The 45,872-nt window shown below is 72.8% G+C and carries 47 protein-coding genes, 1 tRNA gene and 1 riboswitch; of the genes, 23 read left to right on the top strand and 25 right to left on the bottom strand.

Translation table 11 applies throughout. The features are described from left to right. Positions 1-421 precede the first annotated feature (421 nt). Together ABZ404_RS37980 and ABZ404_RS37975 are read right to left on the bottom strand one after the other, a co-directional pair. Positions 422-1,642 carry a pyroglutamyl peptidase gene (locus tag ABZ404_RS37980; protein WP_358991616.1) on the bottom strand — a complete coding sequence of 407 codons (1,221 nt, stop codon included), beginning with the start codon at positions 1,640-1,642 and terminating at the stop codon, positions 422-424. A 165-nt stretch (positions 1,643-1,807) separates the two neighbouring features. Next, positions 1,808-2,734, bottom strand: a complete 927-nt coding sequence (locus tag ABZ404_RS37975) for an SGNH/GDSL hydrolase family protein (RefSeq protein ID WP_358835755.1) — start codon at positions 2,732-2,734, stop codon at positions 1,808-1,810. 316 nt (positions 2,735-3,050) lie between these two features. On the opposite strand from ABZ404_RS37975, the gene ABZ404_RS37970 reads away from it, so the two are divergent. Continuing rightward, entirely contained in the window at positions 3,051-3,545 is a 495-nt protein-coding gene (locus ABZ404_RS37970; RefSeq protein WP_358835754.1) for a DUF3145 domain-containing protein, read from the top strand. Between the two features lie 95 nt (positions 3,546-3,640). On the opposite strand, the gene fabF is transcribed toward ABZ404_RS37970, so the two are convergent. The 5 genes from fabF to ABZ404_RS37945 form a co-directional block, all read right to left on the bottom strand. Further along, complete coding sequence (fabF, locus tag ABZ404_RS37965; RefSeq protein ID WP_358835753.1) at positions 3,641-4,903, bottom strand: beta-ketoacyl-ACP synthase II; 1,263 nt, start codon at positions 4,901-4,903, stop codon at positions 3,641-3,643. A gap of 93 nt (positions 4,904-4,996) precedes the next feature. Then, complete coding sequence (locus tag ABZ404_RS37960; RefSeq protein WP_358835752.1) at positions 4,997-5,245, bottom strand: acyl carrier protein; 249 nt, start codon at positions 5,243-5,245, stop codon at positions 4,997-4,999. A 56-nt stretch (positions 5,246-5,301) separates the two neighbouring features. Continuing rightward, on the bottom strand, positions 5,302-6,297 hold the full coding sequence (locus tag ABZ404_RS37955; protein ID WP_358835751.1) for a ketoacyl-ACP synthase III: 996 nt from the start codon (positions 6,295-6,297) through the stop codon (positions 5,302-5,304). 14 nt (positions 6,298-6,311) lie between these two features. After that, positions 6,312-7,253, bottom strand: a complete 942-nt coding sequence (locus ABZ404_RS37950; protein WP_358835750.1) for an ACP S-malonyltransferase — start codon at positions 7,251-7,253, stop codon at positions 6,312-6,314. An 89-nt stretch (positions 7,254-7,342) separates the two neighbouring features. Then, entirely contained in the window at positions 7,343-8,539 is a 1,197-nt protein-coding gene (locus tag ABZ404_RS37945; RefSeq protein ID WP_358835749.1) for a helix-turn-helix domain-containing protein, read from the bottom strand. Between the two features lie 92 nt (positions 8,540-8,631). Here ABZ404_RS37945 and ABZ404_RS37940 point away from each other — a divergent pair, with 92 nt between their 5' ends. Then, the gene (locus ABZ404_RS37940) at positions 8,632-9,291 is read left to right on the top strand and encodes a pirin family protein (RefSeq protein WP_358835748.1); all 660 of its coding nucleotides are present in this window, start codon (positions 8,632-8,634) and stop codon (positions 9,289-9,291) included. A gap of 164 nt (positions 9,292-9,455) precedes the next feature. On the opposite strand, the gene ABZ404_RS37935 is transcribed toward ABZ404_RS37940, so the two are convergent. Then, complete coding sequence (locus ABZ404_RS37935) at positions 9,456-10,268, bottom strand: serine hydrolase domain-containing protein (protein WP_358835747.1); 813 nt, start codon at positions 10,266-10,268, stop codon at positions 9,456-9,458. A gap of 110 nt (positions 10,269-10,378) precedes the next feature. Between ABZ404_RS37935 and ABZ404_RS37930 the strand changes: the two genes are divergently transcribed. Next, complete coding sequence (locus ABZ404_RS37930) at positions 10,379-10,840, top strand: MerR family transcriptional regulator (RefSeq protein WP_358835746.1); 462 nt, start codon at positions 10,379-10,381, stop codon at positions 10,838-10,840. Between the two features lie 168 nt (positions 10,841-11,008). On the opposite strand, the gene ABZ404_RS37925 is transcribed toward ABZ404_RS37930, so the two are convergent. Together ABZ404_RS37925 and ABZ404_RS37920 are read right to left on the bottom strand one after the other, a co-directional pair. Beyond that, positions 11,009-11,869 (bottom strand): DUF4429 domain-containing protein, encoded by an 861-nt coding sequence (locus ABZ404_RS37925; protein WP_358835745.1) that lies wholly within the window; start codon positions 11,867-11,869, stop codon positions 11,009-11,011. A gap of 96 nt (positions 11,870-11,965) precedes the next feature. After that, entirely contained in the window at positions 11,966-13,177 is a 1,212-nt protein-coding gene (locus ABZ404_RS37920; RefSeq protein WP_358835744.1) for an alpha/beta hydrolase, read from the bottom strand. A gap of 535 nt (positions 13,178-13,712) precedes the next feature. Between ABZ404_RS37920 and ABZ404_RS37915 the strand changes: the two genes are divergently transcribed. Next, complete coding sequence (locus ABZ404_RS37915) at positions 13,713-14,087, top strand: peptidase inhibitor family I36 protein (protein WP_358835743.1); 375 nt, start codon at positions 13,713-13,715, stop codon at positions 14,085-14,087. 159 nt (positions 14,088-14,246) lie between these two features. Here the strand turns inward: ABZ404_RS37915 and ABZ404_RS37910 are convergent, their stop codons facing one another. Both ABZ404_RS37910 and aceE read right to left on the bottom strand, forming a co-directional pair. Beyond that, positions 14,247-15,017, bottom strand: a complete 771-nt coding sequence (locus tag ABZ404_RS37910) for a potassium channel family protein (RefSeq protein WP_358835742.1) — start codon at positions 15,015-15,017, stop codon at positions 14,247-14,249. 129 nt (positions 15,018-15,146) lie between these two features. Continuing rightward, on the bottom strand, positions 15,147-17,894 hold the full coding sequence (aceE, locus tag ABZ404_RS37905; protein WP_358837366.1) for a pyruvate dehydrogenase (acetyl-transferring), homodimeric type: 2,748 nt from the start codon (positions 17,892-17,894) through the stop codon (positions 15,147-15,149). 392 nt (positions 17,895-18,286) lie between these two features. On the opposite strand from aceE, the gene ABZ404_RS37900 reads away from it, so the two are divergent. The 6 genes from ABZ404_RS37900 to ABZ404_RS37875 all read left to right on the top strand — a co-directional run bounded on the left by ABZ404_RS37900 (position 18,287) and on the right by ABZ404_RS37875 (position 22,751). Further along, on the top strand, positions 18,287-18,709 hold the full coding sequence (locus ABZ404_RS37900; RefSeq protein WP_358837365.1) for a DUF3052 domain-containing protein: 423 nt from the start codon (positions 18,287-18,289) through the stop codon (positions 18,707-18,709). A gap of 121 nt (positions 18,710-18,830) precedes the next feature. Beyond that, positions 18,831-19,289: a peroxiredoxin gene (locus ABZ404_RS37895; RefSeq protein ID WP_358837364.1), complete on the top strand. Its 459-nt coding sequence runs from the start codon at positions 18,831-18,833 to the stop codon at positions 19,287-19,289. A gap of 122 nt (positions 19,290-19,411) precedes the next feature. Then, positions 19,412-19,987 (top strand): TerD family protein, encoded by a 576-nt coding sequence (locus ABZ404_RS37890; protein WP_101392355.1) that lies wholly within the window; start codon positions 19,412-19,414, stop codon positions 19,985-19,987. Between the two features lie 91 nt (positions 19,988-20,078). After that, positions 20,079-20,654 (top strand): TerD family protein, encoded by a 576-nt coding sequence (locus tag ABZ404_RS37885; RefSeq protein ID WP_358835648.1) that lies wholly within the window; start codon positions 20,079-20,081, stop codon positions 20,652-20,654. An 88-nt stretch (positions 20,655-20,742) separates the two neighbouring features. Beyond that, the gene (locus ABZ404_RS37880) at positions 20,743-21,888 is read left to right on the top strand and encodes a DUF475 domain-containing protein (protein WP_358835649.1); all 1,146 of its coding nucleotides are present in this window, start codon (positions 20,743-20,745) and stop codon (positions 21,886-21,888) included. 131 nt (positions 21,889-22,019) lie between these two features. Then, on the top strand, positions 22,020-22,751 hold the full coding sequence (locus ABZ404_RS37875) for a Tellurium resistance (protein ID WP_358835650.1): 732 nt from the start codon (positions 22,020-22,022) through the stop codon (positions 22,749-22,751). Between the two features lie 52 nt (positions 22,752-22,803). Here the strand turns inward: ABZ404_RS37875 and ABZ404_RS37870 are convergent, their stop codons facing one another. Then, positions 22,804-23,739, bottom strand: coding sequence for a TerD family protein (locus tag ABZ404_RS37870; RefSeq protein WP_358835651.1), 936 nt, complete (start codon positions 23,737-23,739; stop codon positions 22,804-22,806). 239 nt (positions 23,740-23,978) lie between these two features. Between ABZ404_RS37870 and ABZ404_RS37865 the strand changes: the two genes are divergently transcribed. The 4 genes from ABZ404_RS37865 to ABZ404_RS37850 are packed head-to-tail and all read left to right on the top strand — an operon-like array spanning position 23,979 to position 29,302. Next, entirely contained in the window at positions 23,979-25,142 is a 1,164-nt protein-coding gene (locus tag ABZ404_RS37865; protein ID WP_358835652.1) for an HpcH/HpaI aldolase/citrate lyase family protein, read from the top strand. Between the two features lie 38 nt (positions 25,143-25,180). After that, positions 25,181-27,790 (top strand): phosphoribosyltransferase, encoded by a 2,610-nt coding sequence (locus tag ABZ404_RS37860; RefSeq protein ID WP_358835653.1) that lies wholly within the window; start codon positions 25,181-25,183, stop codon positions 27,788-27,790. After that, a complete protein-coding gene (locus tag ABZ404_RS37855; protein ID WP_358835654.1) occupies positions 27,787-28,623 on the top strand; it encodes an HAD family hydrolase in 837 nt (278 codons plus the stop codon). The genes ABZ404_RS37860 and ABZ404_RS37855 overlap by 4 nt, the downstream gene beginning before the upstream one ends. Before the next feature lie 19 nt (positions 28,624-28,642). Next, positions 28,643-29,302, top strand: coding sequence for a class I SAM-dependent methyltransferase (locus ABZ404_RS37850; protein ID WP_358835655.1), 660 nt, complete (start codon positions 28,643-28,645; stop codon positions 29,300-29,302). A 3-nt stretch (positions 29,303-29,305) separates the two neighbouring features. Here ABZ404_RS37850 and ABZ404_RS37845 read toward each other — a convergent pair whose 3' ends face one another. The 3 genes from ABZ404_RS37845 to ABZ404_RS37835 form a co-directional block, all read right to left on the bottom strand. Then, the gene (locus ABZ404_RS37845; protein WP_358835656.1) at positions 29,306-29,530 is read right to left on the bottom strand and encodes a zinc ribbon domain-containing protein; all 225 of its coding nucleotides are present in this window, start codon (positions 29,528-29,530) and stop codon (positions 29,306-29,308) included. Between the two features lie 56 nt (positions 29,531-29,586). Continuing rightward, on the bottom strand, positions 29,587-30,147 hold the full coding sequence (locus ABZ404_RS37840; protein WP_358835657.1) for a DUF4383 domain-containing protein: 561 nt from the start codon (positions 30,145-30,147) through the stop codon (positions 29,587-29,589). Between the two features lie 88 nt (positions 30,148-30,235). Continuing rightward, a complete protein-coding gene (locus ABZ404_RS37835; RefSeq protein WP_358835658.1) occupies positions 30,236-31,630 on the bottom strand; it encodes a hypothetical protein in 1,395 nt (464 codons plus the stop codon). A 201-nt stretch (positions 31,631-31,831) separates the two neighbouring features. On the opposite strand from ABZ404_RS37835, the gene ABZ404_RS37830 reads away from it, so the two are divergent. Then, positions 31,832-31,903, top strand: a tRNA-Val gene (locus ABZ404_RS37830). A gap of 70 nt (positions 31,904-31,973) precedes the next feature. On the opposite strand, the gene ABZ404_RS37825 is transcribed toward ABZ404_RS37830, so the two are convergent. Beyond that, entirely contained in the window at positions 31,974-32,537 is a 564-nt protein-coding gene (locus ABZ404_RS37825) for a histidine phosphatase family protein (protein WP_358835659.1), read from the bottom strand. Positions 32,538-32,625: 88 nt separating this feature from the next. Beyond that, a riboswitch (cobalamin riboswitch) is annotated at positions 32,626-32,761 on the top strand. Positions 32,762-32,794: 33 nt separating this feature from the next. On the opposite strand from ABZ404_RS37825, the gene ABZ404_RS37820 reads away from it, so the two are divergent. Then, complete coding sequence (locus tag ABZ404_RS37820; RefSeq protein WP_358835660.1) at positions 32,795-33,016, top strand: CbtB-domain containing protein; 222 nt, start codon at positions 32,795-32,797, stop codon at positions 33,014-33,016. Positions 33,017-33,033: 17 nt separating this feature from the next. Then, the gene (locus ABZ404_RS37815; RefSeq protein WP_358835661.1) at positions 33,034-33,852 is read left to right on the top strand and encodes a CbtA family protein; all 819 of its coding nucleotides are present in this window, start codon (positions 33,034-33,036) and stop codon (positions 33,850-33,852) included. A gap of 111 nt (positions 33,853-33,963) precedes the next feature. On the opposite strand, the gene ABZ404_RS37810 is transcribed toward ABZ404_RS37815, so the two are convergent. Together ABZ404_RS37810 and ABZ404_RS37805 are read right to left on the bottom strand one after the other, a co-directional pair. Next, a complete protein-coding gene (locus ABZ404_RS37810; protein ID WP_358837730.1) occupies positions 33,964-34,248 on the bottom strand; it encodes a hypothetical protein in 285 nt (94 codons plus the stop codon). A 136-nt stretch (positions 34,249-34,384) separates the two neighbouring features. After that, the gene (locus ABZ404_RS37805; protein WP_358837731.1) at positions 34,385-34,828 is read right to left on the bottom strand and encodes an RNA-binding S4 domain-containing protein; all 444 of its coding nucleotides are present in this window, start codon (positions 34,826-34,828) and stop codon (positions 34,385-34,387) included. A 67-nt stretch (positions 34,829-34,895) separates the two neighbouring features. On the opposite strand from ABZ404_RS37805, the gene ABZ404_RS37800 reads away from it, so the two are divergent. Further along, positions 34,896-35,126 carry a DUF2277 domain-containing protein gene (locus ABZ404_RS37800; RefSeq protein WP_358837732.1) on the top strand — a complete coding sequence of 77 codons (231 nt, stop codon included), beginning with the start codon at positions 34,896-34,898 and terminating at the stop codon, positions 35,124-35,126. On the opposite strand, the gene ABZ404_RS37795 is transcribed toward ABZ404_RS37800, so the two are convergent. From ABZ404_RS37795 to ABZ404_RS37785, 3 genes are all read right to left on the bottom strand, one after another. Then, entirely contained in the window at positions 35,110-35,751 is a 642-nt protein-coding gene (locus tag ABZ404_RS37795; protein WP_358991614.1) for a VTT domain-containing protein, read from the bottom strand. The two genes, ABZ404_RS37800 and ABZ404_RS37795, sit on opposite strands and share 17 nt — an antisense overlap. 151 nt (positions 35,752-35,902) lie before the next feature. Further along, on the bottom strand, positions 35,903-36,385 hold the full coding sequence (locus ABZ404_RS37790; protein ID WP_358837733.1) for a DoxX family protein: 483 nt from the start codon (positions 36,383-36,385) through the stop codon (positions 35,903-35,905). Between the two features lie 338 nt (positions 36,386-36,723). Next, a complete protein-coding gene (locus ABZ404_RS37785; RefSeq protein ID WP_358836562.1) occupies positions 36,724-37,377 on the bottom strand; it encodes an HNH endonuclease family protein in 654 nt (217 codons plus the stop codon). 257 nt (positions 37,378-37,634) lie between these two features. Here ABZ404_RS37785 and ABZ404_RS37780 point away from each other — a divergent pair, with 257 nt between their 5' ends. Together ABZ404_RS37780 and ABZ404_RS37775 are read left to right on the top strand one after the other, a co-directional pair. Then, entirely contained in the window at positions 37,635-38,372 is a 738-nt protein-coding gene (locus ABZ404_RS37780; protein ID WP_358836563.1) for an ABC transporter permease, read from the top strand. A 346-nt stretch (positions 38,373-38,718) separates the two neighbouring features. Continuing rightward, positions 38,719-39,300 (top strand): TMEM165/GDT1 family protein, encoded by a 582-nt coding sequence (locus tag ABZ404_RS37775; protein ID WP_358836564.1) that lies wholly within the window; start codon positions 38,719-38,721, stop codon positions 39,298-39,300. Between the two features lie 162 nt (positions 39,301-39,462). On the opposite strand, the gene ABZ404_RS37770 is transcribed toward ABZ404_RS37775, so the two are convergent. Next, positions 39,463-40,128, bottom strand: a complete 666-nt coding sequence (locus ABZ404_RS37770; protein ID WP_358836565.1) for an HAD-IA family hydrolase — start codon at positions 40,126-40,128, stop codon at positions 39,463-39,465. Positions 40,129-40,351: 223 nt separating this feature from the next. Beyond that, the gene (locus ABZ404_RS37765; RefSeq protein ID WP_358836566.1) at positions 40,352-41,314 is read right to left on the bottom strand and encodes a peptidoglycan-binding protein; all 963 of its coding nucleotides are present in this window, start codon (positions 41,312-41,314) and stop codon (positions 40,352-40,354) included. 196 nt (positions 41,315-41,510) lie between these two features. On the opposite strand from ABZ404_RS37765, the gene ABZ404_RS37760 reads away from it, so the two are divergent. Further along, positions 41,511-43,565 (top strand): MFS transporter, encoded by a 2,055-nt coding sequence (locus ABZ404_RS37760; RefSeq protein WP_358836567.1) that lies wholly within the window; start codon positions 41,511-41,513, stop codon positions 43,563-43,565. A gap of 101 nt (positions 43,566-43,666) precedes the next feature. Here ABZ404_RS37760 and ABZ404_RS37755 read toward each other — a convergent pair whose 3' ends face one another. Then, positions 43,667-44,170 carry a GNAT family N-acetyltransferase gene (locus tag ABZ404_RS37755; protein WP_358836568.1) on the bottom strand — a complete coding sequence of 168 codons (504 nt, stop codon included), beginning with the start codon at positions 44,168-44,170 and terminating at the stop codon, positions 43,667-43,669. 88 nt (positions 44,171-44,258) lie between these two features. On the opposite strand from ABZ404_RS37755, the gene ABZ404_RS37750 reads away from it, so the two are divergent. Together ABZ404_RS37750 and ABZ404_RS37745 are read left to right on the top strand one after the other, a co-directional pair. Then, on the top strand, positions 44,259-44,858 hold the full coding sequence (locus ABZ404_RS37750) for a hypothetical protein (RefSeq protein ID WP_358836569.1): 600 nt from the start codon (positions 44,259-44,261) through the stop codon (positions 44,856-44,858). Then, positions 44,858-45,427, top strand: coding sequence for a hypothetical protein (locus ABZ404_RS37745; protein WP_358991611.1), 570 nt, complete (start codon positions 44,858-44,860; stop codon positions 45,425-45,427). The genes ABZ404_RS37750 and ABZ404_RS37745 overlap by 1 nt, the downstream gene beginning before the upstream one ends. Positions 45,428-45,872 lie beyond the last annotated feature (445 nt).

The raw sequence follows: 45,872 nt of genomic DNA, 5'->3' as shown, positions 1-45,872 counted from the left end.
GGAACTGCGCGAGCAACCCAGCTCAACCGTCAGCGGACCACCGGGCCCTGAGGGGGCGCGGGGAACTGCGCGAGCAACCCAGCTCAACCGTCAGCGGACCACCGGGCCCTGAGGGGGCGCGGGGAACTGCGCGAGCAACCCAGCTCAACCGTCAGCCGACCACCGGGCCCTGAAGGGGCGCGGGGAACTGCGCGAGCAAGCCAAGTCAACCCGCAGCGGACCACCGGGCCCTGAAGGGGCGCGGGGAACTGCGCGACCAGCCCCCGCCGGTCCGCAGGTCACCGCAAGGCGGGGGCGGGGCCGGGGGCCGCAGGCCCCGGACAAGCAGGGGGCCCGGGGGCGCAGCCCCCGGCAAACACCTCGGCCCCCGGACAAGTCACCTCGCCCCCGGGCAAGTCACCCCACCCCACCCCCGGAGGGTTTAGGGAACGGGCGGGGTGGGGGAAAGCGCCACCGCCACTATCGCCCGCACCTGCCCCACAATCACCCCCCGATTCCGCTCGAACCCCGCATCCGTCACCTCCCCCGACGACGGATCCTCGTTCCCCGCCCCGAACTCCAGCACCGGCGTGTGCACATGACCCCCCGGGACCGACAGCCCCAGCCGGTCCCGCAGCAGCGTCGCCCGGTACGCGATCTCGTTGGAGAGGTAGTCGCCCCCGCCCCCGGCCCGCGCCACGGACCCCGCCGACGGCCCGTCCTCCCGTACCACCGGCCCCGTACCGCCCGCCGGGATCTCCGTCACCGACGTGTGGTCGTACACCGGGAACGGGCCGGTGCGGGCCGCCACGATCGCCGCGTACGGCAGCGTCGTCCTCGTCCACTGCGGCCGGCTCGCCGGGTCGGGGACCGGCACGGGCTCCGTGCGCGAGACGTTCTCGTTGTCCGGGAACCCGCCCCGCCACGCCCCGTTGAAGCGCTCGACGTCGATCCGCCCGACCCGCCCCTGGCTCACCGTGGTGAACAGGTCCACCCGGGGCAGCACCGGCCGCAGCGTCCGCTCGACCGTGCCCGCCGCGAAGTCGTCCCAGCGGACGGGGAACATCGCCGTCTCGATCCGGGCGGGCCCGGCGGCCGTGCTGATCCAGGTGCCGTCCAGCGCAAGCGCCGTCGCCCCCGAGGGGTTGCCGATCCGGATGTCCCGGTCGAGCGTGAACGGGTCGAAGCCGGTGACCAGGATCCTCTTGTAGCCGGCGCCCGAGCCGAGGCGAATCGAGTCCTGGCCCCGAGAGCCCCGCTCCAGACGGTCGAGCAGCGCCGCCCGCCGCGCGGCGGACAGCCCGAACCCGGGCTCCCAGCCCCGCAGCTCGCGCGTCATCCCCAGCCGCGCCCAGTACAGCGGCCGGTCGTCGCCCCGGCTCAGGTCGCCGCCCGCCGGGCCGCGCCCCTGCGCCCGGTCCACCGCCCGCCGCCACAGCCCGGCGCCCTCCCGGGCGACCAGCCGCTCGGCCTCGCGGTAGGACCGTACGCCGTCGAGCTCCCGCGCGAACCGCGCGGCCACGTCGTCGAACCCGGAGCGCCGCAGTATCTCCTGCGGCACGGCCCGGTCCAGACGCTGTTCCTCCACCGTCGGCGGCGCCCCCGTCGCGGTCCGCGCCTGCGCCTGCGCCGGGACCGGCGCGAGCGCCGCGCCGACCGTCATCGAAGCGACCAGCAGGGCGAGCCGCGCCACCCGTACGCCCCGTCCACCCCGTACACGCCGTCCACGAACCACTGGGCATCCTTCCCTCAAGGCCTGGGCGGCCAGTATCGAGAAGGAACTCCCCGGTGAACAGGGGGTCCCGGAGTGACGGGAGGGATCCGGCCGTCAGGCCGGCGGGCGCGCCGCCGTCACATTGCGGTACGCGATCTCCGCCAGCCGCCCCTGCCCGTCCTTGCTGGGGTGGAACCAGTCCCAGTGGCTCAGCTGCTCGCCGGTGAAGCGGTAGTCGAAGACCGCGCCGCCGTCGTAGCGGCAGTAACGGTCCTTCGCGCACACGTCCTTCAGCGCCTTGTTGTACGCCACCACGCGCGCGTACACCGCGTCGCGCCGCTCGGCCGCCGCGGGCCCCAGATCGTCGGCGTCCCCCAGCATCGACTGGCAGATGCCGAGCTTCCAGATCTGCTTGCCCAGCGCGTTGCCCCGGCCCTGCGACCACAGGCGTTTGAGGTCCGGCACGCTCGACACGTACACCTGCGTCTTGGGCAGCCCGGCGCGCAGCTGGCGCAGCGACCGCTCGAAGCCCGACCGGAAGTCGGCCACCGAGGTCATGCCGTCGACCGAGTCCCGGCAGGCGTCGTTGCCGCCGACCATCACCGTGACCAGCTCGGGGCGGTGGGCCGCGGCCCGGGTCAGCTGGGCCGGGAGGTCGGACATCCGGGCGCCGGTACGGGCGTAGTTCCAGCTGCGGGCGGCGGCGGAGGCGGGACCGAGCAGCCGGGACGCCAGCGAGCGCACCCCCGCGTCGCTGCCGGTCGCCCAGGACGCCTCGGGGCAGTCGGCGAGGACCATGCAGGCGTCGAAGCCCCGGGTGATGGAGTCGCCCACGGCGGCGATCGACGCGGGGCGCGGGTTCCAGGGGGAGGAGGGTGTCGGCGAGGGCTTGCGGGCGGTTCCGGGGCGGTGCTCGACCGGCGCGCCCGAGCTCGTGCACCCTGCCGTGACGGCGAGCGCGAGCGCGGTGAGGGCGGCGGCGGGCGCGGTGCGGCCCCGCGCGGTGCGGCCCCGGCGTGTCGGCGGCGTCCCCTGGTCCATCCCCATGGTCCCCTCCCTCGGGTGCCCCTGGCGTCCTGGCGAGTGAAAGCTTCGTGTTTCCCGGGCCCAGGACCGACCGTACGACACCTTTCTGTCTGCTCCGCGCGGTAGCTTTGGCCCGTCCAGCCAGAGGTGCCACGCCAGACGGCTCCGGTAAATTACATCACGTCACATACTGTCCCCATTCAGGAGATTAACTCCCGATGCTGTTTACTGTTGAACCCCGGGGCAGAATGTCAGGTGCTGTCCTGACCGGGACCGGTAGGGGCGCGAGGCCGCTGGGGAAGGCGAACCTCGAACCGCACTGGAGGTCCCGGTGACGACACGTGGAGTTCTGTACATCCACTCCGCCCCCCGCGCGCTGTGCCCGCACGTCGAGTGGGCCGTGGCGGGGGTGCTCGGTGTGCGCGTCCAGCTCGACTGGATCCGCCAGCCCGCCTCGCCCGGCACCTGGAGGGCCGAGTTCTCCTGGCAGGGCGAGCCCGGCACGGCGTCCAAACTCGCGTCCGCCCTGCGCGGATGGCAGATGCTGCGGTTCGAGGTCACGGCGGAGCCGTGCGCCACGGCCGAGGGCGAGCGCTACAGCGCCACGCCCGACCTGGGAATCTTCCACGCCGTCACCGGCATCCACGGCGACATCCTGATCCCCGAGGACCGGCTGCGGGCGGCGCTGGCCCGCTCGCTGCGCGAGGAGACCGACCTGGAGGCCGAGATCGCCCGCCTCCTCGGCAAGCCCTGGGACGACGAGCTGGAGCCGTTCCGGTACGCGGGCGAGGGCGCGCCCGTGCGGTGGCTGCATCAGGTCGTCTGACCACCCGGGCCGACGCGCCCATGAGCAGCGGAAAGGGCCCCCACCGAGCGGTGGGGGCCCTTTCCGGTCGGCTACGGGCGCCGTGGACGCGCGGCTCAGACGGAGCGGAACGCCAGGACGACGTTGTGGCCGCCGAAGCCGAACGAGTTGTTGATCGCGGCGATCGACCCGGACGGCAGCGCGCGCGGCTCGCCCCGCACGATGTCGGCCTCGACCTCGGCGTCGAGCTCGTCGACGTTGATGGTCGGGGGCGCGACGCGGTGGTGCAGCGCCAGGACCGTCGCGACGGTCTCGATGCCGCCGGCGCCGCCGAGCAGATGCCCGGTCATGGACTTGGTCGCGGAGACCGCGATGTGGTCCATGTCGTCGCCGAGGACCTTGCGCAGCGCCTTGATCTCGGCGACGTCGCCCTGCGGAGTGGACGTCGCGTGCGCGTTGAGGTGGACGACCTCGGACGGCTTGAGGTCCGTGGAGTCCAGCAGGTTCTGCAGGGCCGCCGCGACACCCCGGCCGGTCGGCTCGGGCTGCGCGATGTGGTGGCTGTCGGCCGACAAACCCTGTCCGAGCACCTCGCAGTAGACCCGGGCGCCGCGCTTGGCGGCGTGCTCGGCCGACTCCAGGACGACGACACCGGCGCCCTCGCCGAGGACGAAGCCGTCACGGTCCTTGTCGTACGGGCGCGAGGCCTGCTCGGGGTTCTCGTTGTTCTTGGACATCGCCATCATGTTGGCGAACGCCGCCACGGGCAGCGGGTGGATGGCCGCCTCGGTGCCGCCGGCCACCACGACGTCGGCGCGGCCGGTGCGGATCATCTCCACGGCGTAGCCGATCGCCTCGGCGCCCGAGGCACAGGCGGAGACGGGGGTGTGGACGCCCGCGCGGGCGTTCACCTCCAGGCCGACGTTGGCCGAGGGGGAGTTCGGCATCAGCATCGGGACGGTGTGCGGGGAGACGCGGCGTACGCCCTTCTCCTTGAGCACGTCGTACTGGTCGAGCAGCGTGGTCACACCGCCGATACCGGAGGCGATGACCGTGCCGAGGCGCTCGGGGGCGATGGGCTGGTCGTCGCCGGCGGGGGCGGTGTAGCCCGCGTCGGCCCAGGCCTCCTTGGCCGCGATCAGCGCGAACTGCGCCGAGCGGTCCAGCTTGCGGGCGAGCGGGCGGGGCAGTACCTCGCCCGGGTCGACGGCGGCGGTCGCGGCGATGCGGACCGGGAGGTCGGCGAAGCGCTCGCCCTCCAGGGGCCGGACGCCGGAACGGCCCGCCAGCAGACCTTCCCAGGTCGAGGCGGAGTCGCCACCCAGCGGTGTGGTTGCGCCGATACCGGTGACGACCACGGTGCGATTGGTCGAGCTCACAGGAAATTTCTCCACGGTGTAAGGGGGGATCAGCGGCGCCACCGCCGGGTGGCGGCAGTCACGCGGAACTGAGTCCGGGACTGAGTCGGGGACTCAGGCCTGGTGCTTCAGGATGTAGTCCGCGGCGTCGCCGACGGTCTTGAGGTTCTTGACGTCGTCGTCCGGGATCTTGACCTCGAAGCGCTCTTCGGCGGCGACGACGACCTCGACCATGGACAGCGAGTCGACGTCCAGGTCGTCGGTGAAGGACTTGTCCAGCTGGACGTCCTCGGCGGGGATACCGGCGATCTCGTTGACGATCTCGGCGAGACCCTCGAGGATCTCTTCCTGGGTGGCGGCCATGTGGCGCTCCTTCGGTGTTTTTACGGGTATGCGGGCATCCGGAAGATCCGGTGTGCCTAGGGGAGGGTAACGACCGTCGCGGCGTAGACGAGACCCGCCCCGAAGCCGATGACGAGCGCGGTGTCCCCGCTCTTCGCCTGTCCGGTCGCCAGGAGCCGCTCCATAGCGAGCGGGATCGAGGCGGCCGAGGTGTTGCCGGTGGTCTCCACGTCACGGGCGACCGTGACGTGCTCCGGCAGTTTGAGAGTCTTCACCATCGAGTCGATGATCCGCATGTTGGCCTGGTGCGGAATGAAGACGTCCAGGTCGTCCGCGCTGATTCCGGCCGCGTCCAGCGCCTGCTGGGCGACCTTCGCCATCTCGAACACGGCCCAGCGGAACACCGCCTGGCCCTCCTGCGTGATCGCAGGGAACTTGCCCGCGGAGTCGTACTCGGTCCACGGCACGGTCTGCTTGATGGTCTCGGACTTGTCGCCCTCGGAGCCCCAGACGGTACGGGCGATGCCCGGCTCGTCCGCGGGGCCCACGACGACCGCGCCCGCGCCGTCACCGAACAGGAAGGCCGTCGCGCGGTCCTCCAGATCGGTCAGGTCGCTGAGCCGCTCGACGCCGATGACCAGCACGTACTCCGCGGAACCCTCGACGATCATGCCCTTGGCGAGGGTCAGGCCGTAGCCGAAGCCCGCGCAGCCCGCGGAGATGTCGAACGCGGCCGGCTTGACCGCGCCGATCTTGTCCGCGATCTCGGTGGCGACGGCCGGGGTCTGCTTGAAGTGCGAGACCGTGGAGACGATCACTCCGCCGATCTGCTCGGGGGTGAGACCGGCGTCCGCGATGGCCTTGCCCGCGGCCTCCACCGACATCGCCGTCACGGTCTCCTCGTCGGAGGCCCAGTGCCGGGTGGTGATGCCGGAGCGGGAGCGGATCCACTCGTCGGACGAGTCGATCTTCTCCAGGATGACCTCGTTGGGGACCACCCGGGTCGGCCGGTAGCCGCCGACGCCCATGATCCGGGCGAACGGCGCGCCCTTGCTGGGCTTGATCTTCGCCATGCTGCTGGGGCTCCTTATTCGGCACCCGCCGCGTCAGCGGCAGGCGTCCCGGTCTCGGCGATGAGCGCGCGGGCCGCGTCGAGGTCGTCCGGGGACTTCAGGGCGACGGTCCTCACGCCGGGCAGCGCGCGCTTGGCCAGGCCGGTCAGGGTGCCGCCGGGGCACACCTCGATCAGCGCGGTGGCACCGAGTTCCCGGAACCTCTCCATGCAGAGGTCCCAGCGGACGGGGTTCGAAACCTGGTTCACCAGGCGGCTGACGACCTCGGCGCCGGAGGCGACCGTGGCGCCGTCGGCGTTCGAGACGTACGGCATCCTCGGGTCGGAGACGTCGAGCGAGGCCGCGGCCTCGCGCAGCTCCTCGACCGCGGGAGCCATGTGGTGCGTGTGGAACGCGCCCGCGACCTTCAGCGCCACGACCCGGCGCACGCCCTCGGGCTTGTCCGCCTCCAGGGCGGCCAGCTGCTCCAGGGTGCCCGCGGCCACGACCTGGCCGGCGCCGTTCACGTTCGCCGGGGTGAGGCCGAGCTTCTCCAGGTGCGGGAAGACGATCTCGGGCTCACCGCCGAGCAGCGCGGACATACCGGTCGCGGTGATGGCCGCGGCGCGGGCCATGCCCAGGCCCCGGGTGCGCACGAAGCCGAGCGCGGCCTCCTCGGAGAGGACGCCCGCGTACGCGGCGGCGGTGATCTCGCCGACGCTGTGGCCCGCCACCGCGCCGGGGGTGATGTCACCCAGTGCCGCGGCGGACAGCAGACCGGCGGCGACCAGCAGGGGCTGGGCCACGGCGGTGTCGCGGATGGCGTCCGCGTCCGCCTGCGTGCCGTAGTGGACGAGGTCGAGCCCGATGGCGTCGGACCACGCGGCGAGCCGGTCGGCGGCGCCGGGGAGGTCGAGCCAGGGAGTCAGGAAGCCGGGCGTCTGAGCGCCTTGGCCGGGAGCGACGAGTACGAGCACTCTCACACTCTCTCTTGTGGACGGCCCTGCTCGCCCGTGGGGACAGGGACGAAGAACCGTCGGGGGAATTGTGGGTGTCCGACAAAAGTCTAGGACTGAGGATCTCCGTCGGCCAGACGCCCCAGGATCAGGGCGATCCGGAGCGTGAAGGCGGAACGCACATCGGAGGGGGACCAGCCGGTGACGTCCGTCACACGTCGTAGCCGGTAGCGCACGGTGTTGGGGTGGACGAAGAGCATCCGGGCCGCGCCTTCGAGACTGCTCGCCTGTTCCAGATAGACGCTCAGGGTCTCCAGGAGCGCCGAGCCCGCCTCCTCCAGCGGTCTGTAGATCTCCTCCACCAACTGCTCCCGCGCAGCCGGATCGGAGGCGATCGCGCGCTCCGGGAGGAGATCGTCCGCCAGAACGGGCCGGGGAGCGTCCTGCCAGGCCGTGCACGCCTTGAGGCCGGCGGCGGCCGCCTGGGCGGAGCGGGTGGCCGCCAGCAGGTCGGGGACGACCGGTCCGGCCACCACGGGACCGGCCGCGTACGGGCCGATCAGCGCCTTGGCGACCTGGAGCGGATTGTCGCTGCCGCCCGCGATCACGACCAGGCGGTCCCCCAGCACCCCGGTGAGGACCTGGAGCTTGGCGTGCCGGGCGGCCCGCCGGATGGCCTCCACGGTCAGTTCGCTGTCGCCGTCGGGGGCGGTGCCGAGCACCACGCACACGTGCTCGGGGGAGTTCCACCCGAGGGCGGCGGCCCGGGAGACGGCCCCCTCGTCGGCCTCGCCGGAGAGCACCGCGTTGACCACCAGCGACTCCAGACGGGCGTCCCAGGCACCGCGTGCCTCGGCGGCCTGGGCGTACACCTGGGCGGTGGCGAAGGCGATCTCGCGCGCGTAGACGAGCAGGGCCTCGCGCAGGATCGACTCGTCGCCGGGCGCCGCCACCTCCTCGATCGCGGTCTCCATGACCTCGATGGTGGTGCGCACCATCTCGACGGTCTGGCGCAGGGTGATCGCCCGGGTCAGCTCGCGCGGCGCGGTCCCGAAGACGTCCGTGGAGATCGCCTGCGGGGTCTCGGGGTGCCGGAACCACTCGGTGAAGGCCGCGATGCCGGCCTGCGCGACCAGACCGATCCAGGACCGGTTCTCCGGCGGCATCGCCCGGTACCACGGCAGCGTCGCGTCCATGCGGGCGATCGCGTTCGCGGCGAGCCGGCCGGAGGACTGCTCAAGGCGCTTGAGGGTCGCGGTGTGCGGATGGGCGGCGGTCGGCGGCTGCGGCGATTCGGGTTCGGGCACGGGGACAAGACTGCCTTATCAGGACGGGTGCGTGCCCTGCCGGGGGTTCGGGGGGCGTTCCGGGGGCGCCCGGCGGGGCTACCGTGGACCCCGTGATTTCCGTGAGGCGCGCCGACGGGCGCTACCGGGGCGGCGACGCGGCGGCCGGCATCGAGTCCCTGCACGCGTTCTCCTTCGGCCGTTTCTACGACCCGGACAACCTGCGCTTCGGCCCGGTCCTGGCCTGCAACGAGGAACGGCTCGCCCCGGGGGCGGGCTTCGGTGAACACCCGCACAGCCACACCGAGATCGTCACCTGGGTGGTGGAGGGCGAGCTCACCCACCGCGACTCCACGGGCCGCGCCACGGTCGTACGGCCGGGGGACGTCCAGCACCTCAGTTCGGCCGCCGGGGTGCGGCACGAGGAGCGCAACGACGGCACGGCCCCGCTGGTCTTCGTCCAGATGTGGCTCGCCCCCAGGGAGCCCGGCGGCACCCCGTCGTACGAGATCGTCCGGGGCATAGCCGACTCCACGCCGTACGCGGTCCTGGCGTCCGGGGCGCTGCTGCACGTCCGCCGCCTCGCGCCCGGCGAGCGCACGGCGGTGCCGGACGCGCCCGGGGTGTACGTCCACGTGGTACGGGGCGAGGTCGACCTGGGCCCCGAGCGACTGGGCCCCGGCGACGCGGTGCGCACCACGAACGAGCCGGCCCTGGAAGCGATCGCCCGCACCGGGGCGGAGCTGCTGTTCTGGGAGCTGAACGAGGTGTAGCGCGCTTTCCCTGCGGCTGAGCCGGGTACTCCGGCTGCGGCGGACAACCTGGGGGGCGCGGGGAACTGCGCGAGCAACCCACCACCGTCCCGCAGCCGAAGTCCGGCCCATAAGGGGCGCGGGGAACTGCGCGAGCAAGTCACCACCCACCCGCACCCGACCGACTACGCGAGTTCCCCCCGCACCGCGTCGGTGAACGCGGGCCACACCTCGGCCGCCCACGGCCCGAACGCCCGGTCCGTCAGGGCCACGCACGCGGCCGAGACGTCCGGATCGATCCACACGAACGTCCCCGCCTGCCCGAAGTGCCCGAAGGTCCGGGGCGAGGAGGAGGCCCCCGTCCAGTGGGGGGACTTCGCGGACCGGATCTCGAACCCCAGGCCCCAGTCGTTGGGGTTCTGGTGCCCGAACCCCGGCAGCACCCCCTTCGTCCCCGGGAACTGCACGGTCATCGCCTCGGCGACCGTCATCGGGTGCAGCAGCCGCGGCGCCTGCACCTCCGCCGCGAACCGCACCAGGTCGTCGACCGTGGAGACGCCGTCCTTGGCGGGCGAGCCGTCGAGCGAGGTCGACGTCATCCCCAGCGGTTCGAGCACGGCCTGGCGCAGATAGTCCGCGAAGGGGATGTCCGTCGCCTTGGCGATGTGGTCGCCCAGCACCTCGAACCCGGCGTTGGAGTAGAGCCGCCGCTCCCCGGGCGCCCCCATCACCCGGTGCTCGTCGAACGCGAGCCCCGAGGTGTGCGCCAGCAGATGCCGTACGGTCGAGCCCTCGGGCCCGGCGGGCTCGTCCAGCTCGACGGCGCCCTCCTCGTACGCGACCAGCGCGGCGTACGCGGCGAGCGGCTTGGTGACGGAGGCGAGCGGGAAGCGCTGCCCGGTGGGGCCGTGCGCGCCCGCGACGGTGCCGTCCGCCCGGACGACGGCGGCGGCCGCGTGCGGCACGGGCCAGTTCTCGATCAGCGCCAGGCTCTTCATACGTACGAGCCTAAACGGTCCCGTAAGGACCTCCGCGAACGGTCGCGCGGGGACCTCTGCCGCACAATCCCCTTGCTTGGAGTGCACTCCAACCTTCTAGGTTGGGGGTCATGACGGTGATCGAGAGCATCCCTGTGAAGCCGGCGGTCGTGGACCTGTGCAAGGCCCGCCCGACGCACCCGCGCCCCGAGGGCCAGGACCGCTACACGATCAGCGAGGTCGCGGCGCTGAGCGGGCTCACCGCGCACACCCTGCGCTGGTACGAGCGGATCGGCCTGATGCCGCACGTGGACCGTTCGCACACCGGGCAGCGGCGGTTCACCAACAAGGACCTCGACTGGCTGGTCTTCGTCGGCAAGCTGCGGCTGACCGGGATGCCGGTCGCGGACATGGTCCGCTACGCCGAGCTGGTCCGGGAGGGCGCGCACACCTTCGACGCCCGGCAGGAGCTCCTGGAGCAGACCCGGCGCGACGTCCTGACGCGCATGGCGGAGCTCCAGGACACCCTCGCCGTGCTCGACCACAAGATCAACTTCTACGCGGACGCCCGCCGGGTGTCGGAGACGGCCTGAACGGCGGCGGAGGGGGAGACACCCCGAGCGGGCGGACCGCGGCGAGGCGTCGCCGGACCGCTGCGAGGACCCGGGCGGACCGCGGTGAGGACCAGGGTGGACCGCTGCGAGGACCCGGGCGGACCGCGGCGAGGCGACGCCGGACCGCTGCGAGAGACGGCCCCGTCCTCACAGCTCCGCCAGCAACTCCGCCTTCTTCGCGCTGAATTCGTCGTCCGTCACCAGCCCGGCCCGGTGGAGTTCACCCAGGTGCCGGATTCTTTCGGCGATGTCGGCGGGGTCGCGCCGCCCCGCGGGCACGGTCGCCACCGGGACCGGGGCGCCGGCCCCCTCCCGGATCGCCTGGAGGACGGCCGCCGCGAACGGCAGCGACTCGTGGACCGGCCCGTACCCGAGGCCGAAGACGACCGCGGCCGGGTCCTGGTCGGCCTGGGGCGCGGCGGCCTCGGCGTCGCGACGCAGCAGGCGCAGATAGCCGTCGAAGACCTCCGGCGAGCGCCACTCGACCCCGCAGAGCGAGGCCAGCGGGAACGTCTGGTCGCCCGCCTTCCACTTCGCCGAGGAGGCACCCGTCCAGAACCAGCGGAACGACACCTGGCGGCCGTCGAAGGACGCCTTCCCGTCGTACGCCTTGAAGCTCTGCGGCAGCTCCGGCGCGGCCACCACGTACCGCTCGGACGGCTCCGCCGCGTCCGGGCCCAGCAGCGCGCGCAGCTCGTCCGCGTAGTACTCCGCGAGCGTCTCGCGCTCCGCCGGCAGCACCAGGCGGTACGGATCGCACCCGTCCTTCAGCTGTCCCGCCGCGGCCTCCATCAACGGATCGGCGCCGGGTCTCGGCACCGCGTGCAGCACCACCGTGCCGCGCTTTCCCGGGGTCAGCGTCACCGACTCCAACGCCTCGTGGGGGACGCGCCGTTCGCGCAGCGCCGTGAACAGCTTCGGCGTGCGGATCCCCCGTTCGAAGCGGATGAGTACGGAGTCGGACTCGAACTCCCAGGTGGCATGAATTCCGGCCAGCACATCACCCATGCGCCTCATCGTAGGCGGCGCGCGCCCGCGCGTCCCCCCTCGGCGTCGGCCGCAATGTCACACGTATGTATGCGGCGCCACCGATTTCTACGCGCGTCAGGCCGCGTCCGCGCCGGAAATACCGCGCTGGCAGGCCGCATTGCCTTTGAGACAGCTGACGGACTCGTACGAACCGACGCCGATGGCGGCGAAGTTGGCGAGGCTCTGGGTGCCGGGCACGAAATAACCCGCGTGGCCCACCGCGCCTGCCGCCGAGAGCACCCGCGCGCCGAACCCGGAGGAGACCGGGTCCGCGCCGTGGCCCAGGCCCGCGACGTCCAGGTGCGGCACGTCCTCGATCCAGTCGTCGCGGTCCCGCGTCGCCCAGACCCGGGCGGAGGTGCCCAGGTGGGAGGCGCTCTGGGTGCGCATGCCGGGGCTGCCCGCGACCGCGATGTCGACGACGCGGGGCGGCAGCCGGTGCGCGGCGACGCCGCACAGCACCGAGCCGTAGCTGTGGCAGAACAGGGAGACCGGCGCGTTGCCGGGCAGGGCGCGGACCAGGTGGTCGAGCCGGACCGCCCCCTCCTCGGCCAGCCGGCCGATCGCGGAGTCGATGCCGAGCCCGGCCGGGGTGGTGTAGTCGGCCCAGGCGATCACGGCGGTGCGGGTGCGCGGGCCCGCCGCGCGCTCCGCCGCGTACAGCGACTGCGCCATGCCCACCGGGGCGGAGTACTGGCGCGAGGTCCTCTCGAACGTCATGACGTTGGTGTCGACGCCCGGGATGACCACCGAGACGCGCTCGGCGTGTTCGAGGTCGCCGAAGACCTCGGCGACCCGGCCGCTGTCCCACGGGTCGAAGGCGAGGATCTGGCGGTCGCCCGCGATCAGCGACTCGTACCGGTGCATCCGGCGGGCCGCGCCGCGGCGGCCGTCGACGGTGAGCCGGGCGTCGTGCATCCGGGCCCGCTCGGTGTCGCGCGCCTCGGCCAGGGCCAGCCGGTTCGCCTCGTAGCGCAGCGGGACCGGGGCGCCGTTGAGGTTGCCGACGACCAGCGGGTAGCGCCGGGCCAGGTCGGTGCGCTCGGGGGCGCTCAGGGAGGCGAAGAAGCGGGCGAGCCGGCGCGGTGAGGTGTCCGGGGCCGGGAGCTTCTGGCCGTCGAGCGTGCCCCGCGCCCAGGCGGCGAGGGCGACGGCACGCGGCTCCGTCGACCCCTGGTGGCCGCGGACCGCGGTCCAGCCCGAGGTCGCGAGCATCATGAACACGACGCCGAGCGCGAGCAGCGCGCGCCAGACGTTGAGGGTGGGGGAGGAGTCGAAGGAAGTCACTGCGGTACAGAGTATGAGGCGCGGGAGGCGCCCTGGGGTGACAGTGACTCAGATCACGTTTGAGCAGGTCGTGGAGGGTGAGCCGGTGTCACCTACCGCGCGCGCGGGCGCACGCTCCGTGCGGCGCGCGCCCGCGGTGATCAAGTACGCCGGGAATGCGCCCGCCACTCGGCCGCATCCCCTTTCCCCTCGGCTGAACGCCCTTTCCTCCTGGTCAGGCGCGCCCATCGCCTCACGGGTGCCGGGACCGGACGGCCGGGCCGGGTTCCGGGCGGCCGCCGCGACGCGCCCCCGCCCGTGCTTCCGCGCCGCCTCCCCGCACCCGCCCGCGACTCTCGTCACACCGGGGTGCCCCGCCCCCGAGGAGGCGGTCGGCGCGGCACGCCGGCCGCGGTTCGTCTCCGTGTCGTCACCCCCGCGGCGCCCTTCACCGGTCCGGGTGAATCCGGGCCGTACGGAAACCCGGGGCCGCCGGGGTGCGTTCTGTGATCAAGGAGGCCGCGACAACCGGGGCCGACGACACGGGGGTTGACCGATGACACGTACGACCACGGCTGCCGCGGCTGCGGCCGTCCTCGCCACCACGGCGTTCCTGCTGCCCGCTCCGGCGCACGCGGTCCCGCCGCGGCTCGGTGCTTGCGCGCCCGGCGAGCTGTGCCTGTGGAAGCAGCCGGACTTCCGGGGCGGCCGCCAGATGTACGACCTGCGGACCGTCGAGATCGAGAGCTGCACGGCGTTACCGGCCGGCGTGGACGCGGTCTCCCTCGCCAACCGGACGGGCCGCCCGGTGACGGTGTACCAGTCGGGGGAGTGCGCGGAGACGGCCGAGTTCGCCACCTATCCCGGCGGGGGCTCCTGGGTGCCGCAGAATCCGTACCGGGTGCGGGCCTTCAAGGTCTGGGAGAGCTGAGCCGCCATGGGAGCCCTGGCCCCGCCGGGCGCCCCGGCCCACCCCGCCGCCTCGGCCCCGCCGGGCACTCTGGCCCCGCCGGGCGCCCCGGCTCACCCGGCCGCCTCGGCCCCGCCGGGCACTCTGGCCCCGCCGGGCGCCCCGGCTCACCTCGGCGTCTCAGCTCAGGGGCGCGCCCCGGGTGCGCTGTCCGCAGGCGCACTCCGCCGCGCCCGTCAGCGCCGACACCTGCCCGCGCAGCGACCGCACCTCCTGGGTGAGCGTCTCCAGGAGGGCGGTCTGGCGCCGCTCCTCCGCGTCGTCGCGCTCGAAGCGGGAGATGAACCAGGCCGCGATGTTCGCCGTCACCACACCGAGCAGGGCGATGCCGGAGAGCATCAGCCCCACGGCGATGAGCCGCCCGAGCCCGGTGGTGGGCGCGTGGTCGCCGTAGCCGACGGTGGTCATCGTGGTGAACGACCACCACACCGCGTCACCCAGCGTCTTGATGTTCCCGTGCGGCGCGTCCCGCTCCACCTCCAGGACGGCCAGCGAGCCGAACATCAGCAGCCCGACCACCGCCCCGCCGACATAGACGGTCAGCTGTATCTGCGGGGCCATCCGCGCCCGCCGTCCCACCAGGGCGAGCGTGGAGACGACCCGGAGCAGCCGCAGCGGCTGGATCATCGGCAGGACCACCGCGAGCAGGTCCAGCCAGTGCGTGCGGACGAACAGCAGCCTGCGGCCCGACAGGGCGAGCCGCACCAGGTAGTCGCAGGCGAAGGCGCCCCACACCACCCACTCCACGGCGGCACACGCCCGGTGCACCCCGTCCCCCGCCCCGGGATGGACCACGGGCACGGTGTAGGCGAGGGCGAAGGCGACGGCCAGTGCGAGCAGCGGCCACTGGGTCCACCGCTCCCATCGGGTCTGCGCGGAGAGGTGCTTCATGGGTGCATGGTAAAAGCGTCCCCGCGCCCCTCAGGAGCGCGGGGAACGGCGCGACGCGCCCGGCCGGGCGCGCGGCGCGACGGTCACGCCGTCCCGCCGCGCACCCGGACCGCGCGCATCGCGCGGGGGTTACGCGTCGCCGCCCGCCGCGCCCGGGTCGGCGGCCGTGACGTCGAGCAGCTGGTAGCGGTCGACGGCCTGCTTCAGCACCGAGCGGTCCACCTTGCCGTCCCGGGCGAGCTCGGTGAGCACCGCCAGGACGATCGACTGGGCGTCGATGTGGAAGTGGCGCCGCGCCGCGCCCCGGGTGTCGGCGAAGCCGAACCCATCGGCGCCCAGCGAGGTGTACCGGCCGGGCACCCAGCGCGAGATCTGGTCCGGCACGGCCCGCATCCAGTCCGAGACCGCGACGAACGGACCCTCGGCGTCGGCGAGCTTGCGCGTGACGTACGGGACGCGCTGCTCCTCCTCCGGGTGGAGCAGGTTGTGCTCCTCGGCCTCCACGGCGTCGCGCCGCAGCTCGTTCCAGGAGGTCGCGGACCAGACGTCGGCCCGTACGTTCCACTCCTCGGCGAGGATGCGCTGCGCCTCGACGGCCCACGGGACGGCCACGCCGGACGCCATGATCTGCGCCGGGATGGTGCCCGAGGTGCCCGGGGCGTAGCGGTGGATGCCCTTGAGGATGCCCTCCACATCGACGTCCGCCGGCTCGGCCGGGTGCTGGATCGGCTCGTTGTAGACGGTGAGGTAGTAGAAGACGTCCTCGCCCGGCTTGCCGTCGGCGGTCTCGCCGTACATCCGGCGCAGACCGTCCTGGACGATGTGCGCGATCTCGTAGCCGAACGCCGGGTCGTAGGCGACACAGCCCGGGTTGGTCGAGGCCAGCAGATGCGAGTGGCCGTCGGCGTGCTGGAGGCCCTCACCGGTCAGCGTGGTGCGGCCGGCGGTCGCGCCCAGGACGAACCCGCGCGAGAGCTGGTCCGCCATCTGCCAGAACTGGTCACCGGTGCGCTGGAAACCGAACATCGAGTAGAAGACGTAGACCGGGATCAGCGGCTCGCCGTGCGTGGCGTACGCCGAGCCCGCCGCGATCAGCGAGGCCGTGCAGCCCGCCTCGGAGATGCCGTCGTGCAGCATCTGCCCGGTCGGGGACTCCTTGTAGGCGAGCAGCAGATCGCGGTCGACCGCCTCGTACTGCTGGCCGAGCGGGTTGTAGATCTTCGCGCTCGGGAAGAAGGCGTCCATGCCGAACGTGCGGTACTCGTCCGGCGCGATCAGCACGAACCGCCTGCCGATCTCCTTGTCCCGCATGAGGTCCTTCAGGATGCGGACGAAGGCCATGGTGGTGGCGATCGACTGCGTTCCCGAACCCTTCTTCGCGGCCGCGTACGTCTTGTCCTCCGGCAGCGCCAGCGGCTTCGCACGCACCACACGGGTCGGCACATAGCCGCCGAGACCCTTGCGGCGGTCGTGCATGTACTGGATCTCTTCGGAGTTGCGGCCCGGGTGGTAGTACGGCGGGGCGCCGGCCTCCAGCTGGGCGTCCGTGATCGGGATGTGCAGCCGGTCGCGGAAGCGCTTGAGGTCCTCGACGGTCAGCTTCTTCATCTGGTGGGTCGCGTTGCGGCCCTCGAAGTTCGGGCCGAGCGTCCAGCCCTTGACCGTCTGCGCGAGGATCACGGTCGGCTGGCCCTTGTGCGCCTTGGCCGCCGCGTACGCCGCGTACACCTTCTTGTGGTCGTGACCGCCGCGGCCCAGGTGCTGGATCTGCTGGTCGGTCATGTTCTCGACCATGGCCCGCAGCCGGTGGTCGTCGCCGAAGAAGTGCTCGCGGATGTACGCGCCGGTCTCCGTGGCGTACGTCTGGAACTGGCCGTCCGGCGTGGTGTTCAGCTTGTTGACCAGGATGCCGTCGCGGTCCTGGGCGAGCAGCGGGTCCCAGGAGCGGTCCCACACCAGCTTGATCACGTTCCAGCCGGCGCCGCGGAACTGCGACTCCAGCTCCTGGATGACCTTGCCGTTGCCGCGCACCGGGCCGTCGAGGCGCTGGAGGTTGCAGTTGACGACGAAGGTCAGGTTGTCCAGGCCCTCACGGGCGGCGATGGAGAGCTGGCCGAGCGACTCCGGCTCGTCCATCTCGCCGTCGCCGAGGTAGGCCCACACATGCGAGTCGGAGGTGTCGGCGATGCCGCGCGCCTCCATGTAGCGGTTCATCCGGGCCTGGTAGATCGCGCCGAGCGGACCGAGGCCCATCGAGACGGTCGGGAACTCCCAGAAGTCCGGCATCAGCCGCGGGTGCGGATAGGAGGACAGTCCGTACGGCGCCTTGGACTTCTCCTGGCGGAACGCGTCGAGCTGCTGCTCCGAGAGGCGGTCCAGGAGGTAGGCGCGGGCGTAGATACCGGGGGAGGCGTGCCCCTGGAAGAAGATCTGGTCGCCGCCCTTGCCGTCGTCCTTGCCCCGGAAGAAGTGGTTGAAGCCCACGTCGTAGAGGGAGGCGGAGGAGGCGAAGGTGGCGATGTGGCCGCCGACCCCGATGCCGGGGCGCTGGGCACGCGAGACCATCACCGCGGCGTTCCACCGGGTGGCGTTGAGGACCTTGCGCTCGATCTCCTCGTTGCCGGGGAAGAACGGCTCGTCCTTGGTGGCGATCGTGTTGACGTAGTCCGTGCTGCGCATCTCCGGCACGGCCACGCGCTTCTCGCGGGCGCGTTCGATGAGGCGGAGCATCAGATAGCGGGCGCGCTCACGGCCCCGCTCGTCTACCGCCGCGTCCAGGGAGGCGAGCCATTCCTCGGTCTCCTCCGGATCGAAGTCCGGGACCTGGCTGGGAAGGCCGCCAATGATGATCGGGTTGCGATCGGATCCGGAAGCCACGCTGTTCCTTCGCTGTCGGGGGGCGTGCGGGGGTGGTGCGCCGCATCCCATCGTGGACCGCGAGGACGGAAACGTCATCTCTACCGAGGGGTAACGGGATGTGCGGCAGCCCAAATCGCAACCTTACGCCCAGGGCGTGTGTGTGTTCCCCAAAGGGCGCGTCACCCCGATTGGCGTACGCACGGAGCAGAAGCGTGCAAACTATCTGCAAGGGTGTGGGATGAATCACCACCGGGCCCGGGTTCGCCCCTGACCCGGGGCCGACTGCACCCCAAAGGGCGGGTTCGGGGGTCTGGTACTTGCGCGATTCGTCCCGCCCGTGTGGACTACGCCCAAGCCTCGCGCGTGCGTGGGGCCGCATTACTTACCTAATCAAGATCAGGAGGCAAGCCGTGAGCGCGACCGCGGACCACGCGGAGGAGCGGACCAACCCGGCTGCAAGGCTGGGGTTCGAGCCCGGACAGGTGGTCCAGGAGATCGGCTACGACGAAGACGTCGACCAGGATCTCCGTGAAGGCATCGAGTCCATCATTGGCCAGGATCTCGTGGATGAGGACTACGACGACGTCGCCGACGCCGTGCTGCTGTGGTTCCGCGACGAGGACGGTGACCTTACGGACGCCCTGGTCGATTCCATCGGCCTCCTGGAGGACGGCGGCGTCATCTGGCTGCTGGCCCCCAAGACCGGCCGGGACGGATACATCGAGCCCAGCGACATGAGCGACGCCGCGCAGACCGCCGGTCTCTCGCAGACCAAGAGCATCAGTGTCGGAAAGGACTGGACGGGCAGCCGTCTCGTCGCGCCCAAGCGCTGATCCTCCGCTCTTCCAGGGCCCCCGCCGGCGCACGCCGGCGGGGGCCCTTGCGTAGGGTGGGGCCCACCAGGACGGTCCACGGCGGCCCGCCGCGCGGGCCCACAGAAGGGATGGCGTTTCCATGGCGATCGAGGTCGGCACCAAGGCCCCGGACTTCGAGCTGAAGGACAACCACGGCCGGGCCGTGAAGCTCTCGGACTTCCGCGGCGAGAAGAACGTGGTGCTCCTCTTCTACCCGTTCGCCTTCACCGGCGTCTGCACGGGCGAGCTGTGCGCGCTGCGGGACAACCTGCCGCAGTTCACCGACCGCGACACCCAGCTGCTCGCCGTCTCCAACGACTCGATCCACACCCTGCGCGTCTTCGCCGAGCAGGAGGGCCTGGAGTACCCGCTCCTGTCGGACTTCTGGCCGCACGGCGAGGTCTCGCGCGCGTACGGCGTCTTCGACGAGGAGAAGGGCTGCGCGGTGCGCGGCACCTTCGTCATCGACAAGGAGGGCGTGGTCCGCTGGACCGTCGAGAACGGCCTGCCGGACGCCCGGGACCTGAACGACTACGTCAAGGCGCTCGACACCCTGTGATCCATCGGTTCGAATCGCCTGTTGAGGCGGGAACCGGTCACTAGGATCCACACGTTGATCCGATGCCAACGCACGACGGGGACGCTGACCTAAGCCGGCCCCTCACACCATTGGGAGGACTCGTGGGAGTCAGCCTCAGCAAGGGCGGCAACGTCTCGCTGACCAAGGCCGCCCCCAACCTGACCGCGGTCATCGTCGGTCTGGGCTGGGACGCTCGTACCACCACCGGGGGTGACTTCGACCTGGACGCCAGCGCACTGCTGACCAACGACCAGGGCAAGGTCGCCAACGACTCGAACTTCGTCTTCTTCAACAACCTCAAGAGCCCCGACGGCTCCGTGGAGCACACCGGTGACAACCTCACCGGTGAGGGCGAGGGCGACGACGAGGTCATTAAGGTGAACCTGGCCGGTGTCCCGGCCGATGTTCACAAGATCGTCTTCCCGGTCTCGATCTACGAGGCGGAGAGCCGCCAGCAGTCGTTCGGCCAGGTCCGCAACGCGTACATCCGCGTGGTGAACCAGGCCGACAACACCGAGCTCGCCCGGTACGACCTGAGCGAGGACGCCTCGACGGAGACCGCCATGGTCTTCGGCGAGCTGTACCGCAACGGCGCGGAGTGGAAGTTCCGCGCCATCGGCCAGGGGTACGCGTCGGGTCTGCGCGGCATCGCGCAGGACTTCGGCGTCAACGTCTGAGCCGTCGCTCTCCCTCGTCCGGCGCCGCACACCCGTGCGGCGCCGGACGCGCTCAACCCTTCGTTCGCCATTCAGGGGAGGACACACGATCATGGGCGTCACGCTCGCCAAGGGGGGCAATGTCTCCCTCTCCAAGGCCGCACCGAACCTCACCCGGGTGCTGGTCGGTCTCGGCTGGGACGCGCGGTCCACCACCGGAGCCGACTTCGACCTCGACGCCAGCGCGCTGCTGTGCCAGTCGGGCCGCGTCCTCGGCGACGAGTGGTTCGTCTTCTACAACAACCTCACGAGCCCCGACGGCTCGGTCGAACACACCGGTGACAACCTCACTGGTGAGGGTGAGGGCGACGACGAGTCGATCATCGTCGACCTGTCCCAGGTGCCGGCCCACTGCGACAAGATCGTCTTCCCGGTCTCGATCCATGAGGCGGACAACAGGGGCCAGACGTTCGGCCAGGTCAGCAATGCCTTCATCCGGGTGGTCAACCAGGCGGACGGCCAGGAGCTCGCGCGGTACGACCTGAGCGAGGACGCCTCCACCGAGACCGCGATGATCTTCGGCGAGCTCTACCGCTACAGCGGCGAATGGAAGTTCCGCGCGGTCGGTCAGGGGTACGCGTCCGGACTGCGGGGGATCGCTCTAGACTTCGGGGTCAACGTTTCGTAAAGCCGCGCCCAAGTCGGGTGCGGCGCGGGGGGAGACCCTCCCCCAGACACCGTCTGGGGGGACCCCGCCTAGCTAGATGGGGAAGTCAGTGATTCTGAAAACCTTCGGCTGGTCATTCGTGATCACTGCGGTCGGTCTTGCCCTGGCAGTGCTCTACGACGGCTGGACCGCCTTCGGGATCGTGGCGATCCTGTCCATCCTGGAGATCTCGCTGTCGTTCGACAACGCGGTGGTCAACGCCGGAATCCTGAAGAAGATGAACGCCTTCTGGCAGAAGATCTTCCTCACGGTCGGCGTGCTCATCGCCGTCTTCGGCATGCGGCTGGTCTTCCCCGTCGTCATCGTCGCCATCAGCGCCAAGATCGGCCCCATCGAGGCCGTCAACCTCGCGCTGAACGAGAAGGAGCACTACAAGGAGCTGGTGACCGACGCGCACGCGTCGATCGCCGCCTTCGGTGGCATGTTCCTGCTCATGATCTTCCTGGACTTCATCTTCGAGGACCGGGACATCCAGTGGCTGCGCTGGATCGAGCGGCCGTTGGCCAAGCTCGGCAAGGTCGACATGCTCTCGGTCGCCATCGCGCTCGCCGTCCTGCTCGTCTCCTCGATGACCTTCGCGACCCACGCCCACCTGCACGGCGGGGCGCACGCGGACAAGGGCGAGACGGTCCTCATCTCCGGCATCGCCGGCCTGATCACCTACATGATCGTCGGCGGTCTCTCCGGCTACTTCGAGGACAAGCTGGAGGAAGAGGAGGAAGCCGAGCAGGAGGCCGAGGAAGAGGCCAGGAAGAGCGGCAAGGGCGCCGGCGCGGCGGTCCTGCTGGCCGGCAAGGCCGCGTTCTTCATGTTCCTCTACCTGGAGGTCCTGGACGCCTCGTTCTCCTTCGACGGTGTCATCGGCGCGTTCGCCATCACCAACGACATCGTCCTGATGGCGCTGGGTCTCGGCATCGGCGCGATGTACGTGCGGTCCCTCACCGTCTACCTGGTCCGCCAGGGCACCCTCGACGACTACGTCTACCTGGAGCACGGCGCGCACTACGCCATCGGCGCCCTCGCCGTGATCCTCCTGGTCACCATCCAGTACGAGATCAACGAGGTCATCACCGGTCTCGTCGGCGTCGTCCTGATCGCCTGGTCCTTCTGGTCCTCGGTCCGCCGCAACAAGCGGATCGCCGCCGGGGGCGGCGGGGACTTCAGTGAGAAGGCGGAAGTCTCCAGCGGGGTCTGAATCCATGGTGTGACCAGCCGACGATTGCGGAACGCTCTGAGCGGGGCGGCCGGAGGTCCGTGCCTCCTGGCCGCCCCGTCGTGTGCGGGGTGCGGGGCCGTCGACGTGGTTCGTATAGGGGTGGGGAAGACATGGCCTTCTGGGACAGCCTGCGCGGCAGGCCGTCGGCGCAGTTCGACACGGGCAGCGCCGCGAGCAACGCCATCGAGCTGACCAAACGGCACCCGGTGATCTCGCTCGGCAAGCAGGGCGCCAACACCGGGTCGCTGCGCGTCAACCTGTCGTGGCGGATGCGCACCTCCGACTTCGGCGGCCGCTCGCGCCCCAGCGTGCTGCGGCATCCGTTCAAGCTCTTCAAGCCCGACCTGGTCCAGGCGCACACCCAGGGCGTCGTCAACGTCGACCTCGACCTCGGCTGCCTCTACGAGCTCGCGGACGGCAGCAAGGGCGTGGTGCAGCCGCTCGGCAGCTTCCTCGGCGCCACCAACGCGGCGCCGTACGTCCAGCTCAGCGGCGACGACCGGTTCGGCTCGCCGTCCGGCGAGACGATCTACGTCAACCTCGACCACCGCGAGTCGATCAAGCGCCTGCTGGTCTTCGTCTACATCTACGACCAGACGCCCGCCTTCGACCGTACGCACGCCAAGGTCACGCTCTACCCGAGCAACGGCCCGCGCATAGAGATCGACCTGGACGAGCACGCCCCGCAGGCCCGGTCCTGCGCGGTCGTCACCATCGAGAACGTCAAGGGAGACATGGTCGTGCGACGCGAGGTGAAGTTCGTGTACGGCTTCCAGGCCGAGCTGGACCGGCTCTACGGATGGGGGCTCCAGTGGGGGCGCGGCTACAAGACGAAGGCCTGAGAGTGCGCGCGTGACCGGGCCCGGCGCGGGCAGGGCCGCCCGCCCCCGCGCCTCAGCTCCGGAGGAACTGCGGCCCCATCGGGGGCAGCGTGAAGTCGGGGTCCGCCGGGTGCGCGGCCGCCGGCTGGGGATAGCCGTAGCCGGGCCCCGCCGAGGCGGGCTGCGGGTAGCCGTACGAGGGCTGGTGCGCCGGCGGGTGCTGGGGCGGCGCGGGCTGCGGATAGCCGTAGGAGGGCGGCGAGGAGGCCGGCAGCGGCGGCACATACGGCTGGGTGGTCTGCGGCTGCGGCTGCGGCTGCGGCTGCGCGGCGACCGGGACGGCCGGCGGCAGGGGCTGCGACACGTGCGCGGAGGGCGCCGGGGCCGCCCGGCCGTGCGTCCTCGCCCCGTCCGGGTTCTGGCTCCGGGCGCCGCCGGAGGAGGCGCTGTCGGACCCCTCCGCCTCGTCCTCGTCCACCGAGATCCCGTGCTCGGTCGCGAGCCCCACCAGACCGGTCGGATAGCCCTGCCCGACCGCGCGGAACTTCCACGTCTCGCCGCGCCGGTAGAGCTCGCCGCAGATGATCGCGGTCTCCTCGCCGGTCTCCGCCTTCACGTCGAAGACCGCCAGCGGCTCGGCGCCGCCCTGCCCCGCGTCGTACAGCAGGATCCGCAGGTCGCGCACGTGGCCGAAGCTCGCGCCGTCCGAGGAGGCGGTGACCAGGACGCGGTCGACGGACGGGTCGAGCGCGGCCAGATCCGCCTCGATGGTGTCGGTCAGACCGTCCCCCACCCGCTTCTTGGGCAGCCGCCGCACCAGGCCGGAGGGGTGGCGCGGCTGGTTGTAGAAGACGAAGTCCTCGTCGGAGCGCACACGGCCGTCGGCGGCCAGCAGCAGCGCCGAGGCGTCCACGTCCGGGACGTCGGCGCCCGGCGTCCAGCGGAGCACGGCGCGCACCGCCGTGGCGTCCAGCGGGACGTTGGATCCCTTCAGCATCGCGTGCGTCATGGTCGCCATCCTGCCTTCCCGCCGCCCGCACGGACAACGCGGGGGCCCGAGGGCGGCCTTGTCCCGCAGTCGAGCGGTACGTACCTTACGTACCGCGTCCGCGCGCGGCACCGGAAGGGCGCGGGCGGGTTACCTCGATTTCACGCCCTCGGGGAACTCCCGTCATGCGTTCGTACGTACTATTACCGGCCACCCGTCGCACTCAGTCCGGGCCATCGTTGCAGTACAGGGGAATCCATATGCGTCACTTCGGGCACGTTCCGCCTGCTGCTCGTAAGGACCTGTTCCACCGGGAGCCCGCCGAGTTCACCTCGGACTCTCCCGCGCGCGTGCTGTCGGCGGCCCTCGGGGCCACGCTCTACAGCCCCGCCACCCGCCCCGCGCTCGCCGACGACGTCCTCAAGCAGGCCCGCCGGAGCGTGGTCTCCATGGTGCTCTGCCTGGAGGACTCGATCGACGACGCCGAGGTCGCGGGCGCGGAGGCCAATCTGGTGCGCCAGTTCGCCGACCTCGACGCGCGCGACGCGCCTCTCCCGCTGCTCTTCATCCGGGTCCGCGAGCCCGCCCAGATCCCCGACCTGGTGCGCCGGCTCGGCTCCTCGGTCCGGCTGCTGTCCGGATTCGTACTGCCGAAGTTCACCGAGGAGCGCGGAGTGCCGTTCCTGGAGGCGCTGAGCGCGGCCGAGGCCGCGAGCGGGCGGCGGCTCTTCGCCATGCCGGTGCTGGAGTCGCCCGAGCTGCTCCACATGGAGACCCGCTGCGAGACGCTGACCGGCATCTCCCGGACCGTCGACAAGTACCGCGAGCGGGTGCTGGCGCTGCGGCTCGGCGTGACCGACTTCTGCTCGGCGTACGGGCTGCGCCGCTCGCCGGACATGACGGCGTACGACGTGCAGATCGTGGCCGGGGTGATCGCGGACGTGGTCAACGTGCTGGGCCGCGCCGACGGCACGGGCTTCACCATCACCGGCCCGGTGTGGGAGTACTTCCGGCTCCAGGAGCGCATGTTCAAGCCCCAGCTGCGGCGCAGCCCCTTCCTGGAGGGGCGCGCGGAGGAGCTGCGCGCCACGCTGATCGAGCACGACATCGACGGCCTGCTGCGCGAGATAGAGCTGGACCGCGCCAACGGACTGCTCGGCAAGACCTGCATCCACCCCTCGCACGTGGTGCCGGTGCACGCGCTCTCCGTGGTCAGCCACGAGGAGTACAGCGACGCCCGGGACATCCTGCGGCCCGACCGGGGCGGGGGCGGAGTGCTGCGCTCCGCGTATACGAACAAAATGAACGAAGTGAAGCCGCACCGCGCCTGGGCCGAGCGGACCCTGCTGCGCGCCGAGGTCTTCGGCGTCGCCAACGAGGACACCGGTTTCGTGGAGCTGCTCACCGCCGGCCTCGCCGGATGAGCGGGACGGGACGGCCGGGACGGGATGATCGAGGCGGGATGACCGAGGAGGAGAGTATCGACGGCGTGGGTGTCTGGTCGGGAACATGGGTCGCCGAGCGGCTCGGAGTCGAACTCCAGGGCGACGAGCGGTTGCCCGAGCTGCTGGGCCTCGCCCTGCGCCGCAACCCCAAGCGCGCGCATCTGCTGGTCTCCAGCGTGCTGGGCAAGCATGTGCCGCAGTGGCCCTCGCGGGTGTACGGGGCGGGGTTCGCGCTGGGCGAGGAGGTGCGGGAGCTGCTGGGCCCGCAGGCGTCCGGCGCGGTCGTCCTCGGCTACGCGGAGACCGCGACGGGCCTGGGGCACGCGGTGGCGGACGGCATCGGCGTGGTGCCCTGCCTGCACTCCACCCGGCGCCCCGTCGAGGGGGTCGCCCGCGCGGGCGGCTTCGAGGAGTCCCACTCCCACGCGACCTCGCACCTGCTGCTGCCCGAGGACCCGGGGCTGCTCGCGGGGGACGGGGTGCTGGTGCTGGTCGACGACGAGTTCTCGACCGGCAACACGGTCCTGAACACGATCAGGGCGCTCCACGCGCGCTATCCCCGGTCGCGGTACGTGATAGTCGCCCTGGTCGACATGCGCTCCCCGGCGGACCGCGGCCGCCTGTCCGCGTTCGCCTCGGAGATCGGGGCGGAGGTGAACCTGGTGACCCTCGCGGCAGGAACGGTTCTCCTGCCGGAGGGGGTGCTGGAGCGGGGGGTGGCGCTGGTGGCGGAGCATGAGGCCGCTGCCGCCGCCGGCGTGCGTGAGCCGGACGGGGCGCAGGCCGGGGGAACGTCGCCCGGCGACGGGGTCCCGCTGTGCCCACCCGTCCCGCCCAGCGGGACGACTGCCCACAGCGGGGCCGGGGCCGGAGGCGTGCGTGTCGCCGGGGGCGGTGCGGGCCCGGGGGAGGGCGGGCGCAGCGGAGCGGTCCGCTCCGATCCGGTCACCGTCGACCTCGCCTGGCCGCCCGGTCTCCCCGACGGCGGCCGGCACGGGTTCACCCCCGAGCACCGGGCCGTGCTCGAAGAGGCGCTTCCCGGGATGGCCGCACGGCTGAGGCGCGCCCTGGGCGACACCCCCGGCCGTACCCTCGTCCTCGGGTTCGAGGAGCTGATGTACGCCCCCCTGCGCCTCGCCCTCGCCCTGGAGCACCTCGGCACGGACGTCCGCTTCTCCACCACCACCCGGTCGCCCGTCCTCGCTGTCGACGACCCCGGCTACGCCATTCGCACCCGCCTGGTCTTCCCCGCCCACGACACCCCCGGCGACGGCCCCGGCGAGCGCTACGCGTACAACGTGGCGGGCGCCGGCTTCGACAGCGTCGTGGCCGTCGTCGACTCCGTCGCCGACACCCCCGCCCTGCACGCCCCCGACGGCCTGCTGGCCCAGCTCGCCGCGCACATCCCGCACGTCGTGCTGGCCGTCGTCCCCTCGTACGTACCCGAAGGTGCCCCCATGCCCGAGCCCCTGCCCGACCCCCTGCGGGGGCCCGCCTTCTCCTCGTACGCGCCGGACGAGGTGGGCTGGCTGCTCAAGGACCTGTCCGGGGTGGAACTGGAAGCGCCGACCGAGGAGCGCGAGGAGGCGATCCAGAGCGGCGGCGCCCACTACGCGGAGTCGCTGCCGGTCGAGTACCAGCCCTCGCCCCAGTACCAGGAGCTCTTCCGCGCGGCCCTGGACTCCTCGGCCGAGCGCATCGCCCGCGCCGTGGGCGTCGTCACCGAGACGGTGCTCGCCGAGCGGTCGCCCCGCCCGGTCCTGGTCTCCCTCGCCCGCGCCGGCACCCCCGTGGGCGTCCTGATGCGCCGCTGGGCCCGGCACCGGCACGGGTTGGACCTGCCGCACTACGCCGTCTCCATCGTGCGCGGCCGCGGCATCGACACCAACGCGCTGCGCTGGCTCGCCGCCCACCACGACCCCGCCGACGTGGTCTTCGTCGACGGCTGGACCGGCAAGGGCGCCATCACCCGCGAACTGGCCGCGGCGGTCGACGAGTTCGCCGCGGCCTCGGGACTCGACCGCTTCGACCCGGAGATCGCGGTCCTCGCCGACCCCGGCTCGTGCGTGCGCACCTACGGCACCCGCGAGGACTTCCTGATCCCGTCCGCCTGCCTCAACTCGACCGTCTCCGGACTGATCTCACGCACCGTGCTGCGCGCCGACCTGATCGGCCCCGGCGACTTCCACGGCGCCAAGTTCTACCGCGAACTGGCCGGTGCCGACGTCTCCACGGACTTCCTGGACGCCGTCGCCGCCCGCTTCGACGAGGCCGCCGCCGACGTCGACCGCGAGGCCAAGGCGCTCCAGGGCGCCGACCGCAGCCCCACCTGGGAGGGCTGGGCCGCCGTCGAGCGGATCAGCGAGGAGTACGGCATCCACGACGTCAACCTCGTCAAGCCCGGTGTCGGCGAGACCACCCGCGTCCTGCTGCGCCGCGTCCCCTGGAAGATCCTGGCCCACCGCGGCGCCGGAGCCGACCTCGACCACGTACGCCTGCTCGCCGAGCAGCGCGGGGTACCGGTGGAGTGGGTCGAGGACCTGCCGTACAGCTGCGTCGGACTGATCCACCCCCAGTACACGCGCGGGGCGACCGGCGCCGACGGCAAGGCGGTGGCCTCCCGATGAGCACCCTCATCGCCAGCGACCTGGACCGCACGCTGATCTACTCGGCGGCGGCCCTGGACCTGACCATGCCCGACCCCCGGGCCCCGCGCCTGCTCTGTGTGGAGATCCACGAGCACAAGCCGCTCTCGTACATGACCGAGAACGCCGCCACCCTGCTCGCCGCCCTCAAGACCGACCCGGACACGGTCTTCGTGCCCACCACGACCCGCACCCGCAAGCAGTACCAGCGCATCCAGCTGCCGGGCCTGCCCGCGAAGTACGCGATCTGCGCCAATGGCGGCCAACTCCTCGTCGACGGAGTCGCCGACCCCGACTGGCGGCGGCAGGTGGACCGGCGGATCGCCGACGAGTGCGCCCCGCTCGCCGAGGTGCGCGCCCACATCTCGGCCGCCGCCGACGCGTCCTGGCTGCGCAAGGAGCGGGTCGCCGAGGACCTGTTCGCCTACCTCGTGGTGGAGCGCGCGCTGCTGCCCGGCCAGTGGGTCGAGGAGCTGGCCGCCTGGGCCGGGGAGCGCGGCTGGACGGTCTCGCTCCAGGGCCGCAAGATCTACGCCGTCCCCGGGCCGCTCACCAAGAGCGCGGCCGTCCACGAGGTGGCCCGGCGCACCGGCGCCCGGCTCACCCTGGCCGCCGGGGACTCGCTCCTCGACGCGGACCTGCTGCTCGCCGCCGACGAGGGCTGGCGCCCGGGCCACGGCGAGCTCGCGGACGCCGGCTGGCGGGCGCCGCACGTCGACGTCCTCGACGAGCGCGGCGTGCTGGCCGGCGAGGAGATCGTGCGCCGGTTCGCCGCCCGCGCCACGGCGGCCCGGGTCGCGCCCGTGCGGCCCTGACCGGTCCATACTCGCCCCCATGAGCAAGGGAAACACGACCAGGATCACGGACGAGCTGTACGCGTACATGCTGGCGCACAACCCGCCCCTGGACGCGGTGCAGCGCGAGCTCGTGGAGACGACGTACGCCCGGCTGCCCGGCCACGCGGGCATGCAGTCGGCCGAGGAGCAGGCGCCGCTGCTGGAGTTCCTCGTCCGGATGGCGGGCGCGCGGCACGTGGTGGAGGTCGGGACCTTCACCGGGTTCTCCGCGCTCGCCATGGCGCGGGCACTGCCCGACGACGGAACGCTGATCGCGTGCGACATCTCGCGGGAGTGGACCGACTACGCGCGCGAGGCCTGGACGAAGGCGGGCGTGGCGCACAAGGTGGACCTGCGGATCGCCCCGGCGGCCGAGACCCTGCGGGCGATGCCGGCCGAGCCGCACATCGACTTCGCCTACCTGGACGCGGACAAGGACAACTACATCGCGTACTGGGAGGAACTGGTGCCCAGGATGCGGCAGAACGGCCTCATCGCCGTGGACAACGTGCTCTTCCACGGGGAGGTCGTGGACCCGGCGGCGACCGGTCCCGCCGCCGGGATCCAGCGGTTCAACGAGCACGTGCGGCAGGACGCGCGGATGGACAGCGTCATGCTCACCGTGGCGGACGGGCTGACGCTGGCCCGCAAGCGCTAGCCCTCAGCAGCAGCCCCCGCCGCCGCAGCAGCCGCCCCCGCCGCCACCGGCGGAGGGCGCGGGCGCCGGCGCGTTCCTGGACATGCCGCCCACGGACACCGTGGACAGCAGCTTCACGGTGTCCTCGTGCCCGGCCGGGCAGGTCGCGGGCGCGGCGGAGTCGGCCATCGGACGGCTGAGCTCGAACGTGTCGCCGCAGGAGCGGCAGCGGTAGTCATAGCGAGGCATGGCCCCAGGCTAACGGGCCCGGGGCGGCGAGGGGGAGCCGTTCGCGGCCCGCCGCCTCAGCGGATGGGCCGCTCCCGCACGGCCCCCGGCTCCGAGCGCGCCTCCGCCTCGCGCCGCGCCCGCCAGTACGGGTTGTCGTGCGGCAGGGCACTGCCGACCCGGCCGTACATCCCGAAGACCATCAGCGCCAGGCCCACCAGGAAGCTGAAGATCACGTTCTGCATCTTGAAGGCGAGGAAGTTCGCCGAGCCGCGGTCGAGCAGGGCCAGGTTCACGAACCCGCTGATCAGGAAGAGCACGCCGAGCGACATGTTCATCCAGGAGGCCACGTTGCCGCCCTTGACCATGCCGTACAGCAGCAGCGCCCCCACGACGATCGAGATCACGCTGAGCGTGCCGTTGGTGCTCAGCCCCGCGACCTCCTTGCCGCCGGTGTCGAAGAAGCCGATGTTGTGGGTGAGGCCCAGGATGCCGAAGACGAGCAGGAAGAGCCCCATGAGCCCGGCGCCGAACCGGTACACCCGGCTCAGCCGGTGGTCGACCGGCAGGTGCTCGTCGAGGGACACGTGGGGCGCGCGCCGCGGGTGGCGCAGGTGGTGAAGCGGCTGGGTGGCCATGGGCGGCCTCCTCGTCTCGTCCGTACCCCCAAGGATCCGCCCGTGACGCGGGGGCGACAACTCCTCCGGTGACGCCCCGTGACGGCGCTCAGGCCCCGTGCCCCCGCTCCTCGCGGATCAGGGCCACCACGCCCGCGGCCGCGCGGCGGACCTCCTCGGTCTCGGTGAGGAAGTGCCAGTAGTCGGGGTGGCGGCCTTCCAGCGTGGCGATCGCGCGCTCCAGGCGCGCCACGGCCCCGTCCAGCGGGGCGGCGTGCCGCGGGTCGGGGGTGGAGCGGCCCGCCATCGCCAGGCGCTGCGCGTCCCGGATCGCGAACCGCGTCCGCTCGATCTCCTGCTGCGGGTCCTTCGCCACGGCGTCGAGCCGCCGCAGCCGGTCCCCGGCGGCCGAGACCGCCTCGTCCGTGGCGTTCAGGAGCGCCCTGACCGTGCTGAGCCGGGAGGTGGCGTCGGCCCAGCGCTGCTCGGCGCGCGCGGCGGCGGCCTCCTTCAGCTTCTCCTCGGCCTGCGCGACGTTCACCAGCGCCTGGTCGGGGACCTGCTGGAGGTCCTGCCAGCAGGCGGCCGAGAAGCGGCGGCGCAGCTCGCTGAGGACCGGCTCGACGGTCCCGGCGCGGGTGGTCAGCGCCTGCGCGCGGGTGCGCAGCGAGACCAGCCGGCGGTCGATCTCCGCGGCCCGCTCGGGCAGCCGGTCGGCCTCGGCGCGCACGCCCTCGGCCTCCCTCAGCACCCGGTCGGCCCGCTCCAGGGTCTCGGGCACGCCGTGCTGTCCGGCGCCCTGGTTGAGCCGGGTCAGCTCGGGGCCGAGCGCGGCGAGCCGGGCGGCGAGATCGTCCGCTCGCAGTCCGGACGCCCGCACCGAATCGAGAGCGGTGCTCGCGGCGAGGAGCGCCTGTCGCGCCCGCTCCACGGCCGGCGCGAGGCGGGCCAGCTGCGTCTCGGCGGTGGAGAGCAGCGGCCCCAGGCTCTGCTCGAACCGGTCGAGCTCGCCCTTGACCCGGACGAGGTCGTCCTTGGCCTTCGTCAGCTCGCCCCGGGCCCGGGCGGCCACCGAGGCGTCCAGGTCGTCACGGTCCAGGTCGTGCGCGTCGACGGCGGTGATGTAGTCGTTGCTCACCTCGTCGATCCGCCGGCCGAGCGCCGCGAAGTCGTCCACGGCCTTGCGGGCGCGCGGCGAACTGTCCACGGCGGTGATCGTCTCGATGGAGATCCGCAGGTCGCGCTGGGCGGTGTCCAGTTCGTAGAAGGCGGCGGCCGCCGCGTCCTTGGCCGCCTGCGCGTCCGCCCGGACGCTCTCCCCGCGCCCACCGAACCACCGCCGCGTCCCGCCGCCGGCGAAGGCCCCGGGCAGCAGCGCCGCCCCGAGCACCAGCGGCAGCGCGACGAGCGCGAGCGCGTCCGCGAGGGTCCGCCGGGCTCCCGCTCCGGCACCGGGGACGATGGCACCCGCTCTGCTGTACGGCCGCGCGTGTGTCGCCGTCACATCCCTCTCCCGTGCCGTGTCCGCCTGCCGGTTCATTCTCCCACCAGGTAAGGACGAACACACCGGCCGATTAGTTCGCACCCGCCCGCAGCGGCCCCCTCCCACCACCGCCACCACCACCCGCCCGCCCCGCCGCCGCGAACGGGTTTGCGGCCCCGCCCGGGGGGCCATGTACGCTGTTCCCTCATCCACGGATGCCACGGGCGTGTAGCTCAGGGGTAGAGCGCTGCTCTTACAAAGCAGATGTCGGCGGTTCGAAACCGTCCATGCCCACCCGGAACCGAAGGCCCCCGCCGACCACGGCGGGGGCCTTCGGCGTGCCCGGCGCCCCGAGGACCGGCTCTCAGCCGCCCGCCGGGCGCCCGCACCGCAGGTTCCAGCGGCCCGAGCGGCCCGAGAGTTCGGTCAGGGTCAGCGGGGCCACGTCCAGCCGCCAGAACGAGGCGGGGGGCAGGGCCAGGGCGTGGGTGACGGCCGCGCGGACCACCGCGGGGGAGGCGACCGCGAGGACGCGCCCGCCCGCCGCGGGCAGCGTGTCCAGCCACGCGCCCACGCGCGCGACCAGCGCGAGCAGGCTCTCCCCGCCGTGCGGCGCCGCCGCGGGATCGGTGAGCCAGGCCCGTACCCCCGTCGGCTCCTCGGCGCTCAGCTCGTCGAGGCGCCGCCCCCGCCAGGTGCCCAGGTCCCAGTCGGCCAGGGCCGGTTCGTCGCCGGTGGGCAGGCCGTCCGCCAACGCGTAGCGGGAGGAGGGCGGTTTCAGCCGGCGGGCCGGCACCGGCAGGGCCGCCACCGCGTCCTTGACCCGGCGCAGGGCGTCCTCGTCCGGGCAGGCCGCGTCGTCGCCGACTCTCGCCTCGCGCGCGTAGCGGTCGGCCGGGGGTGAGATCAACATCACGCGTACGGTCATGGGACAAGCAGAGCACGGCCGTTCACGCACGCGGCGCGGGGGCCGCGCCCCCGCGCGCCGTAGCGGCGCGGTCCGCCACGCGGTACGGTCTCGTCGACATAAAGACGGTGTGAAGGAAGCCCGGTGAGATTCCGGCACGGTCGCGCCACTGTGAACCCGGCCGGCCCCCAACAGGGGGCGGGGACGGGGAAGTCAGACCCACCACCGTCGACAAAGGCACCAATGACCGGGACGCGTGTTCCCCAGGAGGTTCTGCCGTGGCTCTCTCCGCCCCTGCGCCCAGCGCCGAAGCAACGCCGGCCATCACCCCCATCTCGCTCAAGGCCATCGCTCCCTGGGCCCTCTTCTTCGGCATCCTGATGCTGGTGCTGCTCTACTTCGTCGGCTCCGAGCAGGGCGCCACCAGCGTCTTCTCCGGCGAGAACGTCCACGAGTGGCTGCACGACGGACGCCACCTGCTCGGCTTCCCCTGCCACTGAGACCAGGGGAACCACACGTGAACTCCCTGTCCGTCAGAGCCCTGCTGGTGCGGGGCATGATCGCCGGACTCGCGGCGGGCGCCCTGGCGCTCGTCGTGGCGTACCTCCTGGGTGAGCCCCGGGTGGACGCGGCGATCGACTTCGAGGAGGCGCACGCCCACGAGCACGGCGAAGAGGTGTTCAGCCGCACCCTCCAGGCCACCGGCGGCCTCGCCACCGGTGTGCTCGTGTTCGGCGTGGCCATCGGCGGTATCGCCGCGCTCGCGTTCTGCGTCGCGCTCGGCCGTATCGGCCGGTTCGGTCCGCGCGCCACGGCGGCGTTCGTCTCGCTCGGGGCCCTCCTGACCGTCTACGTCGTCCCGTTCCTGAAGTACCCGGCGAACCCGCCGTCCGTCGGCGACCCCGACACCATCGGCAAACGCACCGCCCTGTACTTCCTGATGATCGCGCTGAGCGTGCTGCTCGCCGTCGCCGCCGTACTCCTCGGCAGACGGCTCGCGCCGCGCCTGGGCAACTGGAACGCCACCGTCGCCGCCTCGGCCGCCTTCCTGGCCGCCGTGGGGCTCGCGTACGCGTTCCTGCCCGCCGTCAACGAGGTGCCCAAGGACTTCCCGGCGATGCTGCTGTGGAAGTTCCGCCTGGCCGCGCTCGCCATCCAGGCCACCTTGTGGACCGGCTTCGGACTGGTCTTCGGCCACCTCGCCGAACGGCTCCTGGTGCCCGGGCCCGCCCGGGCCGAACGCGGGGGCACGGGCACACCGGCCGAAACCGCCGCAAGCGTCCAGGGCGTCCCAAGCGTCCAGGGCGTCGACGGCAAGGCCGCGCCCGCCCACTGACCGGCGCCGCATGGACGAGGGCCCCGGACCGTCATCGGTCCGGGGCCCTCGCGCGCGTGGATCGTGCCCGGCCGCCCGCCGCGCTGGGCGGCGGCGCCCGGTGGCGCTCGGTCAGTCGGGGCGGCGCGCGGAGAACAGACGGATGTGCCGCTCTCTGCGGTAACGCCGCTCCCACCGGGCCATCTGGTCCCGGCGGGCGCGATAGGTCCGGTAGTCCGTGTCGGTGCCGCGGCCGGCTCCACCGGCTCCGGACGAGCCGCCGGACGGTGCCGTGGAGCGGCCACGGCGCCGGGCGCTGAAGAGTACGGCCACCACGGCGACGCAGACCACCACGCCGCCGGGACTGAAGCCGAAGCCGTACAGGACCAGCGCCAGGACGAGAAGCAACAGGATCATGGCGTGTTCCTCTGGGGACGGATCGGGGGCTCCCCTGGCCCCCGGCGCCCTCCAAGCTACTCCGCGGCGGCGGGAGTTGGCCTGCGCGTTATGTACGAGCCGGCGCCCCGCGGACCCCTGTGAACTCCACGGACCCCTACAGCCCCCGCAGCCGCTCCATCTCCCGGCGGTCCCGCTTGGTCGGGCGGCCCATGCCCCGGTCGCGGACGCCCGCGGCCAGCACGTCCGCGCGGGCGGGCGGCGGCGGGCTGTTGTCGACGTAGGTCTCGGCCGCGACGGCCGCGCCCACCCGCTTGCGGATGACCTTGGCGACCACGACGATCCGCTCCCGCCCGTCGAGGCGCAGCCGCACCTCGTCGCCCGGCTTCACGGTGTGCGCGGGCTTGACGCGCTCGCCGTTGAGCTGGACGTGCCCGGCCCGGCAGGCCGTCGCCGCCTGCGAACGCGTCTTGGTGAGCCGGACCGACCAGATCCAGCTGTCGATGCGCACGGGCTGGGTGGGCCCCACCGGTGCCGGCGCCACCGCCGGTGTGCCCGGCGCCCCGGCCCGCTCTGCCTTCGCCTCGTCTGCTGCCGCCATGCCTCCGACTCTACCGAGGCGGTCGTCCACCGAGACCGTTGTCAGTGGTACCCGTCACACTTGAGGCATGTGCAGAAGCATCAAGACACTCAGGCCGCCGGCCCTCCCCGAGGAGGCCACCGATGACGAGATCCGCGCGGCGGCTCTCCAGTACGTGCGCAAGGTGTCCGGCTTCCGGGCGCCGGCCGCCCACAACCAGGAGGTCTTCGACCGGGCGGTGGACGAGATAGCGCGGGCCACGGCTGAGCTGCTGGAGGGCCTGGAGATCCGGGGAGTGCCGGTCAGGACGCCGGCGTAGGCGCGCCCGCGGGCGCGGGGCGGCGCATGACGTAGGCGGCGAGGGAGCCCGCGGCGAACAGGGCGAGGACGGAGATGCCCGTGCCCAGCCAGGTCGCGCCGAGCCAGCGTCCGCCGAAGTAGCCGAGCCCGACGCTGTATCCGGCCCAGGCCACCCCGGCGAGGGCGGACCACGGCAGGAACTCCTTGGGGGTGCGGTGCGCCGCGCCCGCGCCGAGCGACACGACGGACCGGCCCGCCGGGGCGAACCGGGCGATGACGACGAGTGCGCCGCCGCCCCGGCTCAGGGCGGCGCCGAGACGTTCCTGTGCGCGGGTCAGCCGGCGGGAGCGGGCGATGGCGCGGTCCAGCCGCGCCCCGCCGCGCCAGGCGAGGCGGTACGCGACGAGGTCGCCGAGCACGGAGGCCGCGGCGGCGCAGGCGGCGAGGAGCAGCAGGTCGGGGACGTCGCGTATGGCGTGCGGGGCCCCCGCGGCGGTGGTCGACCCGGCCGCCGCCGAGGTCGCGGCGGTGATCACCAGGACCCCGCTGGGCAGGACGGGGAGGAACACGTCGAGGAGGACGGAGACAGTCACCACGGCATAAATCCATGGGCTGCCGGTCAGCAACCCCACACTCTCCAGCACCACGACCCCCGAACGGAATGCGTCCCGCTGCCGCTGTCCGCGGCCGGGTCGCTGTACAGCCGTACAGCGTACGCCTGGGGCGCGTGGGGATTCCGTTCGGGGGTGGGAAGCGACCGGCGGGCCGAGGGACGGCCGCGCGGGTGCCGGTGCGTCAGCGGGCGGTGCCCGCGGGGGCCGCGGTGGCGGTGGCGTTCGGCGCGCCTGCGGTGGCGCGGCCGCGGCGCAGCCCGTCGAGGGCGAGCGCGCCGGGGCCGGTGAAGACGAGCAGCAGGAAGGCCCAGGCGTACATGGCGGACGCCTCGCCGCCGTTCTGGAGCGGGAGCAGCGCGCTGGACTGGTGGACGTCGAAGTAGGCGTACGCCATGGAGCCCGAGGAGAGGAAGGCGGCCGGGCGGGTGAGGAATCCGGCCATGATCAGCACGCCGCCGACGAGCTGGATGACGGCCGCGTACCAGTTGGGCCAGGCACCGGTCGCGACGGTGCCGCCGGTCCCGGCCGCGCCGCCGAACCACCCGAAGAGCGAGGCGGCGCCGTGGCAGGCGAAGAGGAAGCCGGTGACGATGCGGAAGAGACCCAGGACGTAGGGCTTGGCGCGCTCGACGGGCAGCGCGGCGACGAGGGTGGGGGAAGCCATGGGGGACGGGCTCCTTCGGTGTGGGGGACGGGGCCGTGGAGCCATCAGGTTAGGTAGACCTGACTAGTGCTTGCAAGTTCAAGTTTAAGTAGATGACTCAATTCCGGTTGATGTTGGCTGGAATTCATCTTTACGGGGGCCCTACGGGACATGTGGCAAACACGCCGGGCCGCGGGGTCACGGGGGGTGGCCCGGTGGCGGCGCGGGGTCTGCATATGCCGCCGCCCTCCCCGGCGCCGTGACGGGCGCCGGGGAGGGCGGGGGAGGAGGTGCGGTGCGGGAGGTCCGGTGCGGAGGTCCGCTGGTCCGGGCCGCGGGCTGTCCGGGCCGCCGGGCTGTCAGCAGCCGTTGAGCACGGACTGGAGCGCGGACTTCTCGGCGGAGTCGACGGTCAGGTTGTAGTAGTGCTTCACGTCCACCCACATCCGGGCGTACGTGCAGCGGTACGCCGTGCGCGAGGGAAGCCACTCGGCCGGGTCCTTGTCGCCCTTCGCCTGGTTGACGTTGTCGGTGACGGCGATCAGCTGCGGCCGGGTCAGGTCGTTGGCGAAGCCCTGGCGCTGCGCGGTCGTCCAGGAGCTCGCGCCCGAGCGCCAGGCCTCGGCGAGCGGGACGACGTGGTCGATGTCGAGGTCGGCGGCGGCCGTCCAGGTGGCGCCGTCGTATTCGGAGTACCAACTGCCGCCGGTCGCCGCGCAGCTGGAGTCCGTGGTGACGTTGCTGCCGTCGCGCTTGAGGACGACCTCGCGGGTGTTGCAGGTGCCGGACTGGGTGATCCAGTGCGGGAACTTGGAGCGGCTGTAGCCGTCCGACGAGCCCTCGGCGGTGGCGGGCATGGCGGCGAGATAGCCGCGCGCGGTCGCGGCGCTGACCGGGGCGGGGGGTGCGGCCTGGGCGCCGGGGGCGGCGAGCAGGCCCGCGGTGGCGAGCAGGGCGGCGGAGGCGGTGAGCGCGGAGATCCTGGCGGCGTGACGCGCGTAGACACCTGACATGCGAACTCCCTTGATGTGGGGGGACCTTGGCCGGGCGCGGGGGTGCGCGGCCCGGTCATCGTGGCGGCACCGGGTTTCGGCCAGGTGGGCGCCAGGTAACAGAGTGACGACATGGGCACGTCACATCAAGGGCTGCGGCGCTTCCCGTCCTCCTTGATCACCCTTGTCCCGCAAGGGAACTGACGCCCTGTATGCCGGGCATGCGCCACCTGGTGCGGAGGCCTTTCCCGGCCCCTTCCCCGGCGTACGGTGGGCGCGTGCTGCTGCCCGTGAATGTCACGCTCGGGGTCGTTCTCGCCGTACTGCTCCTGGTCGCGGCCGGTGTCGCCGCACTGGCGCGGCTGGGCCGGGCGCGGGAGATCCTGGTCGCGGGGGTGCGGGCGGCCGTCCAGCTCGCGGTGGTGGCGAGCGCGATCCGCTGGGTGGTCGGCTCCGTGCCGCTGCTGCTCTGCTTCCTGCTGCTGATGTACGCGGTGGCGGCGCGTACGGCCGGGCGGCGGCTGACGCCCAACACCACCTGGCGGTGGGCCGCGCTGCCGATCGCCGCCGGGGTGGCACCCGTGGTCGGCGTGCTGCTGCTCACCGGGCTCGTCCCGGTCAGGGGCATCGCGCTCATCCCCGTCACCGGCATCCTCATCGGCGGCGCGCTCACCGCGACGGTCCTGGGCGGGCGGCGCGCGCTGGACGAGCTGACCGTGCGGCGCGGGGAGGTGGAGGCGGGGATGGCGCTCGGCCTTCCCGACCGGGACGCCCGCCTCGAGGTGGCCCGGCCCGCCGCCTCCGACGCGCTGCTGCCCGGGCTCGACCAGACGCGGACCGTGGGGCTGGTCACGCTGCCCGGCGCGTTCGTCGGCATGCTGCTCGGCGGGGCGTCACCGGTGCAGGCGGGCGCGGTGCAGCTGTTCGTGCTGGTCGCGCTGATGGCGGTACAGGCGGTGGCGGTCTCGGTGGTGCTGGAGCTGGTGGCGCGGGGGAGGGTGCACCGGGCGGGGTGACGCGGCGGGAGCTGTGTGCGGGGCGCGGTGCGGCGGGCGCGGTGCGTCCGGATGGGGGGAGGGGACCTTGGTCCCTGCGGGTGCGGGCCGGGGTCACGTATCCTGGACGAGCAGAAGGGGAGTAGCTCTTCGCCGGACCGTCGACATACTGCTGGAACCTCCCCAGGGAGCGACCGGCCGGCGCCCGGAGGCAGGCCCGCGAGGGTCAGCCAGCGAGACCTTCGGCCGCAGTGTCCATGTCCGTGATTGCTTCATGGCGCTGCCGTGCCGAAGCGACCCCGGATTCCCTTTCGCGAAACGCTCTCGGTACGGCCGCGCCGCGCCCGACCGATTGAGGAACTTCTCCGTGTTCAGCTTCACCGTCCTGGCGATCACCTTCGGTGTGGTCTTCCTCGCCGAGCTCCCCGACAAGACCGCGCTCGCGGGTCTGATGCTCGGCACCCGCTACAAGGCGTCGTACGTGTTCGTCGGCGTCGCGGCGGCCTTCCTGCTGCACGTGGCGCTGGCCATCGCGGCGGGCAGCGTGCTGACCCTGCTGCCGCACCGGCTGCTCCAGGCCATCGTGGGTGTCCTCTTCCTCGCGGGCGCGGCGATGCTGCTCTTCAAGAAGGACGAGGAGGAGGACGGGGTGAGGGCCCCGGCCGACCAGTCGTTCTGGAAGGTGTCCGGGGCGGGGTTCATGCTGATCCTGGTCGCCGAGTTCGGGGACCTGACGCAGATCATGACGGCGAACCTGGCCGCCCGGTACGACAGCCCGCTGTCGGTGGGGCTGGGCGCGGTGCTGGCGCTGTGGGCGGTCGCGGGGCTCGGGATCGTGGGCGGGCGCACGCTGATGAAGTACGTACCGCTGCGGCTGATCACGAAGGTGGCGGCGGCGCTGATGGCCGCGCTGGCGGGGGTCAGCCTGTTCGAGGCGGTCACCGGCTGACGCGCGCGTGTCCCTGGGGGCGGGGACGGGGGCGGGGCGGGGCCGGGGGCTGGCTGGGTGGCTTTCGGCTGCGGGCCGTTGTGGCTGGTCGCGCGGTTCCCCGCGCCCCCGGGGGTGCCGTCCCCTGGGGGCTTCCCCGCGGACGGCCCCCGGGGGCCCCGGCTACGGCGTGATCGTGAGGGTGAGCTCCCCCGTACGGGCCTGCGTCACCGTGACGTGCGTCAGGTCCGGGACGTGCGTCGTCGGGTGGTGGGCCGCCGCCCGGGGGCCCACGCCCACGACCCGCATGCCCGCCGCGAGGCCCGCCTCGATACCCGCCTGCGAGTCCTCGAAGACGACGCAGTCCGCCGGGTCGAAGCCCAGCTCGGCGGCGCCCTTGAGGAAGCCCTCCGGGTCCGGCTTGCTCGCGCCGACGTGCTCGGCCGTGACGCGTACGGCCGGCACCGGGAGTCCGGCCGCGCCCATCCGGGCTTGGGCCAGCGGCTCGTTCGCCGAGGTCACCAGGGCGTGCGGGAGTCCGGCGAGGGAGGCCATGAAGGCGGGGGCGCCCGGGACCGGGACGACGCCGTCGGTGTCGGCCGTCTCCTCGGCGAGCATCACGCGGTTGTCCGCGAGGTTCTGCTCCATCGGGCGGTCGGGGAGGAGGACCGCCATCGTGGCGTAGCCCTGGCGGCCGTGGACGACCTTCAGCGCCTCCTCGGGGTCCAGCCCGTGCTCCACGGCCCAGCGGCGCCAGCAGCGCTCGACGACGGCGTCGGAGTTGACGAGCGTGCCGTCCATGTCGAGGAGGAGGGCGCGGGCGGTGAGGGTGGTGGGCGTGGCCGTCATCGGCGGACTCCTGGGTGCGGGAGCGGAGACAAGTGGCTCCGCCCGCCGGTCAGGGAATACGGGCGGAACCACTTTGTTCCATCACGATACAAAACAAAGGGTGGAATGGTCCAACCGGGGGACGCGGGGACGCGGGGGCGTGCGGGGGTGCCCGGGGTGGGCGCCCGGGGCCGGCGTCCGGGGCCCGTGCCCGGTGCCCGGGGCGGGTGCCCCTGTGGCCGCCCTAGGAGGTCTGCGCTTCCAGGGCCCTGCGGGTCTCCGGGCCGTAGACGCCCGGGGGGTCGCTCTGGAGGCCCATGTACGACTGGTACGTCCGCACCGCGTTCTCCGTCTTGGAGGTGAAGCGGCCGTCGATCCTCCCGTTGTAGATCGTCAACTGGGCCAGCCGGTCCTGGAGTTCCGCGACCTCGGGGCCGCTGTCGCCACGGCGCAGTACGGGGGCGGTGGCGGGGGGCGGGGCCGGGGCGGTGGTGGTGGTGTCGACGGTGCCGGTGATCTGGGACGGGGTTGTCGCGGCGGGTGCGACGGGACGGCGGGGCTGGGTGGGGGTCGGCTGGTGCTTGGCCGTACGGGTGGGGGTGGGGGAGGGGGAGGGCTTGCGGGGGGAGGTGGTGCCGGTGGGGGTGCGGGGGGTGTGGGGGCTGCTCGGTGCGGAGGAGGTGGAGGTGGGGGTGGCTTCTGTGTACGGGGCGGTGCTGACGGTGGTGGCCGCGCCCGCTTCGTCGCCGTCGCCGCCGCCGAGGAGGGCGTTCGTGGCGAAGGCGGTGGTGGCTATCGCTGCGGCGGCGAGGGTGAGCCAGAGGGGGCGGTTCCGGGTGCGGGTGCGGGTGCGGGTGTGGGTGCGGTTGCTGTTGCCGGTGGTCGGGTGCGGGTTGTCTGTGGCTGGGCGCGCAGTTCCCCGCGCCCCTGGGGACTGGGCGTGGTTCGTCGGGTGCCGGTCGTCGTGGGCTGGGTGCGCAGTTCCCCGCGCCCCTGGGGGGATGGGGTGATCGGTGTTGAAGGGTGCGGCCGGGGTGTGGTTCGTCGGGTGCGGGTTGTCTGTGGCCGGCCGCGCCGTTCCCTGCGCCCCCGGGGGTGTGGCCGGGGTGTGGTTCAGGGGGTTCAGGGTTACGTACGGCCTGATGCGCAGGGGGTCGAAGTCCTCCGGCGGGGTCGGTGCCGGGCAGGCGCAGTTCGGGCTGTCCATGGGCTCGCCGTAGGCGTCGCATTCAGGACATGCGTGTCCCGTCATCTTGGGTCCCCTCCCCTTGAGCTGCCTGCGATTATGCAGGTCCAGGGCGGGGCGTCGGAGGCGGCCCCGGGCTGCCCGGCAGGCCATATTCGGACATTGCTATCAGGATGGAGGGAGGCGGCCCGCGGACGGCGACAGAGAGGGGCGGCCCATGGCTCAGGAAACGGCCCCCACCGCACTCTCCCCGGGGGGCGGGCCCGGCGCCGGGCACGAGCGGCGGACCGTGCTCGTCGCCATCGGTGCGCTGCTCCTCGGCATGCTGCTGGCCGCGCTCGACCAGACCATCGTCTCCACCGCCCTGCCGACCATCGTCAGCGAGCTCGGCGGGATGGAGCACCTGTCGTGGGTCGTCACCGCGTACATGCTCGCCTCCACCGCCGCGACCCCGCTGTGGGGCAAACTCGGTGACCAGTACGGCAGGAAGAAGCTGTTCCAGGCCGCCATCGTGATCTTCCTGGTCGGCTCGGCGCTGTGCGGGATCGCGCAGGACATGGGGCAGTTGATCGCCTTCCGGGCGCTCCAGGGCCTGGGCGGCGGCGGGTTGATGGTCCTGTCCATGGCGATCGTGGGCGACCTCGTCCCGCCGCGCGAACGCGGCCGGTACCAGGGCCTGTTCGGCGCCGTGTTCGGCGCGACCAGCGTCCTCGGCCCGCTGCTCGGCGGGCTCTTCACCCAGCACCTCAGCTGGCGCTGGGTGTTCTACGTCAACCTGCCGGTCGGCGTCGTCGCGCTCCTGGTGATCGCGGCGGTCCTGCACATCCCCGTGCACCGCACCCGCCACACCATCGACTACCTCGGCACCTTCCTGATCGCCTCCGTCGCCACCTGCCTGGTCCTCGTCGCCTCGCTCGGCGGTACCACCTGGGCCTGGAGCTCGGCGCAGATCATCGGGCTCGCGGTGCTGGGGGCGGTGCTGCTCGGCGCGTTCGTCGCCGTCGAGCGCAGAGCCGCGGAGCCCGTCCTTCCGCTGAAGCTGTTCCGTATCCGCACCTTCACGCTCGTCGCCGTCATCAGCTTCGTCATCGGCTTCGCGATGTTCGGCGCGATGACCTATCTGCCGACGTTCCTCCAGGTCGTCCAGGGCGTCACCCCCACCATGTCCGGCGTGCACATGCTGCCGATGGTGTTCGGGCTGCTGCTGACCTCGACCGTGTCCGGCCAGATCGTGTCGCGTACGGGCCGGTGGAAGGTCTTCCCGATCGCCGGCACGGCCATCGTCACCGTCGGCCTGCTCCTGCTGCACCGGCTCACCGAGGCCAGCTCCACGTGGGAGATGAGCCTGTACTTCTTCGTCTTCGGCGCCGGGCTCGGCCTGGTGATGCAGGTGCTCGTCCTGGTCGTCCAGAACGCGGTGGCCTACGCCGACCTCGGCGTCGCCACCTCCGGGGCGACCTTCTTCCGCTCGATCGGCGCCTCGTTCGGCGTGGCGATCTTCGGCACGGTCTTCACCAACCGGCTGAACGGCAAACTCGCCGACGCGCTGGCGGGCCGCGAACCCCCGGCCGGCACGGGACCCTCGCAGCTCGCCGCCGACCCGCGCACGATCGCCCAACTGCCGCCGTCGTTGCGCCCCCCGGTGCTGCACGCGTACGCACAGTCGATCACCGATGTCTTCCTCTACGCGGTGCCGGTGACGCTGCTCGCCTTCGCCATCGCCTGGTTCCTGCGCGAGGACAAGCTGCGGGGCGCGGTCACCGCGCCCGACGCCAGCCAGACCGTGGCGTCCAACCCCGTCGAGCGTTCGTCGTACGACGAGTGCGCGCGGGCGCTGTCGGTGCTCGGCACCCGCGAGGGCCGGCGCGCGGTCTACGAGAAGATCACCGCCAGGGCCGGCCTCGACCTGCTGCCCGCCGCGAGCTGGCTGCTGCTGCGTGTGCAGCGGCACGGATCCGCCGAACCGGCGGCCCTGGCCGAGCACACGCCCGTACCGCTCACCGTGATCACGGAGGGCGGGCGGCAGTTGGAGGAGCGCGGGCTGGCCCGCCGCGAGGGGAGGGTGCTGGTCGCCACCGAGAGCGGGCGCGCGACCGCCCTGCTGCTCGGCCGGGCCCGCGAGGAGTCGCTGGCGGAACTGCTCGGCGACTGGTGGGGCCCGGAGCGCCCGACCGACCTGGTCAAGCTGGTGGAGGAGCTGACGGCCGAGCTGTCCGGCTCGGACGGGGAGCTGCCGCGGGGGCCGCGGCCGCACCGCGACCACATGCGGTGAGAGGGGTGCCGCATGTGGTGTGCGGGGTGCCGCATGCGGTGCGGGGTGCCGCATGTGGTGCGGGGGGCGCTTCGTTGCGGTGCGCCTCCCCGCTCCGGCGCTCACAGCTCCTTGGCGAACCACCGTTCCGCGTACGGGCGTTGGGCGTAAGGATCGATCTCGCGATAGCCGTTGCGCGCGTACAGCGCCCGCGCCTCGACCAGGTCATGGCGGGTGTCCAGGGCCACGCGGCGCGCGCCCAGCCGGCGCGCGGCCGTCTCCAGGGCGGTCAGCAGGGCCGCGCCGCCGCCGGTGCCGCGCAGGTCAGGGCGTACGTAGACGCGGGTCAACTCGGCGGTGGCCGGGGCGGAGCCGTCGATGACCGGGGCGGTCTCGCAGAGCAGGACCCCGCCGCACGCGCCGGCCACCCCGTCGCGGCGGCCGACCACGAAGTCGCCCAGCGGGGGCCGCAGCCGGTCGGCGCCGTCGTCCGCCAGGCCCTGCTCGATCTCCTCGGCGGTGGCCGGGCGGCCGTACCAGCGGCTGGCCACCTCGTCGTAGTACTCGCGGCGGAGCAGCGCCGCGTCGGGGGAGTCGTACGGCTCGCGGTTCATGATCCAACTCATGGCGTCTGCCTACCCGACGCAGGCACCGTTTGGCCACCGAATTCCAGGCAACCCGGCGGACAAGGACCAACTCACCGGGAAGGCACACATGTCCACGATCGTGATTGTCGTCCTGATCGCGGTGCTCGCCCTCGCCGTGCTCGCCGTCGTCGTCCGGTTCGCGCTGCGCGGGTCGGCGACCGGGGGGCGCGGGCTGCGCAAGCGCTTCGGTCCCGAATACGACCGGGCGGTCGTCCTGCACGACGGGGACCGCCGGGCCGCCGAACGCGAACTCACCGAGCGGCTGAAGCGGCACGGTTCGCTCTCCGAGCGTCCGCTGACGCCCGAGGTCCGCGAGCACTACCTCGCGCGCTGGGCGGGCATCCAGGAGCAGTTCGTCGACTCGCCGCGGCGGGCCGCGGAGGCGGCCGACCAGCTGGTGGCCGCGCTCGCCGAGGAGCGGGGCTTCCCGGCGGCGAAGGCGTACGAGGAGCAGATCGCGGCGCTGTCCGTGCACCACGCCGGGCAGCTCGACGGCTACCGCCGGGTGCACCGCGCGGCGCGGGGCACCGGTGACACCGAGGAGATCCGGGAGGCGGTCATCGAGGCCCGCAGCCTGTTCGAGGAGCTACTGACGGCCGGGCCGCGCCACGCCCAGCCGGCGCGCCGCCCGGTTCTGCCGCGGCGCCATGCGAAGGGGGCGGTGTGATGCGGCACCACGACGAATCGGCGGCAGCGGGCGCGGGGGCGGCGCCCCGGTCCGAACGGGGCCCGGACGAGGCCGCGGCCCCGGCCGCGCCCCAAGTGGCCCCGGCGGTACGGGCGTCCGACCCGGGGGTACGGGATGCCGGTGCGGGTTCCGGTGCGGGTTCCGGTGCGGGTGTGCCGGGGTCCGGTGCGGCGGGTCGGGCTCCGGAGCCGGGGCTGAGCGTCCCCGAGCCGGGCACGGGCGCGTCGGCCTCGGCCTCGGCCTCGGCGATGGTGCCGGGCGAGCAGCCCGCGCCGCCTCCGCCGGCCGAACTCGCGCCGTCCGCCCTGCTCCCCACGGAGGAGCGCGACAAGTGGGCGCTGCGGCTGCACCGGGCGGTGACGGGGTTCGTCGACGAGCCCCGCAAGTCGGTGGAGGAGGCGGACGCCGTACTGGGCGAGACGGCCGCGCGGATCGCGGAACTCGTGAAGGAACGCCGACGGGATCTGTCCGCGAAGGGCGACACGGAGGAGTTGCGGCTGGCGCTGCGGGAGTGCCGTGAGCTGACGGAGCGGATGCTGGAGCTGTAACGCCGGGTGGTGGCTGAGGCTGCGTCTCGGGCCGCGGTGAACCCCCTCAGGGGCGCGGCCCCAGCGGACCCCCGGACGAAGTCGGACGGTTGCGGGGGTCTGGTCGCGCAGTTCCCCGCGCCCCTGGGTGCCCGTGCCCGAGCCGGATTTCCCGGCTCGGGCGGGCGTGCTTGGGTGGACCTCCGGATGTAGTCGGACGGTTGTGGCGGGTTGCTCGCGCAGTTCCCCGCGCCCCTAGGCGGACGGGGTACACCCAGCCGTGCCACCCGGCCACCACGGCTTCGCCCGGCACGGCTCCTGTTCACCTGCGGGCCGGTGGGTGGCTGGTCGCGCAGTTCCCCGCGCCCCTAAAAGCAGGCACCTCCTGCCTCCCCGGCGAGGCACGGCATTCCAGCCCCTCCGGCGTTTGAGGAGCGGGGTCCGGGGCGGAGCCCCGGGAGGGGCC

Origin of the sequence: Streptomyces sp. NPDC005878 (genome assembly GCF_040629815.1) — a bacterium.
In the GTDB taxonomy this organism is placed as follows: Bacteria; Actinomycetota; Actinomycetes; order Streptomycetales; family Streptomycetaceae; genus Streptomyces.
The sequence above is the reverse complement of the archived record's forward strand: the minus strand, read 5'-3'. Positions and strand labels throughout refer to the sequence as shown.

Excerpts from the sequence above, each read along its gene's own strand:
- ABZ404_RS37845 (WP_358835656.1), bottom strand. The coding sequence starts at position 29,530 with ATGCCTCGCTATGACTACCGCTGCCGCTCCTGCGGCGACACGTTCGAG.
- ABZ404_RS37915 (WP_358835743.1), top strand. The coding sequence starts at position 13,713 with ATGACACGTACGACCACGGCTGCCGCGGCTGCGGCCGTCCTCGCCACC.
- ABZ404_RS37800 (WP_358837732.1), top strand. The coding sequence starts at position 34,896 with ATGTGCAGAAGCATCAAGACACTCAGGCCGCCGGCCCTCCCCGAGGAG.
- ABZ404_RS37865 (WP_358835652.1), top strand. The coding sequence starts at position 23,979 with ATGCGTCACTTCGGGCACGTTCCGCCTGCTGCTCGTAAGGACCTGTTC.
- ABZ404_RS37770 (WP_358836565.1), bottom strand. The coding sequence starts at position 40,128 with ATGACGGCCACGCCCACCACCCTCACCGCCCGCGCCCTCCTCCTCGAC.
- ABZ404_RS37790 (WP_358837733.1), bottom strand. The coding sequence starts at position 36,385 with ATGGCTTCCCCCACCCTCGTCGCCGCGCTGCCCGTCGAGCGCGCCAAG.
- ABZ404_RS37955 (WP_358835751.1), bottom strand. The coding sequence starts at position 6,297 with ATGGCGAAGATCAAGCCCAGCAAGGGCGCGCCGTTCGCCCGGATCATG.
- ABZ404_RS37785 (WP_358836562.1), bottom strand. The coding sequence starts at position 37,377 with ATGTCAGGTGTCTACGCGCGTCACGCCGCCAGGATCTCCGCGCTCACC.
- ABZ404_RS37885 (WP_358835648.1), top strand. The coding sequence starts at position 20,079 with ATGGGCGTCACGCTCGCCAAGGGGGGCAATGTCTCCCTCTCCAAGGCC.
- ABZ404_RS37975 (WP_358835755.1), bottom strand. The coding sequence starts at position 2,734 with ATGGACCAGGGGACGCCGCCGACACGCCGGGGCCGCACCGCGCGGGGC.
- ABZ404_RS37760 (WP_358836567.1), top strand. The coding sequence starts at position 41,511 with ATGGCTCAGGAAACGGCCCCCACCGCACTCTCCCCGGGGGGCGGGCCC.
- ABZ404_RS37895 (WP_358837364.1), top strand. The coding sequence starts at position 18,831 with ATGGCGATCGAGGTCGGCACCAAGGCCCCGGACTTCGAGCTGAAGGAC.
- ABZ404_RS37925 (WP_358835745.1), bottom strand. The coding sequence starts at position 11,869 with ATGGGTGATGTGCTGGCCGGAATTCATGCCACCTGGGAGTTCGAGTCC.
- ABZ404_RS37745 (WP_358991611.1), top strand. The coding sequence starts at position 44,858 with ATGCGGCACCACGACGAATCGGCGGCAGCGGGCGCGGGGGCGGCGCCC.
- ABZ404_RS37910 (WP_358835742.1), bottom strand. The coding sequence starts at position 15,017 with ATGAAGCACCTCTCCGCGCAGACCCGATGGGAGCGGTGGACCCAGTGG.
- ABZ404_RS37755 (WP_358836568.1), bottom strand. The coding sequence starts at position 44,170 with ATGAGTTGGATCATGAACCGCGAGCCGTACGACTCCCCCGACGCGGCG.
- ABZ404_RS37930 (WP_358835746.1), top strand. The coding sequence starts at position 10,379 with ATGACGGTGATCGAGAGCATCCCTGTGAAGCCGGCGGTCGTGGACCTG.
- ABZ404_RS37875 (WP_358835650.1), top strand. The coding sequence starts at position 22,020 with ATGGCCTTCTGGGACAGCCTGCGCGGCAGGCCGTCGGCGCAGTTCGAC.
- ABZ404_RS37765 (WP_358836566.1), bottom strand. The coding sequence starts at position 41,314 with ATGGACAGCCCGAACTGCGCCTGCCCGGCACCGACCCCGCCGGAGGAC.
- ABZ404_RS37860 (WP_358835653.1), top strand. The coding sequence starts at position 25,181 with ATGACCGAGGAGGAGAGTATCGACGGCGTGGGTGTCTGGTCGGGAACA.
- ABZ404_RS37825 (WP_358835659.1), bottom strand. The coding sequence starts at position 32,537 with ATGACCGTACGCGTGATGTTGATCTCACCCCCGGCCGACCGCTACGCG.
- ABZ404_RS37805 (WP_358837731.1), bottom strand. The coding sequence starts at position 34,828 with ATGGCGGCAGCAGACGAGGCGAAGGCAGAGCGGGCCGGGGCGCCGGGC.
- ABZ404_RS37810 (WP_358837730.1), bottom strand. The coding sequence starts at position 34,248 with ATGATCCTGTTGCTTCTCGTCCTGGCGCTGGTCCTGTACGGCTTCGGC.
- ABZ404_RS37855 (WP_358835654.1), top strand. The coding sequence starts at position 27,787 with ATGAGCACCCTCATCGCCAGCGACCTGGACCGCACGCTGATCTACTCG.
- ABZ404_RS37935 (WP_358835747.1), bottom strand. The coding sequence starts at position 10,268 with ATGAAGAGCCTGGCGCTGATCGAGAACTGGCCCGTGCCGCACGCGGCC.
- ABZ404_RS37750 (WP_358836569.1), top strand. The coding sequence starts at position 44,259 with ATGTCCACGATCGTGATTGTCGTCCTGATCGCGGTGCTCGCCCTCGCC.
- ABZ404_RS37840 (WP_358835657.1), bottom strand. The coding sequence starts at position 30,147 with ATGGCCACCCAGCCGCTTCACCACCTGCGCCACCCGCGGCGCGCGCCC.
- ABZ404_RS37980 (WP_358991616.1), bottom strand. The coding sequence starts at position 1,642 with ATGACGGTCGGCGCGGCGCTCGCGCCGGTCCCGGCGCAGGCGCAGGCG.
- ABZ404_RS37870 (WP_358835651.1), bottom strand. The coding sequence starts at position 23,739 with ATGACGCACGCGATGCTGAAGGGATCCAACGTCCCGCTGGACGCCACG.
- ABZ404_RS37960 (WP_358835752.1), bottom strand. The coding sequence starts at position 5,245 with ATGGCCGCCACCCAGGAAGAGATCCTCGAGGGTCTCGCCGAGATCGTC.
- ABZ404_RS37850 (WP_358835655.1), top strand. The coding sequence starts at position 28,643 with ATGAGCAAGGGAAACACGACCAGGATCACGGACGAGCTGTACGCGTAC.